Below are 55,653 nucleotides of genomic sequence, written 5' to 3'. Positions count from 1 at the left end.
CAGCGAGCCGGTGTTCAGATTCAGGGCGCCCGCCTCGATGACTTCGAGGTTCGGGTGTTTGGCGCGCAGATCGTCCAGGAACTTCGAGCCGTCGCCGACGATGACCAGGCTGGCGCGATTGACCGGCAGGTGTTCGGCGAAGGCGGCCTCGACCTGTTCCGGCGTGACGGCGCGGACCCGGCCGGCGTAGTCGGCGAGGTCGCTCATGGGCAGATCATAGAGCGCCAGGTTGGCGACCAGGGCGCCCAGGCCGTCCACCGTCTCCAGCGAGCGGCCGAAGCCGCCGATCAGGGTGGCGCGGCGCGGGGCCAGATCGGCCTGGGTCGGGGTCTCGGTTCCCAGCTTGGCGATCTCAGCCAGGATCAGATCGGCGACCTCGTCGGCGGTCTCGTTCTTGGTCTGGGTCGAGGCGGTGAACAGGCCCGCATCCGCCCGTGCGCCCAGCGACGACGAGGCGCCGTAGGACAGACCGCGCTTGATGCGGATTTCCTGGTTCAGGCGCGACGAGAAGCCGCCGCCCAGCAGGGTGTTGCCGACCGTCAGCGGGAAGAAGTCCGCATCGGTGCGTGACACGCCGCGAACGGCGGCGACGACCGCGGCCTGACCGGCGCCGGGTTGGTTCACCACGACAATGCGCGGCGCCAGGGGCTGGCCGGCCGGATTGGTCGCAGCGGCCGGGGCCGCGCCGGCCGGACGCCAGTCGCCGAACGTCTGTTGCGCCAGGGCGCGGGCGGCGGCCGGCGTGATGTCGCCCGAGAAGACCAGGGTCGCGTCCGACGGCCGGTAGCGCGCGGCGTGGAAGGCGGCGACGTCGGCCGCCGTGATGGCCGGGACAGTCTGCTGGGTGATCGTCGCGCCATAGGGGGCGTCGCCGTAGATGACGCGGCCGACCGTCATGCCGGCGATGGACGCCGGCTGGCTGAGGGCGACGCGCAGGCCGTCCAGGGTCTGGGCCTGCTGACGTTCAAGCTCTTCGCCGGCGAAGGTGGGGTTCTTCACCAGATCCGCCATCAGGGCGACGGTCGCCGGGAAGGCGTTCGAGGGGGCGTTGGCATAGACGTTCGAGAAGTCGACCCCGGCCGATGCGCCCACGCTGGCGCCCAGTTGTTCGATCTGGGTGGCGATCTCGGGCGCGGTCCTGGTCTTTGTGCCCTGGGTCAGAAGCGCGGCGGTCATGGCGGCGACGCCGGCCTTGCCCGTCGGATCATCGGACGAACCGGCGTCGAAGCTGAGGCGGGCCGAGACCAGCGGCACGCCGTCGGTCGGGGCGACCAAAACGCGCAGGCCGTTATCGAGCCGGAAATCGGCGACGGTCGGCGTCACGGGCGCCACCTCGGCGCCCGGCTGGGGCAGGGGCTTGCGCTCCGCCTCGGGCAGCAGGACGGCGGGCGGACCGGCGGGGGCCAGGTCGGCGACCTTTACGGGGGCGTCCACGTTCATCTTCTGGACCGAGGCGGGGTTCTGGTCGTCGGCGGCCAGGAAGGTGATCGTCGACTGGCGTTGCGGCGTCAGATACTTGCGGGCGACGCGCTGAATGTCGGCGACGGTGACGGCCTGGATCTGAGCGACCTCATCGTCGGCGGCGGCGGCCGAGCCGGTGTTGATCAGCGAGAAGCCCAGGGCGGTCGCGCGGTCATCCACCGTCTCGCGGCTGCGCAGGGCGTCGGCGACCAGTTCGTTCTTGGCCTCGGCCAGTTCCTCGGCGGTGACAGGAACATCGCGCAGCTTGCCGATCTCTTCGTTCAGGGCGGCGATGCCTTCCTCGGCCGTATGGCCCTGAGCCATGATGGCCAGGGCGGACAGATTGCCGGCCTGCTGCGAGAAGTCGGGGGTCGAGCCGATCTGGGCCGCGATCTGCTTGTCATAGACCAACGAGCGATACAGGCGGCTGGATTCGCCGGTGGACAGGATGCCGTCCAGAACGGTCAGGGCGGCGCGGTCGGCGTCAGCGTATTTCACCGTCGGCCAGGCGACGACGGCGGCCGGCAGCGGCACGTTGGGCGCATAGTAGGTGACGTTGCGCGGACCCGTCGGCTCGGGCTCGACGACATTGTTGGTCGGGATCGGCGTGGTCGGGTTCTTCAGCGGGCCGAAATACTGATCGACCCAGCGGTCCAGTTGAGCCTGGTCGAAGTTGCCGGCCACGATCAGATAGGCGGCGTCGGGACGATAATAGGTGGCGTGGAAGCGGCGCACGTCCTCCAGCGACGAGGCCTCCAGCTCCTCGATCGAGCCGATGCCCGGACGGCGATAGGGGCTGTCCTGATAGATGGTCTCGGGCACGAACAGACCGAACAGGCGGCCGTAGGGGTTGGCCAGGATTCGCTGGCGGTATTCCTCCTTCACCACGTCGCGTTCGGCGACGAAGGTCGGCTCGTCCACGACCAGCGAACCCATGCGGTCGGCCTCGGCGAACAGCATCCGCTCCAGATGGTTGGCGGGCACGGTCTCGAAATAGGCGGTGGTGTCGTCGGCGGTGAAGGCGTTGTTGGAGCCGCCCACATCCTCGGTCAGCCGGTCGAAGGTCTCGGGCGGCAGGTTGGTGGTGGACTTGAACATCAGGTGTTCGAACAGGTGGGCGAAGCCCGAGCGGCCGGCCGGGTCGTCCTTGGAGCCGACCTTGTACCAGACCTGGACCGTGACGTTCGAGGTGTCGGCGTCACGCGCCGAATAAACCTCCAGCCCATTGGCCAGGACGCGCTTGGTGAAGCCCAGCGGGGGCACGGTCACGCCCTGCGGCGCCTGCCCGGTCGATTGAGCGGCGGCCGCGGCGGGCGCGGCGCCCTCTGCGAAGGCGGGGGCGGCGAGGCCGAGAAGGAGGGCCGAGGCGGCGGCTGTGGCGATCAGGCGGGATTTCATGAAGGGCTCCGAAGCCCGGGACGCCGGGCGCCGAGACCGTATCAGCGATTGGGCGTCTTGCACCTTACCGACCTGTAATGAAACGGATTAAGCAAGGCCGTTGATGGACAAACCCCCGACGGCGCTCTATTCGCCGATAGGTCGCAATCCAGCGACCACCCAAGCCGAGGACGCGTGCCGAGACGAGCGAAAGCGACTTCTGTCTCCGACGAAAAGATCGCGGTCTGGGCCTTCGTCCTGCAAAATATGGTTACTCCGCCCGCCGTTCTCTACGGCAGCTGGGCGTCCGCCGGGCTGATCCTGGCGGCCCTCGGGCAGCCGTGGGTGGGGCTGGGGTTCGCCCTCGTCGGCATGGCGTTCGATGCCTGGGCGCAAGGGCGCGTCAGGCGCTACCAGAAGGCTGAGGCGCCCATCGCGGGCTGGCCGCCGCTGCTGATGGCCATCGTGGCGATCCGGTTCGCCCTGGGGGTGTCCGGCCCGCTGATCGCCTGGCTGATGAACCCCCGCGCCGATGTGATGCTGGTAGTGGTGCTGATCCAGGTCTGGTCGATCGGCGTGGCCTTCGTTCAGTTCAGCGCGGCGCCTCGGCTGTTGGCGCTGGCGGCGGCGCCGATCTGCGCGACCGTGCTGGTCGTGATCTATCCCTCGCTGATCGGGCCGCACGGTCTGGCGGTGGCGGCGGCCTTCGTCATGCTGGCGACGATCCTGTTCATCATCTCGCGCGCGACCCACGCCCTGTGGTGCGATCTGTTCGCGGCGGACCAGCGCAACAAGGCGTTGCTGATGGACGTGCAGGCGGCGCATGAGGCGGCCGTGCTGGACCGCGACGCCGCCCGGTGCGCGCGTCTGGAGGCGGACGAAGCCAATGCCGCCAAGTCCCGCTTCCTGGCCAATATGAGCCATGAAATTCGCACCCCTCTGAACGGCGTCATCGGCATGGCGCAGATCATGGCGGGCGACGCGCTGGAGGATCGGCAGAAGGCGCGACTGGAGATTCTGGATCGGTCGGCCCACACCCTGCTGGACCTGATCAACCAGATCCTGGACCTGTCGCGGATCGAAGAGGGGCAACTGGAGATCGTGCCGCAGCCCATCGATGCGGACGCCCTGGTCCACGAGGTCACAGAGACTCTGAGGCCCTTGGCCGAAAGCAAGGGTCTGGCCTTCCACGTCGTGTCGCCGGGCCTGGGATGGGTCAGCGCCGATCCGGTCCGGCTGCGCCAGATCCTGTTCAACCTGCTGTCCAACGCCATCAAGTTCACGGCCGAGGGACAGGTGGCGCTGAATGTCGCGCTGACGGACGCCGGGGCGGTGTTCCGGGTGTCGGACACCGGGCGGGGCATACCGGCGGACCAGATCGGGCAAATCTTCACGCGCTTCGCCCAGATCGAGGCGGCGGCCGTCGACCGGCGCGACGGGGCCGGGCTGGGCCTGTCGATCGTGGCGACTCTTGTGGAGTTGATGGGCGGTCGGATCGAGGTGGAGAGCGAGGCGGGCGAAGGGGCGACCTTCATCGTCACGCTGCCGCTGACGCCAGCGCAGCCCGAGAAGGCCGGTGAGGATGCGCCGGACGCCGAGCCGGAGAGAGCGCTGCGGGTGCTGGTCGCCGAGGACCACCCGGTCAATCAGCAGGTGATCCGGGGGCTTCTGGGCCAGGTCGGGATCGAGGTCGAGATCGTCGATGATGGGCTTCAGGCGGTCGAAGCGACGCAAGCGCGCGACTGGGACCTGATCCTGATGGATGTGCAGATGCCGCACATGGACGGTCCGACGGCGACCCGGACGATCCGGCAGCGCGCGACCGACCAGGGGCTGGTGCGTACGCCGATCATCGCCCTGACGGCCAATGCGATGGTGGAGCAGGTCGAGAGCTATCTGGCCGCGGGCATGGATGCCGTGGTCAGCAAGCCCATCGATCTGAAACGGCTGCTGACCACCATTTCCGACGTGATGTCCGCCAAGACCTAGTCGCGGAAGACCTGGACGCCGATCTCGCCGGCGGTGGTCAGCCAGGCGTGCTTCATCCCCTGGCTGTTGAACGGGGCGGCGATGTTTCCGGCGGCGTCCAGGGCGATCATGCCGCCGTCGCCGCCCAGGGAGCCGATCTCGTCGATGACGGCCTGGGTCGCCTCGGCCAGCGACTGGCCGGCGGCGACGCGCCAGGCGACCTGGGCGGAGGCGGCGACGCGGATGAAATATTCGCCCTGGCCGGTGCAGGAGGTCGCGGCGTGGGCGTCGGCCCAGGTTCCGGCGGCGGGGATCGGCGTGTCGCCGACGCGGCCCGGCATCTTGCCGAACACCCCGGCGGTCGAGGTGGCCGCGGCGAGACGGCCCTGGCTGTCCAGCACGCAGGCGCCGACGGTGCCGTGGCTGAGCGTTCCGGGCGGATGGTTGTCCTCGCCCTTACCGGCGCCGGTGAACCAGGCGGCTTCGTCGGCGATGGGCTCCAGCCCCTGGTCGTGGGCGAACAGGGCCGCGCCGTCGCCCACCAGCATGACGTGGGGGGTGCGATCCATCACCGCGCGGGCGGCGACGACGGGATTGCGGAACCCCTGCAGGGCGGCGACTGCGCCGGCGCGTTTCGTCGATCCGTCCATGATGCTGGCGTCCAGCTCATAGGCGCCGGCGAGATTGGGAGATGCGCCCTTGCCCGCGACATAGAGGCCCGAATCCTCCAGCATGACGACAGCGGCGGTGGCGACGTCCAAGGCGCTGTCGCCCGCGTCCAGCCGGACCTTCATGGCCTCGACCACCTCGCGCATATGCACGACCTCGGCGTCGTAGTTGCGTTCGCGCCGGGCGCCGGCGCCGCCGTGGAGGATGAGGGCGGTCATGTCGTCTTCCTGAGCCTTGTCCTTATCGCCTCTTTCAAACGGGCGTGGCGCTCTTTAGCGTCGCGATGAAGGCCGCGCCATGTCGGTCCAGGGAAAACGGCCTCAAGCAGCGCAAAGCGCGATAGGCCAAGAAAGGAAACTTTGATGCGCGCTGTTCTGTCCAAAACGCCTGGCGGCCCCGAAACCCTGGTCGTGGAAGACGTGCTCGACCCGACGCCCAAGGCGGGCGAGGTGATCATCGAGGTCAAGGCGGTGGGGATCAACTATCCCGACACCCTGATCATCGAGGACAAATACCAGTTCCGGCCCGAGCGGCCCTTCTCGCCGGGCGCCGAGGTCGCCGGCGTGGTCGAAGCGGTGGGCGAAGGGGTCAAGGGCGTGCGCAAGGGCGACCGGGTCATCGCCGTGCCGGGCTGGGGCGGGCTGGTCGAACGGCTGGCGGTGCGGGCCGAGACGGTCATCCCCATCCCCGACGCCATGAGCTTCGAGGAGGCGGCGGCCCTGATCATGACCTATGGCACCAGCTATTATGCGTTGAAGGACCGCGCCAACCTGCAGCCAGGCGAGACCCTGCTGGTGCTGGGCGCGGCCGGGGGCGTCGGCGCCGCCGCCGTCGAACTGGGCAAGGCCATGGGCGCGCGCGTCGTCGCCGCCGCCTCGACCAACGACAAGGTCGAGTTCGCGCTTGAACTGGGCGCCGACAACGGCCTGATCTATCCGTCGGGACCCATGGACAAGGCGGCGCAGAAAGAGCTGTCCGGCGAGTTCAAGCTGGCGACCGGCCGCGACGGCGCGGACGTCGTTTATGACGCAGTCGGGGGCGACTACGCCGATCCGGCGCTGAGGGCCATGGACTGGAACGGGCGCTATCTGGTGGTCGGCTTCCCGGCGGGCATTCCGTCCCTGCCGCTGAACCTGACGCTGCTGAAGTCGGTGTCGGTGATCGGGGTCTTCTGGGGCGCGGCGGTGATGCGCAATCCCAAGGCCCACGCCGCCAACATGGCCGAACTGATGCAGATGTACGCCGACGGCAAGATCAGGCCGCGCGTGTCCAAAACCTTCCCGCTGGAAAAGGCCGGCGAGGCGATCAAAGCCCTGGGCGACCGTCAGGCGCTTGGCAAGATCGTGGTGACGGTCGAGAGCTGAAGGACGGACCGCTACCACTTTCGTCATCCCAGGGCTTGTCCCTGGGATCCATAATCCCGGTATTCGCCGACTCCGCACGATGCGGACGCACCGGGCGTATGGATCCTCGCCACAAGGGCGAGGATGACGGATTCTAAAATCGCCAAGCGAGGCTGATCGTCATTTCGCCTTCAGCCGCTGCACCGCGTCCTCGGCCTGGTCGCGGTGGCGGCGTTTGATGTTGGCGCCGACCAGGGCCAGCAGGGCGGTGATGACGGCTGCGTCGTCGGTATAGCCGATGCCCGCGAAGATGTCGGGAATGGCGTCCACCGGCATGACGAAATAGGCCAGACCCGCGAAGATCATGCCCTTGGCCGCCATCGGCGTCTGCGGATCGCGCGCGGCGTACCAGGCGGCCAGGGCCTGGTCCGCAAAAGGGATGCGGGCGGCCGTGCGCTGGATCTTGGGCCAGAAGCCCTTGGCCACGCGGGCCTCGTTGATCTTCACCACCGACGGCACGAGCGCCTTTTTCGGGTCCAGGATATCCGATGGATCGGCGGGTTTGGCTTTGGCGGTCATGGCCGCTAAATCCTCAAACGAAACTCAGGTTCACGACAATATAGGAACGATCAGGATGAAACTCGACAACACCATCGCCGCAGTGGTCACCGGCGGCGCCTCGGGCCTGGGCGAAGGCGCCGCGCGCGCCATCGCGGCGACGGGGGCCAAGGTCGCCCTGTTCGACCTGAACGCCGAAAAGGGCGAGGCCATTGCGGCCGAGATCGGCGGCGTCTTCTGTCAGGTGGACGTGACTGACGACGCCTCGGTCGCCGCCGCCTTCGAAAAGGCCCGCGCCGCCCATGGCCAGGAGCGTCTGACCGTCAACTGCGCCGGTATCGCTACGGGCCAGAAGACCGTCTCGCGCAAGAAGGACACCGGCGAGATCAATGCCCACGACATGGCCCAGTTCGAGCGCACGGTGCGGGTCAACCTGTTCGGCACCTTCCGGGTCCTGTCGCAGTCGGCGGCGGGCATGGTGACCCTGGAGCCGATGGCGGACGGCGAGCGCGGCCTGATCGTCAACACCGCCTCCGTCGCAGCTCAGGACGGCCAGATCGGCCAGGCGGCCTATTCGGCGTCCAAGGGCGGCGTCTATGCGATGACCCTGCCGATCGCGCGCGATCTGGCCCAGGAAGGGGTGCGCTGCAACACCATCCTGCCCGGCATCATGTGGACGCCGATGATGGCCGGCATGGACCAGAAGATCCAGGACGCCCTGGCCGCCGCCATCCCCTTCCCCAGCCGCCTGGGCACGCCGGCCGACTATGCGTCGCTGGTGCTGGAGCTGGCGCGAAACGTCTACATCAACGGTGAATGCATCCGTCTGGACGGCGGGATTCGTCTGGCGCCGCGCTAAGGCGCGGGGGGCGTGAGCGGGACTTGATCGCTTTTTGCAAATTCTCTCTTGCAGGACCGATCAACCCTCCGCTATACGCCCCCTCCTCGACGGGGAGCGCACCTAGCTCCTACGGAGTGCGGGCGTAGCTCAGTGGTAGAGCACAACCTTGCCAAGGTTGGGGTCGAGAGTTCGAATCTCTTCGCCCGCTCCAAGTCGAGACGAATAAAATCAGGGGCCTGTCGGTTGCGGCAGGCCCCGATTTTTTGCCCGCCGCCCGAGATGTTTTCAGATCAGTCCGGCGACGAGCGTCAAAACGCCCAGACCGATCGACAGCGGTGCCCGCAGCGCCAGCCAGCCCTCGGGCGTCAGACCGGCCGCCTTCAGCTTCAGATCGACCAGGACGCTGGCGGCGATGAAGACGCCCAGCACGACCAGCGACACGGCCGGGTCGGAGCCCGCCGCCCAAACGACGCTGGTCGCCAGCGCGAGAAGCGAGGGCGCCACAGAGGCGATCCAGACCCATTTGGGCGCCTTCAGGCCCGTCGCGGCCGCCAGTCCCCACCAGACGCCGCCCAGAAAGCTGAAGATCAGGGCGGCGTAGGCATAGGCCAGGCCGAGGGCGGCGGTCTGCTGGTCCGCGTCGCCTGCAAGAAGGACGACGACCGCCGCCGCCTGGGGCAGCAGGCCGGCGAAACCCAGTATGCGGGCGATCGGCGGCAAGCGATGTCGGCCGGTGGGTTCAATCGTCATCGGACACCTGTCGAGGCGGGTTGCGATCCAGACTGTAGAGGACGCCCGTATAGGATGGCGAGCCCGTTCGCCGTCGCCGAGAGCCGTCGACCGTCATGACCCCCTTGCTTGTCTGGTACGATGGCGGCTGTCCCCTGTGCCGACGCGAGATCGCCCTGATGCGTCGGCTGGATCGACGCGGCGCGATCCGATTCGTCGATGTGTCGGACGGGCAGACGAACTGCCCGCTGGATCGCGAGACGCTGCTGGCGCGATTCCACGCAAGGGAGAATGGCAGGCTGTTGTCAGGTGCGGCGGCGTTCGCGGCGATGTGGCGGGCGATCCCGCTGTTGCGACCGCTGGGCCTGGCCGCACGCATCCCCTGGGTCCTTGCGGCGTTGGAGAGGGCGTACCGGGTGTTCCTGCGCCTGCGTCCTCGACTTCAGTCTCTCGCTCGCAAATGGGCCCGGTGATGGAAATAACGCATGTCCGTGCTTAGGCTGGTGCTGGGCGATCAGTTGTCGGACGACCTGTCGGCGCTGAAGGATCTGAACCCGGACGTCGACACGGTTCTGATGGCCGAGGTTCGCGACGAGGCGACCTATGTCCGGCATCACAAGCAGAAGCTGGCCCTGGTGTTCGCCGCCATGCGCAATCACGCCGAGCGGCTGAAGGGGCGGGGCGTCAAGGTGCGCTATGTGCGGATCGACGATGCGGACAACAGCGGCTCCATCACCGGCGAACTGGCCCGGGCGCTGGACGACGGCGCTCATGAAACGGTGGTGATGACCGAATGCGGCGAGTGGCGGCTGGCCGAGCATCTGGCCGCCTTTGCGGAAGGGGCGGGGCGACCGGTCGAGATTCGCGAGGATCGCCGCTTCATCAGCAGTCACGACCGTTTCCGTCGCTGGGCCTCGGGCAAGTCGCAGCTGCGCATGGAGTTCTTCTATCGCGAGATGCGCCGCGCGACCGGCATCCTGATGGACGACGATCAGCCGGAGGGCGGGCGCTGGAACTATGACGCCGAGAACCGCAAGAAGCTGGCCAAGGGCGTGACGCCGCCCGATCGCCTGCGCATCCCGCCCAACGCCGTGGCGCACGAGGCGATGGCGGATGTGGAGCGGCTGTTCGGCGACCATTTCGGATCGCTGGACGGGTTCGGCTGGGCCACGACGGCGGACGAAGCGAAGACGACGCTGCAGCACTTCCTGAAGGATGTCCTGCCCTCATTCGGGGACTGGCAGGATGCAATGGCCGAGGGTCAGCCCTGGATGTGGCACGGGCTGATCTCGACCTCGATCAACCTGGGCCTGCTGGACCCGCTGGACGTCTGCAAGCGCGCCGAGGCGGTCTATCGGGCGGGCAAGGCGCCCTTGAATGCGGTCGAAGGTTTCATCCGGCAAATCCTGGGATGGCGCGAGTTCGTGCGCGGCATCTACTGGCTCAAGGCGCCGGAGTATCGGGCGCGCAATTTCCTGGATGCGGACCGCAAGCTGCCCTGGTTCTACTGGTCCGGTGAAACCGACATGGCCTGTGTCGCCGACGTGGTGAAGACCACGCGCGACAACGCCTACGCCCACCATATCCAGCGGCTGATGGTGACGGGCAATCTGGCCCTGCTGCTGGGCGTGCATCCCGATCAGGTCGATGACTGGTATATGTGCGTCTATGCCGACGCCTATGAATGGGTGGAGATGCCCAATACCCGCGGCATGGCCCTGTTCGCCGACGGGGGCATCGTGGGGTCCAAACCCTATGCCGCCTCCGGGGCCTATATCGACCGGATGAGCGATTATTGCGGGGCGTGTCGCTATGACGTGAAGAGCAAGAGCGGCGACGCGGCCTGTCCGTTCAACCGGCTGTATTGGGGCTTTCTGGAGCGCAACCGCGGCCGGCTGCGGGACAATGTGCGGCTGGCCATGCCCTACCGCACACTGGAGAAGTTCGGTGAGGCCAAGCGCAAGGCCCTGGCGGCCGAAGCGGAGGCGTGCCGGACCCTGTTGGGCGCGACGCCGATCGAGTGCCGGTGGAACCACAAGCGCAGCGCGACCATTTGCCTTGCTGTTTCGTCCTGCTCGAAGAGGTCGCTTCCGTGATCCTGCCCCGCCGTTCCGCCCTTGTCCTGGCCGCCGCCGTCGCGGCCTCGGCCCTGTCCGCCTGCGCCTATAACGAAGCCCTGGGCCGCAATCAGTTGCTGCTGGTGGACAACGCCGCCCTGTCGCAGCAGTCGACGGCGGCCTGGCGCGAGGCCATCGTCAAGCCAGGCGTGATGACGACCGGCGCGCAGGTCGACCGGATTCGGCGCGTCGGCGACCGTCTGGTCCAGGCGGCGGGTCTGGGCGGTCGGACCTGGGACTATGCAGTATTCACGGAGGCCAGCCCCAACGCCTTCGTTTTGCCGTCCGGCCAGATCGGCGTGACGACCAGCCTGTTGGCCCTGGTCCAGAATGACGACCAGCTGGCCAGCGTGATCGGTCACGAAATCGGGCACGTCGTCGCCAACCATGCGGCCGAGCGCGCCTCGAACCAGACGGTGACCAGCGTCGGTCTGGCGGCCCTCGGCGGGGCGGCGGGTCGATATGGAGATGCGGTCAACGCCTATGGCGGTCTGGCCGCCCAGTACGGGCTGCTGCTGCCCTATTCGCGGCGCGACGAGCTGGAGGCCGACCGTCTGGGCGTGGACTATATGGCCGGGGCCGGTTTCAAGCCGTCGCAGGCGGTGGCGCTATGGCGACTGATGGCGGCGCAGCGTCAGACCCAGACGCCGCAGTTCGCCTCGACCCACCCGTCGGACGCGACCCGGATCGAGGCGTTGCAGCAGTATATCGCCAGCCGCGGCTGGAACTGATCAGACCCGGATGTCGAGGTAGGAGCCGGGGCGCATGATCCGCGGCTCCTCGCGCTGGGCCGGGACGGGGGGCGCCTCCACCGGCCGGGCCGGGTTGGCGGTTCGGATCGTGGACATGACGGCGGCGGCCGGGACCGGCGGCTTGGGCGCCGCAGTCTGCTCCACCGCGTTCTGGTTCAGGGCAGCGCGGAAGAACGCCGCCTGGGCGCTTCGGGCGCTTGGCAGGTCAAGGCCCGGGGCGGGCGTGTTCAGCGGCAGGCCGGGACGAATCGCGCTCATGCCGACATGGTTAACGCAAACCCTCGAAAAAGGGTTAACGCCGCCTCACCGCTTGGTCGGCGCGGGACGGGGCGGGGTCTGCATGGAGGCGACCAGTCGGTCGATGTCGGCGTCGTCCAGCAGCGGGCCGGACTGTTTGGCGGTGATGCGCCCCAAGGCGTCGACGGCGAACGTCTCGGGCACGCCGGAGATGCCGAGGTCGAGGCCCGCCCGACCTTCGCGATCCACCAGTACCATCGAATAGGGATCGCCGAGTTCGTCGAGGAAGGCGCGGGTGGCGACCGGCTCGTCCTTGTAGGCGATGCCGACCACGGCGACGCCGCGCGCCTTCAGCGCCAGCAGCTTGGGGTGTTCGATCCGGCACGGCGCGCACCAGGAGGCGAACACATTGACCAGCATGGGCCGACCGACGCCGGCGGTCTTCAGGTCCAGATTGCCCGGTCCCGCCTGGTCGCCCGACAGCAGGGGCAGGACCGTCTCGGGGATGGTCTGGCCGACCAGGGCGTCGGGCTTGAACGCCGGGTCGCGCTTCAGCGACCAGCCGACGAACAGGGCCGCCAGCGCCGCGAGCACCGCCAGCGGGATCAGGGCCAGCCAGCGGTTCATTTTTGTTGTCCTAACGCGCTTCGCGCTGCTTGAGGACGGGTTGAGTCTGCCGCTTCTGACGAGAGAGCTTGGTCTGCTTCCAGCCGGGCAAGTTCGCGCTTCCACTTGCGGGAGGCGATGACGGCGCGGACGGTCAGGACGATCAGCACCAGGGCGCTGACGCCCCAGGCGGGCCAGACGAACGCGGCGTAGGGGGTCATGTCGAGGTCGAGCATTGCGTCAGGCCTCCTGAGCCAGACGGGCGCGCAGGGTCATGACGCGGCGGCGGCGGATCTCGGTGCGGATGGCGGTCAGCCACAGGGCCGCGAACAGAACGCCATAGGCCGCCAGCATGGTCAGGAAGGGCGGCAGATAGACGGGGTCCAGCCCCGACGATCCGGGGGTCAGGAAGCTGGCGGGCTGATGCAGGGTGTTCCACCAGTCGACCGAGAATTTAACGATCGGCAGATTGATCAGGCCGACCAGGCCCAGGACGGCGGCGGCGCGTCCGGCCTTTTGCTCGTCGTCGATCGAGGCTCTCAGCGCCATATAGCCGAGGTAGAAGAGAAACAGCACCAACACGCTGGTCAGGCGCGCGTCCCACACCCACCAGGTCCCCCACATCGGCTGGCCCCACAGCGAGCCGGTGAACAGGGCCAGGGCCGTGAAGGCCGCGCCGGGCAGGGCGGCGGCGCGGGCGGCGGCGTCGGCCAGGGCGTGGCGGAAGACCAGCGCAAAAAAGCTGGATACGCCCAGCGCGGCATAGGCGCCCAGGCCCAGGGTGGCGGCAGGCACGTGGACGAACATGATCCGCACCGTGTCGCCCTGCTGATAATCGGCCGGGACGGTGAAGCTGAGCCAGGCGCCGACGCCCAGCAGCACGGCGGCGAGCCCCCACAGAACGGGCGTCAACGGGCCGGTGAAGGCCATGAAGCGCTGCGGATTGGACAGGCCGAACATCAGTTCAGCGCTTACGCGGCGAAGGGACGGCGGGCAAGCTCACCCTTGCGCGTTGCGAACGGCGGCGGCCCCGGCGAAGGGGGCGACGACGGCGGCGAACAGGACGTAGGCGCAAAGCAGAGCCAGCGCCGGGCCGACCGGCTGGCCCGATCCGGCGCGCTCCAACGCCCCGGCGCCGAAGACGACCGGCGGAATGAACAGCGGCAGAACGACGACGGCGATCAGCAGCCCGCCGCGCCTGGCGCCCAGCGCAAGGGCGGCGCCCAGCGCGCCGGTGAAGGCGAAGCCCGCGCCGCCGATCAGGGCGGTCAAAGCGACCAGCGGCGTCAGCGATGTGGGAAGGCCAAGCGCCAGGGCGGCGACGGGAGCGGTCAGGGCGAGCGGCAGGCCCACCGCAATCCACTGGGCCAGGGCCTTGATCAGGACGACCTGCTCCAGCGCCAGATGACCGAGGGCCAGCAGATCCAGCGCCCCGTCCTCCATGTCGCGCTCGAACAGCCGCTCCAGCGACAGCAGGGACGCCAGGGCGAGCGCCAACCAGGCCACGCCGCCGGCGACGGGGCCGAGCGTGCGCGGATCGCCGCCGGCCGCCAGCGGCAGAATGGCGGTCAGACAGGCGAAGAAGCCGCAGGCCAGCAAGGGGCCGCCGCCCCCGCCCCAGGCCAGATCCAGTTCGCGCTCAAGCAGAACGCGCGTCGCGCCGCGCAGGCCGGGCGGGCGCGGTTCCTGATCGACATCGCGGCGGCTCACTTCAGCGCCCCCAGATCGAGAGAGCGGGTCGGCAGCGGCAGGGGGTCGTGCACGGCGGCGACGATCAAGCCGTCGGCGTCCAGATGTCGCTGCATCTGTTCAGCGAAGGCTTCGCGCCAGCGGGCGTCCAGCGGCGCCATCGGCTCGTCCAGCAGCCACAGGGCGCGCGGCGATCCGACCAACCGCCCCATGGCCAGGCGACGGCGCTGACCGGCCGAAAGACGCCGGACCTCCAGGTCCAGCAGGGGCTTCAGGCCGAAGGCCGCGACGGCGTGGTCGACGCCGTACTGGGTGTGACCCAGCCAATCGCACTGAAACCCCAGCTCTTCGCGCGCGGTGCGGCCGCCCTTCAGCCCGTCCAGATGGCCGAGAAAATGGGTTTCGCGTCCACGCGCCTGTCGTTCGTCCAGCCGATTGCCGTCGCCGTCCTGGAAGGCGACCGTCCCGGCGTCTGGGCGCAGCAGGCCGGCGATCGCGCGCAGCAGACTGGTCTTGCCCGCCCCGTTTGCACCCGTCAGGGCCAGGACTTCGCCGGCGCGCAAGGTCAGGTCGAGACCGTCGAACAGTCGGCGCTCGCCGCGCGAGACGCTCAGGCCGGAGAGGGCGAGGGTGTGGATCATCGCGTTTCACCCGCCGCGCCAAATCTGCGAACCCTTCTCAATGTCCACGTCAGGGGTGTGGACACATGGACGGTGCGGCGTGGCGGGGCTATAGGCACGGTCGCCGCAGCAGGCTTTCGCCGCGCGCGCAGGGGCCCTGTGAGCCGCTGCGTCTGCCGCGCGAAGGCGCAACCGGATTGTCGGGCGGCGCTGACCAGAGGAACTCTCCATGCCGTCGATCGACAGCTTCAAGACCCGCCAGGACCTTTCCGTCGGGCGTAAGAAATACGCCTATTACAGCCTTCCCGCCGCCGAGGAAGCCGGTCTGACCGGGATTTCCCGCCTGCCGCGCTCGATGAAGGTGCTGCTGGAGAACCTGCTGCGCAACGAGGACGGCGTTTCCGTCACCGAAGACGACCTGAAGGCCGTCGCCGCCTGGGTCGAGAACAAGGGCTCGGTCGAGCACGAGATCGCCTTCCGTCCGGCCCGGGTGCTGATGCAGGACTTCACCGGCGTGCCCGCCGTGGTCGATCTGGCCGCCATGCGCGACGCCATGAGCGCCCTGGGCGCCGACGCCGCCAAGATCAACCCGCTGGTGCCGGTCGATCTGGTCATCGACCACTCGGTCATGGTCGACAATTTCGGCACGTCCAAAGCCTTCGGCCAGAACGTCGAGCGCGAATATGAGCGCAACATCGAGCGCTACACCTTCCTGCGCTGGGGCTCGTCGGCCTTCAACAACTTCCGCGTCGTGCCGCCCGGCACCGGCATCTGCCACCAGGTGAACCTGGAGAACCTGGCCCAGACCGTCTGGACCCTGGACGAAGGCAAGAAGACCGTCGCCTATCCCGACACCGTCGTCGGCACCGACAGCCACACCACCATGATCAATGGCCTGGCCGTCCTGGGCTGGGGCGTGGGCGGCATCGAGGCCGAGGCGGCCATGCTGGGCCAGCCGATTCCGATGCTGATCCCCGAGGTCATCGGCTTCAAACTGACGGGTTCGATGCCGGAAGGCACGACGGCGACCGACCTGGTGCTGACCGTCACCCAGATGCTGCGCAAGAAGGGCGTGGTCGGCAAGTTCGTCGAATTCTTCGGCGACGCCCTGCCGAACATGACCATCGAGGACCAGGCGACCATCGCCAACATGGCCCCGGAATACGGCGCCACCTGCGGCTTCTTCCCCGTCTCGGCCGCCACCATCGGCTATCTGACCGCCACGGGCCGCGACAAGGCGCGCGTCGCCCTGGTCGAAGCCTATGCCAAGGCGCAAGGCCTGTGGATCGACGAGACCTCGGAAGACCCGGTCTTCACCGACGTGCTGGAACTGGACATCTCGACCGTCGTGCCGTCGCTGGCGGGTCCGAAGCGTCCGCAGGACCGCGTCGAACTGACCACCGCCGCCCCGGCTTTCGAAACCGCCCTGACCGACGTCTTCGCCCGTCCGTCCGACGCCCCGCGCGCCGAGGTCGAGGGTGAGAAGTTCACCGTCGGCGACGGCGACGTTGTCATCGCGGCCATCACCTCCTGCACCAACACCTCCAACCCGTCGGTGCTGATCGCCGCCGGTCTGGTGGCGCGCAAGGCCAATGCGCTGGGCCTGAAGGCCAAGCCCTGGGTCAAGACCTCGCTGGCCCCCGGCTCGCAGGTCGTGACCGACTATCTGACCGACGCCGGACTGCAGAAGGATCTGGACGCCCTGGGCTTCAACCTGGTCGGCTATGGCTGCACCACCTGCATCGGCAACTCGGGCCCGCTGGATCCCGCGATCTCGAAGGCGATCAACGACAACGCCCTGGTCGCGACCTCGGTCCTGTCCGGCAACCGCAACTTCGAAGGTCGCGTGAACCCCGACGTGCAGGCCAACTATCTGGCCTCGCCGCCGCTGGTCGTGGCCTACGCCATCGCCGGCTCGATGCGGATCGACATCACCAAGGATCCGATCGGTCAGGACAAGAAGGGCAACGACGTCTTCCTGAAGGACGTCTGGCCGACCACGCAGGAAATCGCCGACATCCAGCGCAAGTCCGTCACCCCGGCCATGTTCGCCAAACGCTACAAGGACGTGTTCAAGGGCGACAAGCACTGGCAGGCCATCAAGGTCACCGGCGGTCAGACCTATGAATGGGACGACAGCTCGACGTACGTCGCCAACCCGCCCTATTTCGATGGCCTGTCGATGGACCTGACCCCGGTTCAGGACGTGGTGGAGGCCCGCGTTCTGGCCATCTTCGGCGACTCGATCACCACCGACCACATCAGCCCGGCCGGTTCGATCAAGAAGACCTCGCCCGCCGGCGTCTATCTGACCAACCACGGCGTCGAGGCGGCCGAGTTCAACAGCTACGGCGCCCGTCGCGGCAACCACGAAGTCATGATGCGCGGCACCTTCGCCAACATCCGCATCAAGAACCGCATCACGCCCGAGATCGAAGGCGGCGTGACCAAGCACTTCCCGTCGGGCGACACCATGTCGATCTATGACGCGGCCATGCGGTATCAGTCGGAAGGCCGCCCGCTGGTCGTCTTCGCCGGCAAGGAATACGGCACCGGCTCGTCGCGCGACTGGGCGGCGAAGGGCACGCGTCTGCTGGGCGTTCGCGCCGTCATCGCCGAAAGCTTCGAGCGCATCCACCGTTCGAACCTTGTCGGGATGGGCGTCGTGCCGCTGCAGTTCAAACAGGACGGCTGGCTGAAGCTGGGCCTGACGGGCGAGGAGATCGTCACGATCCGCGGTCTGTCGGACGCCAACATCGGCAAGCTGAAGCCGCGTCAGGACCTGTGGGTCGAGCTGTTCCGCCCGTCGGACGGCAAGATGGCCCGCTTCCCGGTCCGCTGCCGCATCGATAACCAGACCGAGCTGGACTATCTGCTGGCCGGCGGCGTCATGCCCTATGTGCTGCGGAACCTCGCGCGCGGCCCGGAAACCGAAGCGCCCATCGCCGCCGAATAGGTCGCGGTTCGTCCAGACAAGAAAGAGGGCCGGCGGAGCGATCCGCCGCCCCTTTTCCGTTTGCCGAATGGCGGTGGTCAGTCGGCGCTGACGACCACCAGCTTGCGGTTCACGAACTCCTTGATGCCGACATCGCCCAGCTCGCGGCCGAAGCCCGAGCGTTTGACGCCGCCGAACGGAAGCTCGGGCATGGAGGTCGTGGTGGTGTTGATGAAGACCATGCCGGTCTCGATCCGCGAGGCCAGTTTGCGGGCGCGGTCGGTGTCGCCCGAGAAGATCGAGCCGCCCAGGCCGAAGTGGGAATCGTTGGCCAGGGCCACGACCGCATCGTCGTCCTCGACCACGAAGACCTGGGCCACCGGGCCGAAGAACTCCTGATAGAAGGCCGGGTTGTCGCGCGCGACGTCGGTCAGGACGGTCGGCTCGTAGAAGAAGCCGGTGCGGTCGGCTGGCTTGCCGCCGGTCAACGCCTTGGCGCCGTGCTGGATCGCCTCTTCCACCTGCTTGGTCAGAGTCTTCAGCGCATCCTCGGACGACAGCGGCCCCAGGTCGGTGGACTCGTCCAGCGGGTCGCCCATGACGGCGGTCTTCATGCCCTCGACGAAGCCGGTGATGAAGGCGTCGGAGACCGACTTCTGGACGATGAAGCGTTTGGAGCCGGTGCAGACCTGTCCGGCGTTGGACAGGCGGCCTTCGACGCCCGCCGCGACCGCCTTTTCGATGTCGGCGTCGTCCAGCACCACGAAGACATCGCTGCCGCCCAGTTCCAGGGTGGACTTCTTCAGCATTTCGGAGGCGCGGGCCGAGACCTTGGCGCCGGCGCCCTCCGATCCGGTCAGGGCCACGCCCTGGATGCGGTCGTCGCCGATCAGTTCGGCGACCTTGTCCGAGGAGATGTAGAGGTTGGCGACGAAGCCTTCAGGCGCGCCGGCCTCACGCACCAGTTCGGCGAACCGGGCGGCGCAGCGCGGCACGATGCCCGCGTGCTTGTAGAGCACGGGATTGCCGACCGCGATGGCGGGAGCCACCACGCGGATCAGCTGATAGATCGGGAAGTTCCAAGGCTCGACCGCCAGCAGCACGCCGATCGGGTGAAACTCGACCCAGGCCTCGCCCAGTTCGCTGTCGATCTTTTCGGGCTTGAGGAAGTCGGCGGCCTTCTCGGCGTAGTAGGCGGCGATGCCGGCGCACAGATCGATCTCGCCCTGCCCCTGAGCCAGGGGCTTGCCCATCTCCTCGGCCATGGTGCGGGCCAGGTCGTCGCGGTTTTCGGTCAGAAGGCCCGACAGGGATTTCAGCACGTCGAGGCGCGGCTGGATGTCGCCCTTGGACCAATCCGAATGGAACAGGCCGTCGGCCCTGGCCAGGGCGGCCTCGACGGCGTCGTCGGTGTGTTCGGGATAGTTCTCGACCAGTTGTTCGGTGAAGGGATTGAGGGTGCGATAGGCCATGGGTCGTCCTGAAGCTTCGGTCGGATGCCCGGGGCGGCGCCGATCCGTTGTCAGGAAGGCAAACGCGACCTGTCGGCGCGGGTTGCTTGGCCGTCAGTCCGGATCGCTGAACGGCGGCGGGAGTTGGCCGGACTTGAAGAGGATGGTCGGCTCTTCGTCGTAATCGCCCATCTCAGTGTCTGCCGAGACGGCGAAGGCGACGACGCCCAGACGCAACGGCGCCAGCCGTTCGGCCTTGCGACGCGCTTCTTCGGCGTCTTTGCAGCCGACCTGGGGTTCTGCGCGCAGGGCCTTGCCCCGGCCCTGGACATAGGCCTGGACGATATAGACGGTTTCGGTTGCCATCTGCTTCCAAGCGGCCTGTTCGGCGCTCAGGTCAATCGATCAATCGAGCCTCAGTCCGTTTTCGCTCTAGCTTCACTCTAGCTTCAGGGCCTCGGCCAGCAGCCGGGCCTCGGCGGCGCGGCTGGAGCCGGCGCGCCAGGCGACGACGATCTCGCGGTGGGGCGGGGCGCCGTCGGCCTGGTTCTCGAAGGCGCGAATGGCGACGGAAGGGTTGTCGGCCAGGCCGGCCTGCACCGCCATCTTCGGCAGGAAGGAGACGCCGAGGCCCGAGCCGACCATCTGGACAAGCGTGTGCAGGCTGGTGGCCGCAAAGACGTCGTCGCCGCGCGGGGCCTCGATGTCCAGCGCCGCCAGAGCGTGGTCGCGCAGGCAATGGCCGTCCTCCAGCAGGATCAGATCCTCGGCTCGCAACGAGCCGGGACGGATGGGGCCGGGCGCGGCCAGGGCATGGTCGGCGGGGGCGGCGGCCATGATCTCGTCATCGCCGATGCGGGCGTGGGCGATGCCCGGCGCATCATAGGGCAGGGCGATGACCGCCGCGTCGATCTGACCCGCTTTCAGCGCCGCGATCAGCCGGGGCGTCAGATCCTCGCGGATGAACAGCTTCAGGCTGGGATAGGCGGCCTTCACCGACGGAAGCTTGGCCGGCAGCAGGAAGGGGGCGACGGTGGGGATGACGCCCAGCCGGAATCGGCCGGACAGCAGACGCCCGGCGTTCTTGGCCGCCTCGACCAGATCCTCGGTGCGGGCCAGGACGTCCTCGGCGCGGCGAACGGCCTCGGCTCCGACGGCGGTCATGATCACGGCGCCGCGGGCGCGTTCGACCACCGGCGCGCCCAGGATGCGCTCAAGCTCCTGCACACCGGCGCTGAGGGCGGGCTGGCTGACATGGGCGGCCTCGGCGGCGCGCGAGAAGCTGCCGTGTTCGGCCAGGAGCTTGAGATACTGGAGCTGACGCAGGGTGGGGAGCATGGAAGCGAAATAGGCCCGTCCTATGCTGACGCCAAGGATAATCGATTGGCTTTATCCGTTTGACCCGTGTCGTATGACCCCATCATCTATAGGGCGATGGAAAATCGCTCGCCGTCGCGCGCCAGAGCAGCAGGGAGAAAACACCATGACCGACGAAGCCAAATGCCCCTTTTCCGGCCGGACGCCCCGATCGGTCGCAGGCGGCGGCGTTCAGAACCGCGATTGGTGGCCCAACCAGCTGCGGGTCGATCTGCTGAACCAGCATTCGGCTAAGTCCGATCCGCTGGGCGAGTCGTTCGACTACCGAGAGGCCTTTTCCAAGCTGGACTATGAGGCGCTGAAGGCGGATCTGCGCGCGCTGATGACGGACTCCAAGGACTGGTGGCCGGCGGACTTCGGCCATTATGGCCCCCAGTTCATCCGCATGGCCTGGCACAGCGCCGGCACCTATCGCGTCGGCGACGGTCGGGGCGGCGGCGGGCGGGGCCAGCAGCGGTTCGCGCCGCTGAACTCCTGGCCCGACAACGTCAATATCGACAAGTCGCGCCGGCTGCTGTGGCCGATCAAGCAGAAGTACGGCCAGGCCATTTCGTGGGCCGACCTGATGATCCTGACCGGGAACGTCGCGCTGGAGACGATGGGTTTCCGCACCTTCGGCTTCTCGGGCGGCCGCGCCGATACCTGGGAGCCGGATCAGGACGTCTACTGGGGTCGCGAGACGACCTGGCTGGGCGGCGACGAACGCTATGCCCACGGCTCGGACGGGGTGGTGAAGCCGGGCGATGAGGCTGTGCTGGTTTCGGACGATGACGCCGACGGCGACGAGCATACGCGCGATCTGGAGAACCCGCTGGCGGCCGTGCAGATGGGCCTGATCTACGTCAACCCGGAGGGCCCGGACGGCAATCCCGATCCGATCGCGGCGGCGCACGACATCCGCGACACCTTCGCCCGGATGGCGATGAACGACGAGGAGACGGTCGCCCTGATCGCGGGCGGCCACACCTTCGGCAAGACGCACGGCGCGGGCCCGGCCGACCACGTCGGCGCAGAGCCTGAAGGCGACGGCCTGGAGGCGCAGGGCCTGGGCTGGACCTCCAGCTTCGGCACGGGGCACGGCGCCGACGCCATCACCAGCGGCCTGGAAGTCACCTGGACCCAGACGCCGGCCCAGTGGAGCAACTTCTATTTCGAGAACCTGTTCGGCTTCGAATGGGAGCTGGAGAAGTCCCCGGCGGGCGCACATCAGTGGGTGGCCAAGGATGCGGGCGAGATCATCCCCGACGCCCACGATCCGGCCAAGAAGAAGCGGCCGACCATGCTGACGACCGACCTGTCGATGCGGTTCGACCCGGAATATGAGAAGATCTCGCGCCGGTTCCTGAACGATCCGGAGGCGTTCGCCGACGCCTTTGCGCGAGCCTGGTTCAAGCTGACGCACCGCGATCTGGGGCCGCGCTCGCGCTACGTCGGGCCGGAAGTCCCGAGCGAAGTCCTGCTGTGGCAGGATCCGGTTTCGGAGGTCGATCATCCGCTGATCGACGCGACGGACGCGGCGGCTCTGAAGGCGAAGGTGCTGGACTCGGGCCTGAGCGCCGCCGAACTGGTCGGCACGGCCTGGGCCTCGGCCTCGACCTTCCGCGGCGGGGACAAGCGGGGCGGGGCCAACGGCGCCCGCATTCGCCTGGCGCCGCAGAAGGATTGGGCCGTCAATCAGCCCGAACAGCTGGACCGAGTGCTGAAGACGCTGGAGCGCATCCAGACCGAGTTCAACCAGGCGCAGACGGGTGGCAAGAAGGTGTCTCTGGCCGACCTGATCGTGCTGGCCGGCAATGCGGGCGTCGAGCAGGCGGCCAAGGCGGCGGGCCACGACGCCAGCGTGCCGTTCACGCCCGGCCGAACGGACGCCAGCCAGGCGGACACGGATGTCGAATCCTTCGGCTATCTGGAGCCGGTCGCCGACGGCTTCCGCAACTTCCAGAAGGCGCGCTATGCCGTGGCGGCCGAGTCGCTGCTGATCGATCAGGCGCAGCGGCTGACGCTGACGGCGCCCGAGATGACGGTGCTGATCGGCGGCCTGCGAGCCATCAACATCAATACGGGCGGGGCGACGCACGGTGTGCTGACCGTACGGCCGGGCGCGCTGTCCAACGATGTCTTCGTCAATCTGCTGGACATGGACGTGAAGTGGGCGGCGACCTCGGAGGCCAAGGACGTCTTCGAAGGCCGCGACCGCAAGACGGGCGAAGCCAAGTGGACCGGCACGCGTGTCGATCTGGTGTTCGGCTCCAACGCCGTGCTGCGCGCGCTGGCCGAGGTCTATGCCGGGGCCGACGCCGAAGGGAAGTTCGTCTCGGACTTCGTGGCGGCCTGGACCAAGGTGATGGAGCTGGACCGGTTCGACCTGCACGGCTGAGCCGGGGCAGAGGCTGGAAAGAAGGGGGCCGGGCGCGTCGCAGCGTCCGGCCTTTTCTTCGTGCGGATCAGCGCAACTTGATCTCGAACAACTGCGGCCAGCGTTTGCCGGTGACGAACAGGCGCTTGCCCGCCGCATCCCAGGCGATGCCGTTCAGGACGTCGTCGTTGGGGTCGAGGTTGGCGCCCTTGGGGACCAGGGCGGTCAGGTCGATGAAGGCCTTGACCACGCCGGTCTCGGGATCAATGCGCGCGATGCGGTTGTCCTGCCAGATATTGGCGAAGACCTCGCCGTCGATCCATTCCAGCTCGTTGATCTGATCCAGCGGCCGACCGTCGGCGGTGACGGAGACGCGGCCCGTCTCGGCCAGGGTCTCGGGATCGAGGAAGCGCAGCTGATCGGTGCCGTCGCTCATGATCAGGCGGCGACCGTCGGTGGTCAGGGCCCAGCCCTCGCCCGGATAGGAGAAGCCGCCCAGAGGCGAGAAATCGTCCAGCTTCCAGATGAAGCCGATGTGGTTGCGCCAGGTCAGGCTGTAGAGCTTGCCGTTCAGCGTGGTCATGCCCTCGCCGAAATAGATGGTCGGCAAATCGCGCTGACGCTCTACGCGGCCGGTCTCCAGATCGACCTTGCGGATGAAGGACGGATAGAGGCCCGTGCTCTCGTAAAGGCCGCCGTCATGGAAGAAGAGGCCTTCGGTGAAGGCCCCCGTGTCGTGCGGATAGGCTCGCACGACCTCATAGGACTGGACCGGGACTTCGGCCCCAACCGGCAGGGCGACGCCTGCCGTCAGCAGCAGGCCGGCGACGAGGCCGGCGAGCCGGGACGACAGGCGCATCATGAGGCTCAGCCCCGCTCGGCGGCGGCTTCGGCCTCGGCCTTTTGGGCGCGGGCCTCGGCGGCGTTCGCCTCGCTGCGGGCCAGTTCGGCCTTTTCCTTCTTGGATGCGGATCGACGACCCAGCATGTTCAACGCCTCAACACCGGCCGAGAAGGCCATGGCCGCATAGATGTAGCCCTTGGGCACATGATAGCCGAAGCCGTCGGCGATCAACACCATGCCGATCATCAGCAGGAAGCCGAGCGCCAGCATGACCACGCTGGGGTTCTTGTTGATGAAGTTGGCCAGCGGATCGGCGGCCAGCAGCATGACGGTCACGGCGACCAGGACGGCGACGACCATGATCGGCAGGTGCTCGGTCATGCCGACGGCGGTCAGGATCGAGTCGATCGAGAAGACGATGTCCAACAGGATGATCTGGAAGATGGCCGCGCCGGCGTTGGCGATGACCACGTCCTTCTTGTCCATGACGTCGTGGCTGGGCGTGGGATCGACCGTGTGGTGGATTTCCTTCGTGGCCTTCCAGACGAGGAATAGACCACCCGCGATCAGGATCAGGTCCTTCCAAGAGAATTCATTGCCCATGACGGTGAAGACCGGCTGCACCAGGCCGACCAGCCAGGCGATGATCGACAGCAGGGCCAGACGCATGATCAAAGCCAGGCCGATACCGATGCGCCGCACCTTCTGGCGCTGATTTTCGGGCAGCTTGTTCGACAGGATCGAGATGAAGATCAGGTTGTCGATGCCGAGCACGACCTCCATCACGACGAGGGTCACCAATGCGGCCCAAGCGGCCGGATCGGAGAGCAGGGGGGTTATGCTGTCGAGCATCGGGGTTCCAGATGGTGGATAAAGCTTGAGCGGAAATCGCTAGGGCCGACGCGGGTTCCGATCAAGCGATGGGGTGCGGCGTCATGGTCGCACCCCCCTTTGGCGCAGTCGCCCTTCCTACGCTGTGTGGAAGGAAACGGCGGCGCGCTCTCGCCCTGCGTCATCGGCGCGCCTTCACGCAATGTTGCGAGCGGCGAAACCCCGTGCTATCAGGCGCCCGGCTTGAAGGGGGCGTATTTACGGATACGGCCTCCGTCGTGCTTTCCGTAAGCATTTCAAGCTTTTGACCGTTGCGAGCCTCGCAGTCGGTTGCGACCCTGACACAACGACCTCGGACCCTAATCAGTGGCTGATGATTTCAGAACGACGGAAGTCGGCGATCGCTACGCACAGGCGCTGTTCGACCTGGCGCTGGAAACCGGCCGCCTGGACGCCGTCCGCGCCGACCTGAAGTCGCTGAAGGCGGCCTGGACCGAAAGCGCCGACCTGCGTCGCCTGGCCACATCGCCCGTCATCGCCGCGCCCGATCAGGCCAAGGGTCTGGTCGCCATCGCCGCCAAGGCCAAGTTCGAGCAGACCACCACGAACTTCCTGGGCCTGCTGTCGCAGAACGGCCGCGCCAAGGATCTGCCGGCCGTGATCGCCGGGTTCGAGGCCCGCTACGCCAAACACGCCGGCGTCGTCGCCGCCGAGGTCGTCTCGGCCCAGCCGCTGGACGCCAAACAGGTCGCCGCCATCACCGCCGCCCTGTCCAAGAGCCTGGGCAAGGCGCCGGAGCTGACCGCGCGCGTCGACCCGTCGATCCTGGGCGGCTTGAAGGTCAAGGTCGGCTCGAAGCTGTTCGACGCCTCGCTGAAGACCAAGCTTGACCAGATGAAGTTCGCCCTGAAACGAGCCTAGGCCCGTTTCAGAAACCAAAATGTTGCGCGCCTAAACGCGCTCCCGCCACCCAGAATGCGCGCCTGAACGGCGCACCCGCAGAAGACTGAAGAACAGAGAGCCCGTCATGGACATCCGCGCCGCTGAAATCTCGGCCATCCTCAAGTCGCAGATCGCCAACTTCGGCGTCGAAGCCGATGTCTCCGACGTCGGCAGCGTGCTGTCGGTCGGCGACGGCATCGCCCGCATCCACGGTCTGGACAATGTCCAGGCCGGTGAAATGGTCGAGTTCACCAAGGCCGGCGTGAAGGGCATGGCCCTGAACCTGGAGCGCGACAACGTGGGCGCCGTGATCTTCGGCGCCGACGCCGCCATCGCCGAGGGCGACGACGTGCGCCGCCTGGGCGAGATCGTGGACGTGCCGGTCGGCCGTGGCCTGCTGGGCCGCGTCGTCAACCCGCTGGGCGAGCCGATCGACGGCAAGGGCCCGATCGCGTTCACCGAGCGCCGCCGCGTGGACGTCAAGGCGCCCGGCATCATCCCGCGCAAGTCGGTTCACGAGCCGATGCAGACCGGCCTGAAGGCCATCGACACCCTGATCCCCGTCGGCCGCGGCCAGCGCGAGCTGATCATCGGCGACCGTCAGGTCGGCAAGACCGCCGTCGCCATCGACACCATCCTGAACCAGAAGAGCGTCAACAAGACCGACGACGAGAGCGCCAAGCTCTACTGCATCTACGTCGCCATCGGCCAGAAGCGTTCGACGGTCGCCCAGATCGTGAAGACCCTCGAAGAGTCCGGCGCGCTGGAATACACGATCGTCGTGGCCTGCACCGCCTCGGAGCCCGCCCCGCTGCAGTTCCTGGCCCCGTTCGCCGGCACCGCCATGGGCGAGTTCTTCCGCGACAACGGCATGCACGCCCTGATCGTCTATGACGACCTGTCCAAGCAGGCCGTCGCCTATCGCCAGATGTCGCTGCTGCTGCGCCGTCCGCCCGGCCGTGAAGCCTATCCGGGCGACGTCTTCTACCTGCACAGCCGCCTGCTGGAGCGCTCGGCCAAGCTGAACGAGGATTACGGTTCGGGCTCGATGACCGCCCTGCCGATCATCGAAACCCAAGCCAATGACGTTTCGGCCTATATCCCCACCAACGTGATCTCGATCACCGACGGCCAGATCTTCCTGGAATCGGACCTGTTCTATCAGGGCATCCGTCCGGCCGTGAACGTCGGCATCTCGGTGTCGCGCGTCGGCTCCTCGGCCCAGACCAAGGCGATGAAGAAGGTCGCCGGTTCGATCAAGGGCGAGCTGGCCCAGTATCGCGAGATGGCCGCCTTCGCCAAGTTCGGCTCGGACCTGGACGCCTCGACCCAGAAGCTGCTGGCGCGCGGCGCCCGCCTGACGGAACTGCTGAAGCAGCCGCAGTATTCGCCGCTGGCGATGGAAGAACAGGTCGTCTCGGTCTACGCCGGCACGCGCGGCTATATTGACGGCATCGCGGTCGGCGACGTTGGCCGCTTCGAGAAGGAGCTGCTGGCGCGCATCCATGCGAACCACGCGTCGCTGCTGGAAGGCATCCGCACCAAGAAGGACCTGACCTCGGACCTCGAAGCCGAGCTGAAGGACATCCTGGCCGCCTTCGTCAAGACCTTCGCCTGAGCCCCTCCGGACAGCTGAGAGAGTAGCGCCGGATGGCCAGCCTTAAGGAAATGCGCAATCGGATCGGAAGCGTGAAAGCCACGCAGAAGATCACGAAAGCCATGCAGATGGTCGCCGCGGCCAAGCTGAAGCGCGCCCAGGACCAGGCCGAAAGCGCCCGGCCCTATGCGCAGAAGATGGCCTCGGTCATCGCCAATCTGGCCGCCGGCGTCTCGGGCGCCGACGCGCCCAAGATGCTGTCGGGCACGGGCCAGGACCAGCGTCACCTCATCGTGGTGGCGACGGCGGACAAGGGTCTGGCGGGCGGTTTTTCGACCAACGTCATCCGCGCCGCGCGCGAGCGGATCAACAGCCTGATCAACGCCGGCAAGGACGTGAAGATCATCGCGGTCGGCAAGAAGTCGCGCGATCAGCTGGCGCGTCTGTACGGCGACAAGGTGGTTCACACCTTCGAACTGTCGGACCACAAGACGATCGGCCTGCCGTCGGCCCAGCCGGTCGCCGAAATGATCGCCACGGCGTTCGAAGAGGGGCAGGCCGATGTGGTCACCCTGTTCTACAGCCAGTTCAAGTCGGTGATCCAACAGGTCCCGACGGCCAAGCAACTGATCCCAGCCGTGGTCGAGGGCGATGCGGCGCCGATCGACCTGAACGGCGCGGTCTATGAGTACGAGCCCTCGGAAGAGGAAATCCTGGAAACCCTGTTGCCGCGCGCGCTGACGACCCAGATCCTGGCCGCGCTGTATGAGAACCAGGCCGGCTTCTTCGGCTCGCAAATGGCGGCGATGGACAACGCCACGCGCAATGCGGGCGACCTCATCAACGCCCTGACGCTGCAATACAATCGCAAGCGCCAAGCCCAGATCACCACCGAGCTGATCGAGATCATCGCCGGCGCCGAAGCCCTCTGATCCCGACCGAACAGACATTCCGATACGGACCCTGACCATGACCGACACCGTCGCCCCTAAGAAACCCGCCGCCAAGAAGCCCGCCGTCAAGAAGGCGCCTGTCGCCGCGACCGCGCCCGGCGCGGCCGTCGCCACGGGCAAGATCGCCCAGGTCATCGGCGCCGTCGTGGACGTGGAGTTCGACGGCCACCTGCCGGCGATCCTGAACGCCCTGCACACCCAGAACGTCGACCAGAAGACGGGCGAGCCCTTCACCCTGGTTCTGGAAGTCGCCCAGCACCTGGGTGAGAACATGGTCCGCGCCATCTCGATGGACACGACCGAAGGCCTGACGCGCGGCCAGCCCGTGACCGACACCGGTTCGTCGATCCAGGCGCCGGTCGGCCCGGGCACCCTGGGCCGCATCATGAACGTCGTCGGCCAGCCGATCGACGAAGCCGGCCCGATCGCCACCACCGAATACCGCCCGATCCACAAGGAAGCGCCCAGCTTCGAAGAGCAGTCGACCTCGTCTGAAATCCTGGTCACGGGCATCAAGGTCATCGACCTGATGTGCCCCTACACCAAGGGCGGCAAGATCGGCCTGTTCGGCGGCGCTGGCGTGGGCAAGACCGTGACCATGCAGGAGCTGATCAACAACATCGCCAAGGCGTACGGTGGTTATTCGGTTCTGGCCGGCGTGGGCGAGCGCACCCGCGAAGGCAACGACCTGTATCACGAGATGATCGAGTCCAACGTGAACGTGGACCCGTCCAAGAACGGCGGCTCGACCGAGGGCTCCAAGTGCGCCCTGGTCTACGGCCAGATGAACGAGCCCCCCGGCGCCCGCGCCCGCGTCGCCCTGACCGGCCTGTCGATCGCGGAATACTTCCGTGACGAGGAAGGCAAGGACGTGCTGCTGTTCGTCGACAACATCTTCCGCTTCACCCAAGCCGGTTCGGAAGTGTCGGCTCTGCTGGGCCGCATCCCCTCGGCCGTGGGCTATCAGCCGACGCTGGCCACCGAGATGGGCAACCTGCAAGAGCGCATCACCTCGACCAAGAAGGGTTCGATCACCTCGGTTCAGGCCATCTACGTCCCCGCCGACGACCTGACCGACCCGGCGCCCGCCGCCTCGTTCGCCCACCTGGACGCCACGACAGTTCTGAGCCGCGACATCGCCGCCCAGGCCATCTTCCCGGCCGTCGATCCGCTGGACTCGACCTCGCGGATCATGGACCCGCTGGTCATCGGCGACGAACACTACAACGTCGCCCGTTCGGTTCAGGAAGTGCTGCAGCAGTACAAGGGCCTGAAGGACATCATCGCCATCCTGGGCATGGACGAGCTGTCGGAAGAGGACAAGCTGGTCGTCTCGCGCGCCCGCAAGATCCAGCGCTTCCTGTCGCAGCCCTTCTTCGTGGCCGAACAGTTCACCAACTCGCCCGGCAAGTTCGTCGAACTGGCCGACACGATCCGCTCGTTCAAGGGCATCGTCGCCGGTGAATACGACCACCTGCCGGAAGCCGCCTTCTACATGGTCGGCTCCATCGAAGAGGCCGTCGCCAAGGCCGAGAAGATGGCGTCGGAAGCCTGATCATGGCCGGCAAGCTGAACTTCTCCCTCGTCTCGCCGGAACGCGAGGTCTTTTCGGGCCTCGTGGACCAGGTCGATGCACCGGGCGTCGAGGGCGACTTCGGCGTTTTGCCGGACCACGCGCCCTTCATGACCGCCCTGCGTGAGGGTCTGGTGACCGTCTATAACAACGGCTCAAAGACCCAGTACGACGTCCACGGCGGCTTCGCCGACGTGAACGGCGAAGGCCTGACCATCCTGGCCGAACAGGCCACTGAGGTCGTCGCCGCCTGATCCTGTCGACGGATCGAAAGATTTGAGGCCTCCCGTTTCGGCGGGAGGCCTTTTTCGTGGGCGGCGGGCGCGCTAGGACCGGCCCATGACCGATCTCATCGACATCCACGGCGTCTGCGCACCCGGTTTTGAGGCCGTGCGCGAGGCGTTCGCCGCCAACTTCGCCGCCGCGCCCGAGGGGCTGAATGAGCAGGCGGCGCGGTTCAGCGTGCTGGTCGAGGGCGAAACGGTCGTCGATCTGTGGGCGGGCCATGCGGATACGGCCAGGACGACGCCGTTCACCGACACCACCCTGACCTCGGTGTTTTCGACCGGGAAGGCGGTGATGGCCATCCTGATGGCGAGCGCGGTCGAGGCCGGGCAGATCGACTATGACCAGCCGGTCGCCTCGCTGTGGCCCGAGTTCGGCGCGGCGGGCAAGGCGGAGGTCACCGTCGCCCAGTTGATGAGCCACCAGTCGGGGCTGCCGGGCTTTTCAGAGGCGGTCGATCCGACGATCTGGTTCGATGTGTCCGCGGTTCTGTCGCGTCTGACGGCCCAGGCGCCGATGTGGGCGCCGGGTTCAGGCTCGGGCTATCACCCGATCACCGTCGGCTATCTGGCCAATGAGATCTATCGCCGCGCGACGGGGCGGACGATGGGCCAGGCGCTGCGCCAGGACTTCGCGGGGCTGGACCTGTGGATCGGCCTGCCGCAAAGCGAGCATGGACGGGTGGCGCAGATGCGCAAACCCACGGCGGCGCCCAGCCTGGGGACCATCGATCCGATCAAACAGGCGGCCTTCCTGGATCGCGGGTCGGCGCCGGGCGGGCGCGGTTCGGCGGCCTGGCGCGAGATGGAGATTCCGTCGGCCAATCTGCACGGCACGGCGCTGGGGCTGGCGAAGATGCTGGGCGTGGTCGCCAATGGCGGCGCGCTGGACGGGCGGTCGGTGCTGTCGGCGGGAACGCTGGACCAGCTGACGCGCGAGCGCATCCACGGGCCGGACAGGGTGCTGCCCTATACGATCAGCTGGGCGGCCGGGCTGATGCGCAATGACGGGCTGAAGGTCTTCGGGCCGAACGACGCCTTTGGCCATTACGGCTGGGGCGGGTCGATGGCCATGGCCGATCCGTCGCGGAAGCTGTCGGCGGCCTATGTGATGACGCGCCAGTCGCCGCACCTGATCGGCGACCCCCGCCCCAAGCGTTTGCTGGACGCGCTTTACGCCGCCTTCTGAACCGGGCCGGGCGCGGTCAATAGACCGATCAGGCCGGCCAAGCCCGCGCAGCCGGCGCACGTTAGGATCACGGCCCGGAACGCTGCATGGAAGGCGTCGCGGGCGACGGGTGTGATTTCGCCGCCCGACATGACCTGGGCCAGCTGGGCGCGCGCGTCAGGCAGGTTGGCGACCCCAGCGAAGACCGCAGACAGCACCAGGCCCAGTAGGGCGACGGCCAGAAGGCTGGCCACGCGCGCCACCGCATTGTTGACGCCCGAGGCCACGCCGGTGTGGCCCGCCTTGACCGCCCCCATGACCGTCGCCGTCAGAGGGCCGACCGCCAGGGTCATGCCGATCGCCAGCACCGTCATGCCCGCCAGCGGTCCGTCGACATAGCCCGCGCCCGGCGCAGGCACGGCGAGGAGCGCCAGTCCGATCCCGGTCAGGGCCGGCCCGACGCTGAGCGACAGACGGGCGCCGAACCGATCGGCGACCCGTCCAGCGAGGCCGGAAAACAGGCCCATGACGGCGGCGAAGGGCAGCATGGCGGCGCCGGCCTCGGTCGCGCTCCAGCCATGAACCCGGATCAGATCGAAGGGCAGGAAGAACATCGCCCCGCCTAGGGCGAAATAGAGCAGCAGGGTCAGCAGATTGATTCCGCTGAACACCGAGGACGAAAACAGGCCCAGCGGCATCATCGGGTGGCTCTGGCGCGCCTCGGCCCAGACGAAGGCGGCCAGCAGCGCCGCGCCCACGGCCAGTCCGGCCAGGATCACGGGCGATGCGAACCCCAGATCGGGCGCGGCGGTCACGACCCAGGTCAGGGCGCCCAGTCCGGCGACGGCCAGAACCGCGCCCAGACCGTCCAGACCGCGCGCGTCGGGATCGCGGCTCTCGGGCGTGGCGGCCAGGGTCACGACGGCGGTCAGGATCGCCAGCGGGACATTGATCCAGAAGATGGCGCGCCAGTCGGCGGCGTCGGCCAGCCATCCCCCGATCAGCGGCCCGACCATGCCGGTCAGGGCCCCGAACCCGGCCCAGGTTCCAAAGGCCTTGCCCCGCTCCTCGGGCGGGAAGGTCGCGCCGATCACCGCCAGGGCGCCGGGCGTCAGCAGGGCCGCGCCGATCCCCTGGATCGCTCGGCCGGCGACCAGGGCCTGGACGGTGGGCGCCAGGGCGCAGCCGATAGAGGCCAGGGCGAAGATCGCGACCCCGATCAGAAAGACTCTCCGGCGGCCGAACCGATCGCCGGCCGCGCCGCCGATCAGAACGAGGGCGCCCAGGGTCAGCAGATAGGCGTTCGACACCCACTGCACCGCCGCCGTGCCGGCCGCCAGATCCCGCTGCACGGCGGGCAGGGCGACGCCCAGCGCCGAGCCGTCGATGAAGGTCAGGCTGGAGCCCAGCACCGTCGCGGCCAGCACCCAGCGTTTGCGCGCCGCCGACAGCGGATGGGCCGGTTCGGCGGCGGCATGGACCTGTCCGCGTTCGCATGGGCCCGGTTGGGCGGTCGTCATGGCCTCGCCTCCGTGTGGGCGAAGGCTACGCCGGTTCCGCCGTGGTCTTCAACGCCTCGCGTGCGGCGCGGCTGCGATTGAAGGCGGCCAGGGCGAAGACGCCGGCGCCGGCCCAGATGAAGACGAAGGAGACGATCCGCAGCACGGTCAACGGCTCGCCGGTCGCGACGCCGCAGGCGAACTGCAGCGTCGGGGCCAGGAACTGGATGAAACCGACCGTGGACAGGGGCAGACGCCGCGCCGACCAGGCGAACAGCGTCAATGGGATCACGGTCGCCGGGCCGTTCACCAGCGCCCAGATCAGGCCGGAGGGCGAGGCGAACCCGACCGCCTGACCGTGGGTGGTCAGCCAGGCCAGGAAGACCGCGCCGATGGGCAGCAGCACCAGACATTCCACGAACAGCCCGGTCTGGGCCGAGGCGGGCACGCGCTTACGGATCACCGCATAGGCGCAGAAGGTGACGGCCAGGGTCAGGCCGATGATCGGCACATGGCCCAGGGCGATGGTCTGGATCACGACCCCGATCGCGGCCAGACCGATGGCCAGCGCGCTCCAGCGGTCGATCTTCTCGCGGAACAGCACGGCGCCGGCCGCCATGTTGAGCAGGGGATTGATATAGTAGCCGAGGCTGGCCTCCAGCGTCGCATGATGGGTGGTGGCGAAGACGTAGAGGCTCCAGTTGGTGCCGATCAGCAGCGCGGACAGCGCCAGCCAGGCCAGGGTGCGCGGCGTGGCCAGCACCGTGCGCGCTTCGCCCCATTGCCCGGCCAGCAGCAGCACCAGGCCCGCCACGAAGACCGACCAGACCGCCCGGTGCGCCAGGATTTCGGGCGCGCCGAAGCCGTGCGCGGCCATCGCCATGAACAGCAGCGGCAGCAACCCCCACAGGGTGTAGCAGGCGATGGCCGTGCCGACGGCGCGGGGGTCGTTGGGAGAGGGGGTGGCGCTCATGGCGCGTATTCCTTTCACCCCCTTGCCGTCATCCTCGGGCTTGACCCGAGGATCGGGCGCGGCGGGCGTCTATGCGTCGCTCGTTCGCACCAGCGGCGGAACATCCGGTCCTCGGGGCAAGCCCGAGGATGACGAAAGTGAGGATCAGACCGTGATCGAACGATATCCCGACGACGACTTGATCACGCCCGTCTCGTCCAGCAGCTGGGCGATCTGGACGGCGTTCAGGGCGGCGCCCTTGCGCAGGTTGTCGGACACGACCCAAAGGTTCAGGCCGTTCTCGACGGTCGGGTCCTTGCGGATGCGGCTGACATAGACGGCGTGTTCGCTGGCCGCGTCGACGGGGGTGATATAGCCGTCGTGCTCCTGCTTATCGATGACCAGCACGCCGGGCGCCTCGCGCAGGATGGCGCGGGCCTCGTCGGGGGCGATGGGGCGGTTGAACTGGACGTTGACGGCCTCGGAGTGGCCCACGAAGACGGGCACGCGCACGCAGGTGACGGTGACCTGGATGTCGGGGTCCAGCATCTTGTGCGTCTCGTCCGACATCTTCTTCTCCTCGTCGGTCGAGCCGTCCTCGAGAAAGGCGCCGATGAAGGGGATGACGTTGAAGGCGATCTGTTTGGGGAACTTCTTGGGCGTGGCGTCCCCCAGGCCGTAGATGGCCTTGGTCTGATTCCAGAGCTCGTCCATGCCTTCCTTGCCGGCGCCGGACACCGACTGATAGGTCGAGACCACGACCCGCTTGATCTTGGCCGCATCGTGCAGCGGCTTCAGCGCCGTCACCAGCTGGATGGTCGAGCAATTGGGGTTGGCGATGATGTTCTTCTTGGTCGCGTCCTTGATGGCGTCCGGGTTCACCTCGGGCACGATCAGCGGCACGTCGGCGTCCTTGCGGAAGGCCGAGGAGTTGTCGATCACGATGGGACCGGCCTTGCCGATCTTCTCGGACCATTCCTTGGACACCGCGCCGCCGGCGGACATCAGGACGATGTCGACCTTGGAGAAATCGAACTGCTCGATGTCCTGGCATTTGATGGTCTTGTCGCCGAAGGAGACCTCGACGCCCTTGGACTTGCGCGAGGCGATGGCGTGGATTTCATCGACGGGGAATTCCAGTTCCTCGAGGATGTTCAGCATTTCGCGGCCCACATTGCCCGTGGCCCCGACGATGGCGACGCGATAACCCATTTCTTCTTGTCCTTCGGACGCGCTACCGCTCGGCCCACGGGGCCTCGCTGCTTGAGCGCATTGTAGTGATGGCCTTGCAAATAGGCGTTCAGGGCCGTGAAGCAATCGCTTTTCGCTGGAGGGAGCGTTAAGCACCGCTCCCATGACCTCCCGTATTCGCAACGCCTACGACATCCGCGTGGAAGAGGGCGTACTGACGCCCGATCCGGCGCAGGAAAGCGTGATCACGGCGCTGGAGCGGCTGGAGGTCGATCTGGCCAAACGCGGCCTGTTCGGCAAGGCGCCGGAGGTGCGGGGCGTCTATCTCTACGGCCCGCCCGGACGCGGCAAGTCGATGCTGATGGACCTGTTCTATTCGGCGACGCCCGAGCCGCGAAAGACGCGCGCGCACTTCCACGCCTTCATGGCCCGTATCCACGATCTGGTGAAACAGTGGCGCGAGGGGGATGCGAAGACCCGCAAGGCCGTGTTCGGAACCCATAAGGGCGACGACCCCATCCCGCCGATCGCCAAGCTGATCGCGTCGGAAGCCCGGCTGCTGTGTTTCGACGAACTGCAGGTCACCGACATCGCCGACGCGATGATCCTGGGCCGGTTGTTCGAAGCCCTGTTCGAGGATCGGGTGGTGCTGGCCATCACCTCGAACCGCGCGCCGGAGGAGCTCTACAAGAACGGCATCAACCGCCAGCTCTTCCTGCCCTTCATCGACATCATCCGCGAGCGCTGCGTGGTTGTGGAGACGGCCGGGGCGCGGGACTGGCGGCTGGACCGGATGACCTCGGCCCAGGTCTGGCACACGCCGGACGACCGCGCGGCGTTCGAGGCGTTATGGCGCGAGCTGAAGGGGGGCGAACCAGAAGAGCCGGCGCACCTGAGCGTGTTGGGCCGCGATGTGGTGGTGCAGCGCACCGTCGGGTCGATGGCGCGGGCGACGTTTAATGACCTGTGCGCCAAGCCGCTGGGGCCGCAGGACTATCTGGCCATCGCCCAGCGGTTCCACACCCTGTTCCTGGAGGATGTGCCGATCTTGAGTTCGGCCAACCATCACGAGGCGCGGCGTCTGGTGACCCTGGTGGACGCCCTCTATGAGGCCAAGACCAAGCTTATCGTACTGGCGGCGGCCAAGCCCGAGGCCCTCTATACCGAAGGGGTGGGGGCGTTCGAGTTCGAGCGCACCGTGTCGCGCTTCAACGAAATGCAGAGCAAGGACTGGCTGGCGCACGTCCGCGACTGACGGCTAGGGTATCGACTGACCTTCGGAGTGTCTTCATGCGCCGCCTCGCCCTCGCCGCCGCCCTTGCTTTGACCTTATCGCCGCTGACGGCGGGAGGAGCGTTCGCCCAGACGGCGCCGGCTGCGGCCAGTCGCGGGCTGACGCCGGCCGAGGTCGCGACGTGGATCACCGGGCTGGGCGGGCGGGTCGGGCCTGTGCAGACCGAGAACGGCCTGACCTTCTTCACCGTGACCAATGCGGGCCTGACCTGGGCGGTCTTTTTCTATGGCTGCGAGGCGTCGGGCTGCGGCGAGGTTCAGTTCAGCGCCGTTGTACCGGGCGCCGGGGCGACGCTGGATGCGGTCAACGCCTGGAACCGCGACAACCGCTATCTGAAAGCCTTCCACACCGCCGCCGAAACGCCGACGGCGACGGTGCAGTACGATGTCATCGTGCTGTCGGGCGAAGGCGTGACGCAACTGGCGGACCCGCTGACGGTCTGGCTGCAACTGCTGCCCAAGTTTGCGGCAGGCATGGGCTACGTCGCGCCGCGATGAGCTGCCTCCCCCAACGGGAGAAGGGAAAAGAAAAAGGGCCTGCGGATCGCTCCGCAGGCCCTTCGTCATTCGATGGTCGCGCGGCTTAAGCCAGCGAGGAGTCGATGTCCTTGCAGGCTTGCAGCAGGCCCTGGACCGAGGCGACGGACTTTTCGAACATCGCCTTTTCTTCGTCGTTGGTGGTGAACTCGACGATCTTCTCGACGCCGCCGGCGCCGATCAGGGCAGGAACGCCGACGTAGAGGTCCGACAGACCGTATTCGCCCGACAGCCAGACGGCGCAGGGCAGGACGCGCTTCTGGTCCAGCAGATAGGACTTGGCCATGGCGATGGCGGATTCCGCCGGTGCGTAGAAGGCCGAGCCGGTCTTCAGCAGGGCCACGATCTCGCCGCCGCCCTTGCGGGTGCGCTCGACGATGGCGTCCAGTTCGTCCTGCGACAGGAAGCCGGCGGCGACGGCGTCCGGCAGGGGCAGGCCGCCGACGGTCGAGTGGCGCACCATCGGCACCATGTCGTCGCCGTGACCGCCCAGGGTCCAGGCGTGGATGTCCTGCACCGACACGCCGGTCTTTTCAGCCAGGAAGTAGGCGAAGCGGGCCGAGTCCAGCACGCCGGCCATGCCGACGACCTTCTCCTTCGGCAGGCCTGAGAACTTCTGCAGGGCCCAGACCATGGCGTCGAGCGGGTTGGTGATGCAGATGACGAAGGCGTTGGGGGCGTGGGCCTTGATGCCTTCGCCGACGGCCTTCATGACCTTCAGGTTGATGCCGATCAGGTCATCGCGGCTCATGCCCGGCTTGCGCGGCACGCCGGCGGTGACGATGCAGACGTCGGCGCCCGCGATGTCGGCATAGTCGTTGGCGCCCTTCAGGGCCACGTCCTGGCCGAAGACGGCCGAGGCCTCGGCGATGTCCAGCGCCTTGCCCTGCGGGGTGCCTTCGGCGATGTCGAACAGGATCACGTCGCCCAGGGCTTCGCGCGCGGCCACGTGGGCCAGGGTTCCGCCGATCATGCCGGCGCCGATAAGGGCGATCTTCGCGCGAGCCATGGATGTCTCCGTTTATTGCGTGTGCGAAAGGGGATTAATCGTGCGGGCGGTCTAGACCCCTCGCGCGGCTGTCGCAAGAACCTCGCTTTACGGCCTTGGTCAGGCTTGCGAAGGTCCGGCGACAACCGGAGGATTTCGATGCGCCGTTCATTCGCTTTCGCCCTGCTGCTGACCTCGGTCGCCACGCCTGTGCTGGCCCAGACGCCGCCCGCGACCATTGGAGACCGCTATATCCCCGCGCCCTGGTGGATGCGTGATCCGGTCATCGCCTCGGTCGGTCAGGTTCGGGTCGAGATTCAGGCCAACCGCGCCTTCGTTTCGGCCAGCTTCCAGTCGGTGGACCGCAGCGTCGCCGAGGCCTCGCGCGCCGCCGCCGATCAGGTGCGGGCGCTGAGCCAGGCCTTGTCGGCCTATGGCGCCGAGAAGGTGCGGGTCGAGACCAGCGTCACCACGCGCCCGCTCTATGACCAGTACCGCGACGAAAACGGGGTGATGCGCGACAATACCCGCGCTGACCGCGTGGCCCGCTATCAGGCCGACGCTTCGGTCAATGTGACGGTGCGCGACGTGCGCCTGATCGAGCGGGTCTATGCGACCATCGTGGCCTCGCGTCCGACCTCGATCGGACAGGTGAACTTCAACCTGGAGCCGGAGAACAGCTGGAAGGCCAATCTGCAGGCCGAGGCGATGAAGGATGCGCGCCGCCGGGCGGAGGCGGCGGCGACCAATGCGGGCGCGACCCTCGGGCGGGTCAAGATCATCGATCCGTCGGGGCGGGTCTGTCAGACGGATGTGCTGGCGGGCTGGCCTTCGTACGCCACGGGGAGCGGGCACGAGACGACGGTGGACGACATCGTGGTGACGGGTTCGCGCATGGCCTATGCACCTCAACCGCCGCCGCCCCCGCCTCCTCCTCCTCCTCCGCCGCCCGGAGGTGGAGCGCCGAGCGAGGCCCAGATCGAGGCGGCGCGGCTGGCGCTCCAACCACCGTTGCAGGTGATGACCGACAGCGCCTGCGTCATCTACGGACTGAACTGATGGGGTTCGAGGTCGCTCCCGCCTTCGAGGCAGGATCGGTCGCCGCCGCCGAATGGCCGTTGTGCCATGTGCGGCTTCAGGACGACGCCCGCTTTCCGTGGCTGATCCTGATCCCGCGCATCGAGGGGGCGGTGGAGCTGGAAGACCTCAGTGTCGAGCAGCGATCCATGTTGATGGAGGAGACCGTGCGGGCCGGAGCGCTGGTTCGCCGGCTGGGTGCGGTCGAAAAGCTGAACGTCGGCGCCATCGGCAATGTGACGGCGCAGCTGCATGTCCATGTGGTCGGCCGCCGCCACGACGACGGTCTGTGGCCCGATCCGGTCTGGGGGCGCGGGCCGGTTGTTCCGTATACAGACGATGAGCGGGCGCGCAGGCTGGCGATCGCCGCCGGAAGCTAGATGATATCCAGCGGCACGGCGTGTTTCGGGGGCGGGAAGGCCGCATCCAGCCGTTCCAGATCCTCCAAGTCGAACTGAATCTCCAGGGCGTCGGCGTTGGCCTCGACGTGTTCGATAGAACTGGCCTTGGGGATGGCGATGACGCCGTCGTGGCGCAGGACGGCGGCCAGCGCCACCTGGGCCGGGCTGGCGGAATGGCGATTGGCGATGTCGCGGATCAGGGGCTGTTCCAGCAGTTCGCCCCGCCCAAGCGGCGAATAAGCCATCATCGGCATGTCGCGCGCCTGCATCCACGGGAAGAGGTCGAACTCCACCCCGCGCGAGGCGAGATTATAGAGCAGCTGGTTGGCGGCGCAGTCCTCGCCCCCCTCGATCTCCATCAACTGCTCCATGGCGCGCAGATCCAGGTTGGACACGCCCCAGCGGGCGATCATCCCTTCGTCCACCAGGTCGCGGAACGCTTCGACGGTCTCCTCCAGCGGGACGTTGCCTTCCCAGTGCAGCAGGTACAGGTCCAGCCGCTCGACGCCGAGCCGTTCCAGCGACTTCTCGCAGGCCAGCATCATCTTCATCTCGGACGCATTCTCGGGCCGGACCTTGGAGACCAAAAAGACCTCGTCGCGCCGCCCGGCGATGACTTCGCCCACCAGCCGCTCCGACCGGCCGTCGCCGTAGAGTTCGGCCGTGTCGATCAGGGTCATGCCCAGGTCGATGCCGCGCGCCAGAGCCTGCTGCTCCTCATCGCGCCAGGCCGGGTCGTCGCCCAGCTCCCAGGTGCCTTGGCCGAGGGCGGGAACGGTCGTACCGTCCGCAAAGGTGACGAGGCGGGTCATATCCGTCCTGACGATAATGAGCGGCGAAGACGCCGTCGGAGGAAGCAATGCGAACCCGGCATATCAAGACCGACGGTCTGGTCCAACAGGTTCTGGAGGCCGGGTTCGAGGATGACAACGCGCCGCTGGTCCTGCTGATCCACGGCTTCCCCGAACTGGGGATCAGCTGGCGCGCTCAGGTCGAGGCGATCTCGCAGGCGGGCTATCACGTCGTCGCACCAGACCTGCGGGGCTATGGCGGGACGGACAAGCCGTCGGCGTTGGAGGCCTATTCCATCCTGCATCTGGTCGGGGACATGGTCGATCTGGTCCGCACGCTAGGCAAGGCGTCCTGTATTGTCGTCGGGCATGACTGGGGCGCGCCGGTGGCCTGGCATTGCGCCCTTTTGCGGCCACATCTGTTTAAGGCGGTGGCGGGCCTGTCGGTGCCGTTCCAGCCGCGCCGCCCCAAGGGACCGCCCACCGCCGCCATGGCCGCCATCTCGAAACGGGCCGGGCTGGGCGACCTCTATATCAGCCGGTTCCAGGCGCCGGACGCGCACCGCGCGCTAGACGCCGATCCGGCGATGGCGCTGAGGAAACTGTTCTACGCCTATGACGGCGCGACGCCCGCCGAGCGCAGATCGACCGGGTTCATGCCCGAAGGCGTGGCGCTGCTGGACACCATCGCCGACGATGCGACCCTGCCGCCATGGATGAGCGAGGCGCATTTCGACGAATATGTGCAGTCCTTCTCAGCCGGCGGGTTCGAAGGACCCCTGAACTGGTATCGGGCGATGGACCTGAACTGGTCGCTGACGGCCTTTGTGCAGGACCAGAAGATCACCCCGCCCGCCCTGTTCATCGTCGGCGAGGACGACCCGGTCCGCCACTACGCCGGCGGGCATGAGGCAGGCCTGAAGGACTGGGCGCCGAACCTGATCCGTTCGGTCGTAGTGCCGGGCGCGGGCCACTGGGTCCAGCAAGAACGGTCGGACGAGATCAACCGCCTGCTGCTGGATTTTTTGCAGGGCCTTTAGGCTGCCTGCTTCGTCGCCATCTGATCACGAACCTCGGCCACGATCTCAAGGCTGCGGATGCGGGCGGTGTTGTCGAACATCATGCCGGTTACCATAAGCTCGTCCACGCCGGTCAGGGCGATGAAGTCGGTCAATTGGCGCTTGACGGTCTCCGGGCCGCCGATGGCGGAATAGAGCAACCGGCCCTTGGCGCCGGCGATCTGCTGCGGCGTCAGGATCGTGGTGATGTCATCGACGGGCGGCGGCAGCTTGCCCGGCTTGCCGGTCGAGAGGCGGGCGAAGCTTTGCTGCATCGACGTGGACAGGCGCACGCCCTCGGCGTCCGTGTCGGCGGCGAAGACGTTGATCGCGGCCATGGCGTGGGGCTTGGCCAGGCGGTCCGAGGGGACGAACTCGCGGCGGTACAGAGCCAAGGCTTCCAGCAGCAGTTCGGGCGCGAAATGGCTGGCGAAGGCATAGGGCAGGCCGAGCTGGCCCGCGAGCTGGGCGCTGAACAGGCTGGAGCCCAGAAGCCAGATCGGCACGCGCAGGCCGGCGCCCGGGACGGCGCGGACGGGCTGGTTTTCAGATGCCGGCTCGAACCACTGGATCAGCTCGACCACATCGCGCGGGAACTGGTCTGCGCCTTCGAAATAGCGCCGCAGCGCGCGGGCGGTGGCGCCGTCCGTGCCGGGCGCGCGGCCCAGGCCGAGATCGATCCGGCCGGGGAACAGGGTCTCCAGCGTGCCGAACTGTTCGGCGACGACGAGGGGCGCATGGTTGGGAAGCATGACGCCGCCGGAGCCGACGCGAATGCGCTCGGTCCCCGCCGCGACATGGCCGATGACGATGGCGGTCGCGGCGCTGGCGATGCCGGGCATGTTGTGATGTTCGGCCAGCCAAAACCGCTCATAGCCGAGCCGATCGGCGGCCTGGGCCAGGGTTAGGGTTTCATCTAGGCCGCGTCGGGCGTCGCCGCCTTCGACGATGGGAGAGAGGTCGAGAACTGAAAACGGGATCATGACGCCTAGATCGGGTCTGTCCCTCGGGGTTCAAGGGCGAGGGTCTGGAACCGCAACCGGATCAGGCGCTTTAAACTCATCTCGACGAACGGAGACTGCGTCATGACCGACACCAATCCCACCACGCCCGAAGCGGATTGCGACGACGCCCGCGAGGCGGCCGACATGGGCGAAAAGCCGGACCTGGGTCACAAGGCGGATACGCTGATCGACGCCCTGGACGGCAGCGATTCGGGATCGGACACGCGGGCAGGCTCGCTGCGCGGCGGATCGGCAAGCGGTTCGGACGACGATCCCGACTCCGCCGAGATCAACGACCGACTGGCGAAGGAAGGCTCGGCAGGTCGAGACGACGCCGCCGGCTGAGCGGGCGCCTTGTCGCCGCCGCAACCATGCGCCACGGTGGCGCTCTGACCTTCTCGGTCCAAGGACGATCTCTCGATGACGCTTCGCTTGGCGGCCCCCGCCGTCGTGGTTCTGTTTTGCCTAGCAGGATGTGATCGCTCGGCCCAACCGGTCGAGGCCAAGGCTGCGCCTGAAGCGTCGGCGCCGGCCGTCGCTGACGCGATGCCGCCAGCAACCGAAGCGCCCGCCGTTTCAGGAACGTCCGCGCCTGCCGCCGCCGACGGCGCGCCGTCCTTTGCGGTCGTGTATCCCGGCGCGCAGGTGGACGGACAGCCGCTGGCGGCCGGCGGCGAGGCTGGGCCGGGCGGCCTGATCACCTTCACCACCAGCGCCTCGCCGGACGATGTCGTCGCCTTCTATCGCGAGCGCGCCGAAAAGGCAGGCTTGCGGTCCGTCGCCGGAATGAACCAGGGTGACACGCGCGCCTACGGCGCGGCCGCGGACGCGGGGAACGGCGCCTCGCTGCAGGTCGTCGCCACACCAACCGAGACCGGCCAGACCTCGGTCCAGCTGGGCTGGAGCGCCGGTCAGTGAGGCGGGTCGCCGCCCTGGGTGCGGCGACGGCCATCCTGCTGGCCGGTGGGTGCGCCGGCGCGCCCAAGCCGGACGGCGCGATGCCGACGGCGGGCTTCCTGAGCGATGAAGCGATCGCCCAACTGACCGATGCGGTCCCGCCAGCCCCAGCCCCTGGGTCTGTCGTGGACCTGGCGGACAAGTCGGCGTCGGCGCGGTTTGTGGCGCTGGAAGACGGCGACAGATGGCTGCTGGCGACCGCCCATGCCGAGCTGCGCCCGCCCTTGGCCCTGCAACATTTCGACTGCGCCTTGGGTGTCCGGCTGGGGTCGGCCGAGACGCCGGCGCTGGACCGGGTGATGGCGCGGATCTTCCACGATGCGAACAGTGCGGCCGAACGCGTCAAGGCGCGTCAGGCGCGGCTGCGGCCGGTCGGCGACGATCTCGATCGTCGCGCCTGCCAGACCCTGACGCCGTCGGCGCGACGCAGCGCCTCCTATCCGTCCGGCAGCGCGGCGGTCACAATGGCCTATGGAGAGGCCTTTGCGGCGCTGGAGCCGGACCGGGCCGAGGCCGTGCGCCGGATCGGCCACGAGATCGGGGTCAGCCGCCTGGTCTGCGCCATGCATTATCCGACCGATGTCGCGGTCGGCGAACAGATCGGGCGAGATGTCGCGGCCAGGGCCGTCGCCACCCCGGCCTTCCAGGCGGACATGGCGGCGGCGAGGGGCGAGCTGGCGGCTGCGCGTCGCAGCGGCCTGACCAATCCCGGCTGCGCGGCCGAGCGCGCGGCCTTGGCGATTCCTCTGCCCTGATGACGGCGGCGCTGGCTCTGGCCTTGCTGACCTTTCAGGCGCCGGCCGACCGGGCCTGTACGGCGCAAGAGGTGGCGGCGCTGACGGCGCTGTCGACGCAGCCGTATCGCCTGACGTGCCAAGCCGACCTGTCGGGCGTCGATATTCGCCGCCGCGTGCTGATCGAGGGCGCGGAAGGTTCAGGCGCGTCACTGGATTGCGGCGGCGGGACCATCCGCGCGCCGGGCCCGGCGACGACCGCCGCCCCGACCGTCGCCGTCTGGTCCCGCCGCGAGGGCGATCGGTGGTCGCGGCCGGTCGATGTGACGATCCGAAACTGCACCGTCGTCGGCAATGTGCGGATCTGGGGCATGGGGGCGGGCGGATCGATGCGCGACCTACTGGCCTCGTCACGCACCGCCGGACACACGCAAGCGGCCCAGTCCGCTGCGCCGATCCGCGTCACCCTGGACCGGGTCCGGTTCGAGGGCGTGGGGACCATTCCCCTCTATGTCGGACCGGGAGTGACGCGCACCACGGTGACGCGGTCCCGTTTTGTGGGGCGCTCGACCTCGACCGCCGTCTATCTGGACGCTGAGAGCGCTGGCGCGCTGATCCAGGACAACGAATTCGATATTCGCACCGGGCGCGAGCAGATCGCGGTGGACGGGTCGGGCGCCAACCGCATCGTCGGCAACCGGCTGGCGTTGCACGGCAAGGGCGGGGTGTTTCTGTACCGCAACTGCGGAGAGGACGGCGTGATCCGCCACCAGACGCCGTCCTATAATCAGATTACGGACAATCTGCTCACCGGCGCAGGCTGGCTGAGGCCGCGCGCTGTGGTGATCGGGTCGCGCGAGGGCGGACGACGCTATTGCGGCGACGACCGGGGGTGGCCGTTCGGGTCCAGCGCGGACGACGGCGACGGCGCCACGGGCAATTTGACGGCCCGAAACGTCGTGCGACGCTGATCGGACACCTTGCGCAAAGCCGTGGTTCGGGCCTGATTGGGGGGCGGAGCGATCGGGGGATTGGATATGCGTTGGATGATGTTTCTGGCGTCCCTTTCGGCGGCTCTCGGCCTGGCGGTGCTGACCGCTCAGACGCCCAAACCCCTGCCCGCCTCGACACCTGCAGTCCAGTTCTCGGCCGCGCGCGCCATGATGGACGTGAATCGGATCGCACGAGCGCCGCATCCGGTCGGCTCGGTCGAGCATCGGCAGGTTCAGACCTATCTGATCCAGAGGCTGACGGCGCTGGGGCTTCAGCCCAGCCTGCAGACCGGCGCCCTGTCGCCCGCCGCCGTCGCGCGGCTTGAGCGGGAGGGTGGAAATGCGGGCGGCGTCCAGGCCGTCAATGTCATCGGCGTCCTGCCGGGACGGAATCCGGCCCTGCCTGCCGTGGCCATTATGGCGCATTACGACACCTCGCCGACCTCGCCCGGCGCCGCCGACGACACCTCCGGGGTGGCCGCCATTCTGGAGGCCGTGCGCGCGATCAAGGCGCGGGGCGGGGCCGAGCGCACGCTGGTGGTCCTGTTCACCGACGCCGAGGAGCTGAATCTGGACGGGGCGCGGGCCTTCTTCAGCGAACATCCGCTGCGCGACGACATCGGGGCGGTGATCAATCTGGAGGCGCGGGGCGGCGGCGGGCGCGCCATGATGTTCGAGACCGGACCCGGCAACGCTCAGACCATCGCCCGCTACGCTCAGGCGACCCAGAGGGCGACGGGCGGGCCGTCCAGCAACGCCCTGGCCATCTTCGTCTATCGGCTGATGCCCAATGGCACGGACTTCACCGTGGCGGCGGATCGGAGGCTGGCGGGGATCAACCTGGCCTTCATCGGCCGCCCGGCGCAGTACCATTCGCCGTCCTCGACCCCGCAGGCGCTGGATCAGGGCAGCGTGCAGCATATCGGCTCCCAGGCGTTGGAAATGGCCGATGACCTTTTGCGGGCGCCTGCCCTGCCGCAGGCGACGCAGAATGCGGTCTATGCCGACGTCTTCGGCCTGTTCGTCGTGCAGCATTCGCCGGCGATCGGCTGGCTGCTGTTGATTGTGGGAGTCTTGGCGACGGCCTTCGCCGCCTGGGGCGCGCGCCATGCGACGGGCTTGAGAGCCATGCCGGTCGTGCGAGGCGCGGCGGATGGCCTGTGGTTGTTGGCCAGCGCGGTGGTGGTGGGACAGGCGGTGCGCGTCCTGGCCGGGCCGATCGGCCGTCGCGTGGATTCGGCCGACCTCTATTACACCTTGCTACGTCGCCTGCCGGTTCTGGAAATCGCCGTGGCCCTGGCCATGCTCGGCCTGGTTCTGATGCTGACCGCAGGGCGACGCCTGCTGGGCCGATGGGGCGCAGCTGGAGTGATACTGGCCGCATTCACACTTGCAGCGGCGCTGGGCGGTTTCAGCCTGCCGATCCTGGGGGCGACGGTGATCGCCCTGGCGCTCAGTCTGGTGCGGCCGAGGCCGCAGGGCGAAGACGCCGTCTGGGGCGGCTGGCTCGGGGTGATCGTCCTGGTCCTGATCCTGGGCGGCGGGGTGCAGGCGGCGGCGCCGGAAGCCGCCTTCCTGCTGCTGTGGCCCAGCCTGATCGCCGCCCTGGCCGCCGCGTCGACGGCGGTGATCGGGGCCCGCTTCGGCTCGTGGGCGTCCTTTGCGCCCGCCGTCGTCGCCACAGCCCTGGTCGGCGGGTGGTTGCTGGTTCAGGGGCACGGCGTCTTCCTGGGCGTCGGCATGGACATGCCTGGCGCAGTGGGGCCGATCGCCCTGATGATCGCGATGTTGGTCCGCCCGCTGGCGCCGCACTCGGGGCGGGCCTTGCCGATCTTCGCCGCCGCCAGCCTGGCGCTGGCCGTCGCGGTCGCCGTGGGGGCCAGGTTGGTCGCTTGATCCGGATGCGTTTCGAAGTCGTCCGAGCGAAGAAACCGGGCTAAGCATACCGCTGCTGTTTTTCGGGGCCTCGGCGCGTTTGCACCATCTTCACGTCAATCCGTTCACCGTCCTGTCGCTGGCGATAGCGATCCTGGGCGCGTGGACGGCTCTGGATCTGTTCAACCGCACCCGCGACCAGATCGGCGCGACGCGGTTGCGTTGGCTGGGCGTCGCGGCCCTGGCGCTGGGCGTCAGCATCTGGTCGATGCATTTCATCGCCATGCTGGGGTTCGAGACCGAAGGCCCCGTCTTCTATGATCCCGGCCTGACGCTGGTCTCCTTCCTGCTGGCGACGGCCGGCACATCCTTGGCCTTCCTTACGGCGGGGACGGCGCAGGCCAGCCCCTTGCGACTGGCGCCGGCGGCCCTGCTGATGGGCGGGTCCATCGTCGCCATGCATTATGTCGGGATGGCGGCGATGCGGATGAACGCCGTCCTGAGCTATCAGCCCGTGCTGGTCGCCCTGTCGGTTCTGGTTGCGGTCGCCGCGGCCTATGCCGCCCTGATTGCGGCCCGCCAGGAGCGGAGCCTGGCCTGGCGCGCGGTCGCCGCCGTGATCCTGGGTCTGGCCATCGTCTCCATGCACCATGTCGGGATGGCGGCCCTGATCCTGACTCCGATCGCCGACGCAGGGCCGGTGGAGGGCGGAGCGTCGCCGGTCGTACTGGCGGTCGCGGTGACGACCGGGGCGGTGACGTTGCTGTTTCTCGCGCTGGGCGCCTCGATCGTGGATCAGCGCGCCAATGTCCTGGCGGCCGTGGACGCAGGCGGCGTCGGCTTCTGGGAAGCGACCCTGCCGATGAAGACGACGATGATGTCAGGCCGCGCGCGCGAAATCCTGTCCATCGACGCGGACAGCCGTCTGGGAGCCACCGAGATCGGCGATCGTCTGTCGCCCGAGGATCTGCCGCTGCATCGTCAGGCGCTGAAGCGCGCCCTGGCGGGGGAGGGCGAATATGATCAGGAATGGCGTCTGCCGGCCTCGGGCCGCTGGATCCATCTGAGGGGGCGCCTGATCCGCAGTCGTTCGGGCCGGCCGATCAAGATGTCGGGCGTCATCACCGACATCACCGATCGCCGTGAGGCCTTCGCCGCCCTGGCCGACAGCGAACGCTTGCAGCGATTGCTGATCAACGAACTGAATCACCGGGTGAAGAACACCCTGGCCACGGTGCAGTCCATCGCCCACCAGACGGCGCGGCGCACGCCGGATGTCGCCACCTTCACCGCCCTGTTCGAGGCGCGGCTGGTGGCCCTGTCCAACACGCAGAACCTGCTGACGGCCGCGAACTGGGAGCGTGTCGATCTGCGCGCCATGCTGGCTCAGGAACTGGCCCCCTATGCCGAGGAACAGGTTCGCCTGACCGGTCCGGCCGTCGATCTGAACGCGCAGCAGACGTTGGGCATGGGGATGGTCTTTCACGAGCTGGCGGTGAACGCCGCCAAATACGGCGCCCTGTCGACCGCTTCGGGCTGTGTGCGGGTCGACTGGTCCGTGGCGAACGGCCATCTGCTGCTGGATTGGGTCGAAAGCGGCGGGCCGGCGGTATCGCCGCCTCAGCGCAAGGGTTTCGGTTCGGTGCTGATCGATTCGACCATCAACCGTTCGCTGCGCGGCTCGGCGGTCATGACGTACGACCCCGAGGGCGCCAGTTTCAGCCTTCGTCTTCCGCTCTAGTCTGCGTCAAAAACGGTCGTAGGTTTTGGCTGTTCTCGTTTTGATCAATGAGAACATCTTGTGAACCGGAACAAACCATGCACATAGTCGGCCTCACGAAACGGGGGCGGGTCCAGGCGGGTCTCTCCCAAGCTTAATGACAGGAATCATGGCAAGGGAGACGAAGGCAATGGCTTCACAGGCGGCACTCAAGTTGGTGGGCAAGGACGACGGCGACAAGCAACGCGCCCTGGAGGCGGCGATCGCGCAGATCGATCGCGCCTTCGGCAAGGGCTCGGTGATGAAGCTCGGCAAGGCCGGGCAGGTGAATGAGATCGAGAGCGTCTCGACCGGTTCGCTGGGCCTGGACATGGCCTTGGGCATCGGCGGCCTGCCGGTCGGGCGGGTGATCGAGGTCTTCGGCCCGGAATCCTCGGGCAAGACGACTTTGGCCCTGCACACCGTCGCCGAAGTGCAGAAGAAGGGCGGGGTCGCCGCCTTCGTCGACGCCGAACATGCGTTGGACCCGGTTTACGCCCAGAAGCTGGGCGTCAATCTGGACGATCTACTGGTGTCCCAGCCTGATACCGGCGAGCAGGCGCTGGAGATCGTGGACACGCTGGTCCGGTCGGGCGCCGTGGACATCGTGGTCGTCGACTCCGTCGCAGCCCTGACGCCGCGCGCCGAGATCGAGGGCGAGATGGGCGACAGCCTGCCGGGCCTTCAGGCGCGCCTGATGAGCCAGGCGCTGCGCAAGCTGACCGCCTCGATCTCTAAGTCGAAATGCATCGTCCTGTTCATCAACCAGATCCGTCACAAGATCGGCGTCATGTACGGCTCGCCCGAGACGACGACGGGCGGCAATGCGCTGAAATTCTACGCCTCGGTGCGCCTGGACATCCGCCGCACCGGCGCGATCAAGAACCGCGACGAGGTGGTCGGCAACACCACCCGGGTCAAGGTGGTCAAGAACAAGGTCGCCCCGCCGTTCCGCGAGGTCATCTTCGACATCATGTACGGCGAGGGCATCTCCAAGCTGGGCGAGGTCATCGACCTGGGCGTCAAGGCCGGCATCATCGAGAAGTCGGGCAGCTGGTTCAGCTATGACTCCACCCGCATCGGTCAGGGCCGCGAGAATGTGCGCGAGTTCCTGAAACAGAACCCCGACATCGCCGCCTCGATCGAAAAGAACGTGCGCGCCTCGACCAACAAGATCGCCGACGAACTGCTGGGCACGCCCGAGCCGGACGAAGGCCAAGACCTGGAAGGCTGACGCCAGCCTCCGAGGCTGGGCGGACTGTCAGAGTGTGCCCTGGTCTCGGTCCGGTCTTTTCACCGCTACTCCGTCGCCCCTAGCGACCCGCCACCGACCCCGCGAAGGGCGGCGGAGCGACCCGCTCGACCTCGTGTCGGGCGGGTCTTTTTGTTTCGTGAGCGGTGCCGATCTTTCTTTCGTCATTCCGGGCGAAGCGTAGCGGAGACCCGTAACCCAGCGGCGCGCATGAGCGCGAAGCTGTCGCGGACTGATGCCCCGAGATTCTGCGATGGAAATATCGCTTTCGGCGCCGCTGGGTCCCCCGGTCGCGCTTCGCGCGCCGGAGGATGGCGAAAGTCAAACGCTAAACGAAAACGGGCGACCCGAAGGCCGCCCGTTCCGTTGTCTGTGGATGTCCGCAACCGATCAGGCGGCGGCCTTCTCCGGGGCGAACTTGCCGTAGAAGGTCTCGTTCTTGGCGGCCATGTCGCGCAGCAACTGCGGGACCTTGAAGCGGTCGCCATACGTCGCGGCCAGACGGTCGGCGGTCTCGACGAACTTGGCCAGGCCGATGCCGTCGATCATGCTGATCGGACCGCCGGTCCAGGGCGCGAAGCCCCAGCCTAGGATGGCGCCCAGGTCCGCTTCGCGCGGATCGTCGATGACGCCTTCTTCCCAGCAGCGGGCCACTTCGACAGCCTGACGATACAGCAGGCGCGTCTTCAGTTCGTCGATCTGGGCGAAGGCGGTCGGCTCTTCCGGCTGGTCGATGCCCTTGGTGGTGGGGGCCAGTTCGCCCAGACCCTTCCAGATCGTCTTGGGCTTCTGATCGTAATCGTAGAAGCCCTTGCCGTTCTTGCGACCGAAACGCCCGCCCTCGACCATCTTGGCGACGATGTCTGCGCCTTCCGACGGCACATATTTGTCGCCCAGATCCAGCGCCGTCTGTTTGGCGATCTTGTAGGACAGGTCCAGGGCGACGTCGTCGTGCATCTCCAGCGGGCCGCGCGGCATGCCGGTCATGCGGCCGACATTGTCGATCAGGGCGGGGCCGTAGCCCTCTTCCAGCATCGCCATGCCCTCCATCAGGAAGGTGGAGAAGCAGCGCGAGGTGTAGAAGCCGCGGCTGTCGTTGACCACGATCGGCGTCTTCTTGATCTTCAGCACATAGTCCAGCGCCTTGGCGATGGCGGCCTGACCCGTCTGTTCGCCCAGGATGATCTCGACCAGCATCATCTTGTCGACGGGCGAGAAGAAGTGGATGCCGATGAAGTCCTCGGGCCGCACCGAGGCCTCGGCCAGGCCGGTGATCGGCAGGGTCGAGGTGTTGGAGCCGAAGACGGCGCCCTCGGCCAGTTGCGCCTCGGCGCGCTTGGTCACATCGGCCTTGATCTCGCGATTCTCGAACACGGCCTCGACGACCAGGTCCGAACCCTTGATCAGCTCATAGTCGGTCGTCGCCGTGACCGAACCCAGCAGGGCGTCGTACTTCTCCTGCGTCAGCTGACCGCGCGACAGACGCTTCTTCAGCAGTTCCTCGACGTGGGCCTTGCCCTTGTCGGCGGCTTCCTGGGTCTGGTCGATCAGGATGGTTTCGATGCCGGCCAGCGCCTGCACATACGCGATGCCTGCGCCCATCATGCCGGCACCGATGACCGTGACCTTCTTCGGATCGGACTTGGGCACGCCGGCCGGGCGCACGGCGCCCTTGTCCAGTTCCTGCTTGGACAGGAACAACGAGCGGATCATGGCCTGGGCCTGCGGCGTCATCAGGGTCTTGATGAAGTAGCGGGTCTCGATGCGCAGGGCCGCGTCCATCGGCACCTGGGCGCCTTCGTAAACGGCCTTCATCAGGTTCACCACGGCCGGATAGTTGCCGTAGGACTGCTTGCGCAGCATGGCGTTGCCGACCATGAAGTTCTGAATGCCGGCCGGGTGATAGGGGCCGCCGCCAGGCAGTTTGAACGACTTCTCGTCCCAGGGCTGGACGGCTTTGCCCCCCGACTCGACCTTGTTCTTGATCCAGGCCTTGGCGGCCTCGACCGACTTGCCCTTTTCGACCACCTCATGGACGATACCGGCGCCCTTGGCATCGTTCGGGCGGAAGGACTTGCCCTCGCTCATCGCCATCATGGCGTTCTGGACGCCGACCAGACGCGTCAGGCGCTGGGTGCCGCCGCCGCCGGGGAACAGACCGACCTTGATCTCGGGTAGGCCCAGCTGGATCTTGTTGTCGTTCTCGACCACGCGGTAGTGGGCCGCCAGGGTGAACTCCAGCCCGCCGCCCAAGGCCAGGCCGTTGATCGCAGCTGCGATCGGCTTGCCCGAGGTTTCCAGCGCACGGAAGGCGCCGTTCAGCTTCCAGCCGGCGTCAAACGCCTTTTGCAGGTCGCCGCCGCCCGACAGCACGCCGCCGGCCATGTCGCCCAGGTCCGCGCCGGCGCAGAAGCCCGAGGCCTTGCCCGAGGTGATGACGGCGCCCTTGATGGCGTCGTCGGTCTTGATGCGTTCGACCAGCTCGGGGATTTCCTTCATCACGGAGGACGTCAGGGTGTTCATCGAACGGCCCGGAACGTCGAAGGTGATCAGGGCGAGGCCGTCGGCGTCGACGTCGATCTTGAAGTTTTCCATATCCATTTGCTCCTGGATCAGACGCGTTCGATGACGGTGGCGGTGCCCATGCCGCCGCCGATGCACAGGGTGACCAGGGCGGTGGACTTGTTCGAGCGCTCCAGCTCGTCAAGCGCGATGCCGGTGATCATGGCGCCGGTGGCGCCGAGCGGGTGGCCCATCGAGATGCCGCCGCCGTTCACATTCATCTTGGCGTGGTCGATATTCAGGGCCTGCATGTAGCGCAGGACGACGGCGGCGAAGGCCTCGTTCAGCTCCCAGACGTCGATGTCGTCGGGCGTCATACCCAGCTTGCCCAGCAGTTTGCGGGTCACATATTCCGGGCCGGTCAACATGATCGACGGCTCCGAGCCGATCGAGGCGCCGCCCAGGATCTTGGCGCGCGGCTTCAGGCCCAGGGCTTGGCCGGCTTCCAGCGAACCGATCAGCACGCCGGCCGAACCATCGACGATGCCGGAAGAGTTGCCGGGCGTGTGGACGTGATTGACGCGTTCGACCTCGGGGTAGCGCTGGTTGATCACGCCGTCGAAGGCCATTTCGCCCATCATGGCGAAGGAGGGGTTCAGGCCGCCGAGCGCCTGCATGTCCGTGTTCGGACGGATCGTCTCGTCATGATCCAGGATGGTCAGTCCGAGCTGGTCCTTGACGCCGATCACCGAGTTCTTGAACCGGCCCTCGGCCCAGGCCTTGGCGGCGCGCTTGTGGCTCTCGACCGAATAGGCGTCCACGTCGTCGCGGCTGAAGCCGTATTTGGTGGCAATCATGTCCGCCGAGACGCCCTGCGGCACGAAATAGGTCGGGAAGGCCGAGGAGGGATCGGTCGGCCAGGCGCCCATGTCCGAACCCATGGGCACGCGGCTCATGACCTCGACGCCGCCGCCGACGGCGAAGTCGGCCTCGCCGGACTTCACCTTGGCCGTCGCCATGTTCACGGCTTCAAGACCCGAGGCGCAGAAGCGGTTGATCTGGACGCCCGCCGTATATTGCGACCAGCCGGCCGAGAGCACGGCCGTGCGCGCGATGTCGGCGCCGAGTTCGCCCACGGGGGTGACGCAGCCCAGGATGACGTCGTCGACCTTGGACGTGTCCAGGTCGTTGCGGTCGCGCAGGGCTTCCAGCACCTGGGTCGCCAGGCTGAGGCCGGTGATCTCGTGCAGCGAGCCGTCCTTCTTGCCCTTGCCGCGCGGCGTGCGGACGGCGTCGTAGATATAGGCGTCAGCCATGGAAGTGCGTCTCCATCTTTGGGCCCATCCTCAACGTGCGGCAGGTCGCGGCACGACGGACAGGGCGGTTCCAAGCGTAGACGCCAAAAACCCTACGTTTACGTCAACGTCAAGTAATAAGCCGCGTGATCGCGGCCGCTTGAGGCGACTGCTTCGACGGACTGACGGAATGAGGGCGTGGGAACGCCGGCCGAGCGCCCGCGGTCAGCGCGGCGGAATGCGGGTGGCGCCGCCGGTGATCTTGCAGGCGTATTCAGTCTGGGGACGGCCGGTCTGAACGCCGGTCGGCGTAAGAATGCCTCGGTCGCGCGTGCAGGCGGCTTCTAGGGCGTTCAGCTCCTGCTGATAGCTATTGGTCGCGCCCATCGTGCCGCAGCCCGAAAGCAGCGGCAGGACGACGGCGGCGGAAAGGATGAGGATACGCATGGTTCGCTGCTCCCTTTGGAGCGTCAACCGCTCCGCATAGCCCCCCCGGCCCTCGAAGACTACTGCGTCGCCGACAGCCTGACCAGCTTGCCGTTCTGCTCATCGGTGATGGCCCAGACCGATCCGTCGGCGCCCACCGCCACGTCGCGGATGCGTTCGCCCAGGTCCGTCAGCAGGCGCTCTTCGCCCACCACCCGGTCATTCTGGATGACCAGACGCGCGATGTGTTTTTCTTTCAGGCCTGCGACCAGCAGGTTTCCGTTCCAGCCGGGGAACATGGCGCCCTGATAGAAGGTCGCGCCGCCGGGTGCGATCACCGGATCCCAGTAATAGACCGGCTGTTCGGTGCCAGGGGTCTGGGTGGCGCCGCTGTTGATCTGACCGCCCGCATATTCGACGCCGTAGGCCGCATCCGGCCAGCCGTAGTTGGCGCCGGCCTTGTCCAGATTGACCTCGTCGCCGCCGCGCGTGCCGTGTTCGATGGTCCAGATGGCGCCCGTTTCCGGCTGAACGGCGACACCCTGAACGTTGCGGTGCCCCAAGCTCCAGATTTCCGGCAGGGCGCCGGCGCGGCCGACGAAGGGGTTGTCCTGCGGGACCGTGCCGTCGGCGTTGATGCGGATGGTCTTGCCCATATGCGAGCCCAGATCCTGCGCCTGGGGCCGCATGGGCCTGTCCGAACGCTCGCCCAGGGTGATGAACAGCTTGCCGTCCGGTGCGAAGGCAAGGGATGATCCAAAATGCTTGTCGCCGTCATAGACGGGCAGGGCGCGGAAGATGACCTGGACGTTTTCGACGCGTGATCCGTCGTCCGACAGGCGCCCGCGCGCGACCGAGGTGGCGTTGCCGCCCTCGCGGGGTTCGGCATAGCTCCAATAGATCATGCGATCCTGCGCAAAGCTCGGTCCGACGATCACATCCAACAAGCCGCCTTGACCACGCGCATCGACGGCGGGCAGGCCCGTGACCGGTTCGCCGACCTGGCCCTGGGCGGTGATGATGCGCAGACGGCCCGGCTTTTCAGTCACCAGCCAGCGACCGTCGGGCAGGGCCGCCAGACCCCAGGGGTGCACAAGGCCCGAGGCGACCACCGTGTGGGTCATGGCCTGTTCGGTCTTGACGCCCGGCGCGCGGGTCTGGCCGGCGAAGGCCGGTTGCTGATCAGGATTGTTCGCCGGACGGGTTTCCAGCGGGGCCCCGGCCTGAGGCGCAGCACCGGCGCTCTCGCTATTTGCGCCACAGGCGGCGGCGAGAACGAGCAGGGATGTCGAGGCGGCGGCGACGAACAGGCGCATGAAGGGCGAGCTCCGGCTGGGCTGTGGGCAGTCGTTACGAAACGGCGAGGCCAGCGTTACCGTTCCTGCCACAAGCCGTCTTGCGCTCTATCGCCGCAGGTTCTGGTCCGAGACGACTTGAACCGCGCGCCCGACGGCGATATAGGCACGCCTCTTTCGCGCTGGCCCCGGCCTCGCACAGGGCCCGGGACTGGGTAGCTCAGATGGTTAGAGCGGTGGATTCATAACCCACAGGTCGGCGGTTCGATCCCGCCTCCAGTCACCATTTTTGTCTTTCTTAAAAGAGACTTGAGGCATTGTTGCTTTGGGTTTTTTCATAAGTAAGCCAATAAGCTTCGCGTTATCCAGCCCAACGTCCTTTTCGGCTGGAAGTGTAAGACCCCTGACGTGACCCCCATTTCTCATCCAGCCATAACGAGAGTCCTTTGGTGATCTGAGCTGGGGTTGTCGGGGTTGGCAAGAGGCCGGTCAGCGCAG

Annotated in this window: 51 protein-coding genes and 2 tRNA genes (1 of these 53 only partly in view); 28 read left to right on the top strand and 25 right to left on the bottom strand. The window is 67.5% G+C overall.

Annotation, left to right across the window (positions count from 1 at the left end; translation table 11 throughout):
- On the bottom strand, window positions 1-2,859 hold the 5' portion of the coding sequence (locus tag ABIB58_RS14935) for a M16 family metallopeptidase (protein ID WP_265150423.1). 6 nt of this gene lie to the left of the window's left edge; 2,859 of the gene's 2,865 nt are visible here — the first part of the coding sequence; it begins with the start codon at window positions 2,857-2,859; its stop codon lies off the left edge, out of view.
- 246 nt (window positions 2,860-3,105) lie between these two features.
- Between ABIB58_RS14935 and ABIB58_RS14930 the strand changes: the two genes are divergently transcribed.
- Window positions 3,106-4,827, top strand: a complete 1,722-nt coding sequence (locus ABIB58_RS14930; protein ID WP_354042276.1) for an ATP-binding protein — start codon at window positions 3,106-3,108, stop codon at window positions 4,825-4,827.
- Here ABIB58_RS14930 and ABIB58_RS14925 read toward each other — a convergent pair.
- A complete protein-coding gene (locus ABIB58_RS14925) occupies window positions 4,824-5,693 on the bottom strand; it encodes an isoaspartyl peptidase/L-asparaginase family protein (protein WP_354042272.1) in 870 nt (289 codons plus the stop codon). The two genes, ABIB58_RS14930 and ABIB58_RS14925, sit on opposite strands and share 4 nt — an antisense overlap.
- Window positions 5,694-5,837: 144 nt before the next feature.
- Here ABIB58_RS14925 and ABIB58_RS14920 point away from each other — a divergent pair, with 144 nt between their 5' ends.
- Window positions 5,838-6,839, top strand: coding sequence for an NADPH:quinone oxidoreductase family protein (locus tag ABIB58_RS14920; RefSeq protein WP_354042268.1), 1,002 nt, complete (start codon window positions 5,838-5,840; stop codon window positions 6,837-6,839).
- A 159-nt stretch (window positions 6,840-6,998) separates the two neighbouring features.
- On the opposite strand, the gene ABIB58_RS14915 is transcribed toward ABIB58_RS14920, so the two are convergent.
- Window positions 6,999-7,397 carry a YkvA family protein gene (locus tag ABIB58_RS14915; protein ID WP_265150419.1) on the bottom strand — a complete coding sequence of 133 codons (399 nt, stop codon included), beginning with the start codon at window positions 7,395-7,397 and terminating at the stop codon, window positions 6,999-7,001.
- A gap of 55 nt (window positions 7,398-7,452) precedes the next feature.
- On the opposite strand from ABIB58_RS14915, the gene ABIB58_RS14910 reads away from it, so the two are divergent.
- Entirely contained in the window at window positions 7,453-8,235 is a 783-nt protein-coding gene (locus tag ABIB58_RS14910) for an SDR family oxidoreductase (RefSeq protein WP_354042262.1), read from the top strand.
- A gap of 118 nt (window positions 8,236-8,353) precedes the next feature.
- Window positions 8,354-8,428 (top strand) — tRNA-Gly (locus ABIB58_RS14905).
- A gap of 74 nt (window positions 8,429-8,502) precedes the next feature.
- Here the strand turns inward: ABIB58_RS14905 and ABIB58_RS14900 are convergent.
- On the bottom strand, window positions 8,503-8,967 hold the full coding sequence (locus ABIB58_RS14900; RefSeq protein ID WP_354042259.1) for a DUF3429 domain-containing protein: 465 nt from the start codon (window positions 8,965-8,967) through the stop codon (window positions 8,503-8,505).
- A gap of 95 nt (window positions 8,968-9,062) precedes the next feature.
- Here ABIB58_RS14900 and ABIB58_RS14895 point away from each other — a divergent pair, with 95 nt between their 5' ends.
- The 3 genes from ABIB58_RS14895 to ABIB58_RS14885 are packed head-to-tail and all read left to right on the top strand — an operon-like array spanning window position 9,063 to window position 11,794.
- Entirely contained in the window at window positions 9,063-9,419 is a 357-nt protein-coding gene (locus ABIB58_RS14895) for a thiol-disulfide oxidoreductase DCC family protein (protein ID WP_354042255.1), read from the top strand.
- A 12-nt stretch (window positions 9,420-9,431) separates the two neighbouring features.
- Window positions 9,432-11,042, top strand: coding sequence for a cryptochrome/photolyase family protein (locus tag ABIB58_RS14890; protein WP_354042252.1), 1,611 nt, complete (start codon window positions 9,432-9,434; stop codon window positions 11,040-11,042).
- Window positions 11,039-11,794 carry a M48 family metallopeptidase gene (locus ABIB58_RS14885; protein ID WP_265150411.1) on the top strand — a complete coding sequence of 252 codons (756 nt, stop codon included), beginning with the start codon at window positions 11,039-11,041 and terminating at the stop codon, window positions 11,792-11,794. Before ABIB58_RS14890 ends, ABIB58_RS14885 begins: the two co-directional genes overlap by 4 nt.
- On the opposite strand, the gene ABIB58_RS14880 is transcribed toward ABIB58_RS14885, so the two are convergent.
- The 6 genes from ABIB58_RS14880 to ccmA are packed head-to-tail and all read right to left on the bottom strand — an operon-like array spanning window position 11,795 to window position 14,988.
- A complete protein-coding gene (locus ABIB58_RS14880) occupies window positions 11,795-12,073 on the bottom strand; it encodes a hypothetical protein (RefSeq protein WP_265150410.1) in 279 nt (92 codons plus the stop codon).
- Between the two features lie 45 nt (window positions 12,074-12,118).
- The gene (locus tag ABIB58_RS14875; RefSeq protein ID WP_265150408.1) at window positions 12,119-12,679 is read right to left on the bottom strand and encodes a DsbE family thiol:disulfide interchange protein; all 561 of its coding nucleotides are present in this window, start codon (window positions 12,677-12,679) and stop codon (window positions 12,119-12,121) included.
- Complete coding sequence (ccmD, locus tag ABIB58_RS14870; RefSeq protein ID WP_265150406.1) at window positions 12,676-12,894, bottom strand: heme exporter protein CcmD; 219 nt, start codon at window positions 12,892-12,894, stop codon at window positions 12,676-12,678. Before ccmD ends, ABIB58_RS14875 begins: the two co-directional genes overlap by 4 nt.
- Window positions 12,895-12,898: 4 nt before the next feature.
- Entirely contained in the window at window positions 12,899-13,618 is a 720-nt protein-coding gene (locus ABIB58_RS14865; protein WP_161639844.1) for a heme ABC transporter permease, read from the bottom strand.
- 39 nt (window positions 13,619-13,657) lie between these two features.
- The gene (gene ccmB, locus ABIB58_RS14860) at window positions 13,658-14,368 is read right to left on the bottom strand and encodes a heme exporter protein CcmB (protein ID WP_354042241.1); all 711 of its coding nucleotides are present in this window, start codon (window positions 14,366-14,368) and stop codon (window positions 13,658-13,660) included.
- Window positions 14,365-14,988, bottom strand: a complete 624-nt coding sequence (gene ccmA / locus ABIB58_RS14855; protein WP_354042237.1) for a heme ABC exporter ATP-binding protein CcmA — start codon at window positions 14,986-14,988, stop codon at window positions 14,365-14,367. Before ccmA ends, ccmB begins: the two co-directional genes overlap by 4 nt.
- 208 nt (window positions 14,989-15,196) lie before the next feature.
- Here ccmA and acnA point away from each other — a divergent pair, with 208 nt between their 5' ends.
- On the top strand, window positions 15,197-17,923 hold the full coding sequence (gene acnA, locus ABIB58_RS14850; RefSeq protein ID WP_354042232.1) for an aconitate hydratase AcnA: 2,727 nt from the start codon (window positions 15,197-15,199) through the stop codon (window positions 17,921-17,923).
- 77 nt (window positions 17,924-18,000) lie between these two features.
- On the opposite strand, the gene ABIB58_RS14845 is transcribed toward acnA, so the two are convergent.
- The 3 genes from ABIB58_RS14845 to ABIB58_RS14835 all read right to left on the bottom strand — a co-directional run bounded on the left by ABIB58_RS14845 (window position 18,001) and on the right by ABIB58_RS14835 (window position 20,691).
- Window positions 18,001-19,374 (bottom strand): NAD-dependent succinate-semialdehyde dehydrogenase, encoded by a 1,374-nt coding sequence (locus tag ABIB58_RS14845; protein WP_354042228.1) that lies wholly within the window; start codon window positions 19,372-19,374, stop codon window positions 18,001-18,003.
- Window positions 19,375-19,467: 93 nt separating this feature from the next.
- Window positions 19,468-19,719, bottom strand: coding sequence for a hypothetical protein (locus tag ABIB58_RS14840; protein ID WP_055807296.1), 252 nt, complete (start codon window positions 19,717-19,719; stop codon window positions 19,468-19,470).
- 72 nt (window positions 19,720-19,791) lie between these two features.
- Window positions 19,792-20,691 (bottom strand): hydrogen peroxide-inducible genes activator, encoded by a 900-nt coding sequence (locus ABIB58_RS14835; RefSeq protein WP_066553170.1) that lies wholly within the window; start codon window positions 20,689-20,691, stop codon window positions 19,792-19,794.
- Between the two features lie 145 nt (window positions 20,692-20,836).
- On the opposite strand from ABIB58_RS14835, the gene katG reads away from it, so the two are divergent.
- On the top strand, window positions 20,837-23,107 hold the full coding sequence (gene katG / locus ABIB58_RS14830) for a catalase/peroxidase HPI (protein WP_354042220.1): 2,271 nt from the start codon (window positions 20,837-20,839) through the stop codon (window positions 23,105-23,107).
- Window positions 23,108-23,174: 67 nt separating this feature from the next.
- Here katG and ABIB58_RS14825 read toward each other — a convergent pair whose 3' ends face one another.
- The gene (locus tag ABIB58_RS14825) at window positions 23,175-23,948 is read right to left on the bottom strand and encodes a glutaminyl-peptide cyclotransferase (RefSeq protein WP_265150397.1); all 774 of its coding nucleotides are present in this window, start codon (window positions 23,946-23,948) and stop codon (window positions 23,175-23,177) included.
- A gap of 5 nt (window positions 23,949-23,953) precedes the next feature.
- On the bottom strand, window positions 23,954-24,781 hold the full coding sequence (locus ABIB58_RS14820; protein ID WP_265150395.1) for a TerC family protein: 828 nt from the start codon (window positions 24,779-24,781) through the stop codon (window positions 23,954-23,956).
- A 345-nt stretch (window positions 24,782-25,126) separates the two neighbouring features.
- Between ABIB58_RS14820 and ABIB58_RS14815 the strand changes: the two genes are divergently transcribed.
- The 6 genes from ABIB58_RS14815 to ABIB58_RS14790 all read left to right on the top strand — a co-directional run bounded on the left by ABIB58_RS14815 (window position 25,127) and on the right by ABIB58_RS14790 (window position 31,298).
- Window positions 25,127-25,681, top strand: coding sequence for a F0F1 ATP synthase subunit delta (locus tag ABIB58_RS14815; protein ID WP_185225002.1), 555 nt, complete (start codon window positions 25,127-25,129; stop codon window positions 25,679-25,681).
- 106 nt (window positions 25,682-25,787) lie between these two features.
- On the top strand, window positions 25,788-27,320 hold the full coding sequence (atpA, locus tag ABIB58_RS14810) for a F0F1 ATP synthase subunit alpha (protein ID WP_265150392.1): 1,533 nt from the start codon (window positions 25,788-25,790) through the stop codon (window positions 27,318-27,320).
- A 32-nt stretch (window positions 27,321-27,352) separates the two neighbouring features.
- Window positions 27,353-28,231, top strand: a complete 879-nt coding sequence (locus ABIB58_RS14805; protein ID WP_045809980.1) for a F0F1 ATP synthase subunit gamma — start codon at window positions 27,353-27,355, stop codon at window positions 28,229-28,231.
- Between the two features lie 37 nt (window positions 28,232-28,268).
- Window positions 28,269-29,807: a F0F1 ATP synthase subunit beta gene (gene atpD, locus ABIB58_RS14800; RefSeq protein ID WP_354042207.1), complete on the top strand. Its 1,539-nt coding sequence runs from the start codon at window positions 28,269-28,271 to the stop codon at window positions 29,805-29,807.
- 2 nt (window positions 29,808-29,809) lie between these two features.
- Window positions 29,810-30,079, top strand: a complete 270-nt coding sequence (locus ABIB58_RS14795) for an ATP synthase F1 subunit epsilon (RefSeq protein ID WP_039243854.1) — start codon at window positions 29,810-29,812, stop codon at window positions 30,077-30,079.
- A gap of 85 nt (window positions 30,080-30,164) precedes the next feature.
- Window positions 30,165-31,298: a serine hydrolase domain-containing protein gene (locus tag ABIB58_RS14790; RefSeq protein WP_354042201.1), complete on the top strand. Its 1,134-nt coding sequence runs from the start codon at window positions 30,165-30,167 to the stop codon at window positions 31,296-31,298.
- Here ABIB58_RS14790 and ABIB58_RS14785 read toward each other — a convergent pair.
- From ABIB58_RS14785 to ABIB58_RS14775, 3 genes are all read right to left on the bottom strand, one after another.
- A complete protein-coding gene (locus ABIB58_RS14785) occupies window positions 31,283-32,797 on the bottom strand; it encodes an MFS transporter (RefSeq protein WP_354042197.1) in 1,515 nt (504 codons plus the stop codon). The two genes, ABIB58_RS14790 and ABIB58_RS14785, sit on opposite strands and share 16 nt — an antisense overlap.
- Before the next feature lie 25 nt (window positions 32,798-32,822).
- Window positions 32,823-33,749 carry an EamA family transporter RarD gene (gene rarD, locus ABIB58_RS14780; protein WP_354042194.1) on the bottom strand — a complete coding sequence of 309 codons (927 nt, stop codon included), beginning with the start codon at window positions 33,747-33,749 and terminating at the stop codon, window positions 32,823-32,825.
- Window positions 33,750-33,893: 144 nt separating this feature from the next.
- Entirely contained in the window at window positions 33,894-34,940 is a 1,047-nt protein-coding gene (locus ABIB58_RS14775) for an aspartate-semialdehyde dehydrogenase (protein WP_354042190.1), read from the bottom strand.
- Between the two features lie 142 nt (window positions 34,941-35,082).
- On the opposite strand from ABIB58_RS14775, the gene zapE reads away from it, so the two are divergent.
- Window positions 35,083-36,174, top strand: coding sequence for a cell division protein ZapE (gene zapE / locus ABIB58_RS14770; RefSeq protein ID WP_354042186.1), 1,092 nt, complete (start codon window positions 35,083-35,085; stop codon window positions 36,172-36,174).
- Between the two features lie 35 nt (window positions 36,175-36,209).
- Entirely contained in the window at window positions 36,210-36,710 is a 501-nt protein-coding gene (locus ABIB58_RS14765) for a YbjN domain-containing protein (protein WP_354042182.1), read from the top strand.
- An 85-nt stretch (window positions 36,711-36,795) separates the two neighbouring features.
- Here the strand turns inward: ABIB58_RS14765 and mdh are convergent, their stop codons facing one another.
- On the bottom strand, window positions 36,796-37,758 hold the full coding sequence (gene mdh / locus ABIB58_RS14760; RefSeq protein ID WP_045809972.1) for a malate dehydrogenase: 963 nt from the start codon (window positions 37,756-37,758) through the stop codon (window positions 36,796-36,798).
- A gap of 138 nt (window positions 37,759-37,896) precedes the next feature.
- Here mdh and ABIB58_RS14755 point away from each other — a divergent pair, with 138 nt between their 5' ends.
- Together ABIB58_RS14755 and ABIB58_RS14750 are read left to right on the top strand one after the other, a co-directional pair.
- Window positions 37,897-38,796: an SIMPL domain-containing protein gene (locus ABIB58_RS14755; protein WP_354042178.1), complete on the top strand. Its 900-nt coding sequence runs from the start codon at window positions 37,897-37,899 to the stop codon at window positions 38,794-38,796.
- Window positions 38,793-39,194, top strand: coding sequence for an HIT domain-containing protein (locus ABIB58_RS14750; RefSeq protein ID WP_372342824.1), 402 nt, complete (start codon window positions 38,793-38,795; stop codon window positions 39,192-39,194). Before ABIB58_RS14755 ends, ABIB58_RS14750 begins: the two co-directional genes overlap by 4 nt.
- Here the strand turns inward: ABIB58_RS14750 and ABIB58_RS14745 are convergent.
- The gene (locus ABIB58_RS14745; protein WP_184279812.1) at window positions 39,191-40,027 is read right to left on the bottom strand and encodes an aldo/keto reductase; all 837 of its coding nucleotides are present in this window, start codon (window positions 40,025-40,027) and stop codon (window positions 39,191-39,193) included. The genes ABIB58_RS14750 and ABIB58_RS14745 overlap by 4 nt on opposite strands.
- Window positions 40,028-40,074: 47 nt before the next feature.
- On the opposite strand from ABIB58_RS14745, the gene ABIB58_RS14740 reads away from it, so the two are divergent.
- Window positions 40,075-41,046, top strand: coding sequence for an alpha/beta fold hydrolase (locus ABIB58_RS14740; RefSeq protein ID WP_265150377.1), 972 nt, complete (start codon window positions 40,075-40,077; stop codon window positions 41,044-41,046).
- Here ABIB58_RS14740 and ABIB58_RS14735 read toward each other — a convergent pair.
- The gene (locus ABIB58_RS14735; RefSeq protein ID WP_265150376.1) at window positions 41,043-42,047 is read right to left on the bottom strand and encodes an LLM class flavin-dependent oxidoreductase; all 1,005 of its coding nucleotides are present in this window, start codon (window positions 42,045-42,047) and stop codon (window positions 41,043-41,045) included. The genes ABIB58_RS14740 and ABIB58_RS14735 overlap by 4 nt on opposite strands.
- Before the next feature lie 102 nt (window positions 42,048-42,149).
- Between ABIB58_RS14735 and ABIB58_RS14730 the strand changes: the two genes are divergently transcribed.
- The 7 genes from ABIB58_RS14730 (at window position 42,150) to recA (ending at window position 49,619) form a co-directional block, all read left to right on the top strand.
- Window positions 42,150-42,413 (top strand): ribonuclease, encoded by a 264-nt coding sequence (locus ABIB58_RS14730; RefSeq protein WP_265150375.1) that lies wholly within the window; start codon window positions 42,150-42,152, stop codon window positions 42,411-42,413.
- Between the two features lie 75 nt (window positions 42,414-42,488).
- Complete coding sequence (locus tag ABIB58_RS14725) at window positions 42,489-42,986, top strand: hypothetical protein (protein WP_265150374.1); 498 nt, start codon at window positions 42,489-42,491, stop codon at window positions 42,984-42,986.
- Window positions 42,983-43,780: a phosphatase PAP2 family protein gene (locus ABIB58_RS14720; protein WP_354042164.1), complete on the top strand. Its 798-nt coding sequence runs from the start codon at window positions 42,983-42,985 to the stop codon at window positions 43,778-43,780. The genes ABIB58_RS14725 and ABIB58_RS14720 overlap by 4 nt, the downstream gene beginning before the upstream one ends.
- Complete coding sequence (locus ABIB58_RS14715; RefSeq protein ID WP_354042161.1) at window positions 43,780-44,730, top strand: right-handed parallel beta-helix repeat-containing protein; 951 nt, start codon at window positions 43,780-43,782, stop codon at window positions 44,728-44,730. The genes ABIB58_RS14720 and ABIB58_RS14715 overlap by 1 nt, the downstream gene beginning before the upstream one ends.
- 75 nt (window positions 44,731-44,805) lie before the next feature.
- On the top strand, window positions 44,806-46,647 hold the full coding sequence (locus tag ABIB58_RS14710; RefSeq protein WP_265150370.1) for a M20/M25/M40 family metallo-hydrolase: 1,842 nt from the start codon (window positions 44,806-44,808) through the stop codon (window positions 46,645-46,647).
- Window positions 46,648-46,726: 79 nt separating this feature from the next.
- Window positions 46,727-48,367: an MHYT domain-containing protein gene (locus ABIB58_RS14705; protein WP_265150369.1), complete on the top strand. Its 1,641-nt coding sequence runs from the start codon at window positions 46,727-46,729 to the stop codon at window positions 48,365-48,367.
- 169 nt (window positions 48,368-48,536) lie between these two features.
- Window positions 48,537-49,619, top strand: a complete 1,083-nt coding sequence (recA, locus tag ABIB58_RS14700) for a recombinase RecA (RefSeq protein ID WP_045809962.1) — start codon at window positions 48,537-48,539, stop codon at window positions 49,617-49,619.
- 408 nt (window positions 49,620-50,027) lie between these two features.
- Here the strand turns inward: recA and ABIB58_RS14695 are convergent, their stop codons facing one another.
- From ABIB58_RS14695 to ABIB58_RS14680, 4 genes are all read right to left on the bottom strand, one after another.
- Complete coding sequence (locus tag ABIB58_RS14695) at window positions 50,028-52,232, bottom strand: 3-hydroxyacyl-CoA dehydrogenase NAD-binding domain-containing protein (protein WP_265150500.1); 2,205 nt, start codon at window positions 52,230-52,232, stop codon at window positions 50,028-50,030.
- A gap of 17 nt (window positions 52,233-52,249) precedes the next feature.
- Window positions 52,250-53,455 carry an acetyl-CoA C-acetyltransferase gene (locus ABIB58_RS14690; RefSeq protein WP_265150367.1) on the bottom strand — a complete coding sequence of 402 codons (1,206 nt, stop codon included), beginning with the start codon at window positions 53,453-53,455 and terminating at the stop codon, window positions 52,250-52,252.
- Window positions 53,456-53,659: 204 nt separating this feature from the next.
- Window positions 53,660-53,881 carry a hypothetical protein gene (locus ABIB58_RS14685; protein ID WP_265150366.1) on the bottom strand — a complete coding sequence of 74 codons (222 nt, stop codon included), beginning with the start codon at window positions 53,879-53,881 and terminating at the stop codon, window positions 53,660-53,662.
- 59 nt (window positions 53,882-53,940) lie between these two features.
- The gene (locus tag ABIB58_RS14680) at window positions 53,941-55,176 is read right to left on the bottom strand and encodes a PQQ-dependent sugar dehydrogenase (RefSeq protein WP_265150365.1); all 1,236 of its coding nucleotides are present in this window, start codon (window positions 55,174-55,176) and stop codon (window positions 53,941-53,943) included.
- A 188-nt stretch (window positions 55,177-55,364) separates the two neighbouring features.
- Here ABIB58_RS14680 and ABIB58_RS14675 point away from each other — a divergent pair.
- Window positions 55,365-55,441: transfer RNA gene (locus ABIB58_RS14675), tRNA-Met, on the top strand.
- Window positions 55,442-55,653: the final 212 nt, after the last annotated feature.

It is taken from the genome of Brevundimonas sp. UYEF29, from assembly GCF_040546195.1.
In the GTDB taxonomy this organism is placed as follows: Bacteria; Pseudomonadota; Alphaproteobacteria; order Caulobacterales; family Caulobacteraceae; genus Brevundimonas; species Brevundimonas huaxiensis.
This window is presented reverse-complemented; position numbering and strand designations above follow the sequence as displayed.

Excerpts from the sequence above, each read along its gene's own strand:
- ABIB58_RS14730 (WP_265150375.1), top strand. The coding sequence starts at position 42,150 with ATGACCGACACCAATCCCACCACGCCCGAAGCGGATTGCGACGACGCC.
- ABIB58_RS14845 (WP_354042228.1), bottom strand. The coding sequence starts at position 19,374 with ATGGCCTATCGCACCCTCAATCCCTTCACCGAACAACTGGTCGAGAAC.
- ABIB58_RS14775 (WP_354042190.1), bottom strand. The coding sequence starts at position 34,940 with ATGGGTTATCGCGTCGCCATCGTCGGGGCCACGGGCAATGTGGGCCGC.
- mdh (WP_045809972.1), bottom strand. The coding sequence starts at position 37,758 with ATGGCTCGCGCGAAGATCGCCCTTATCGGCGCCGGCATGATCGGCGGA.
- ABIB58_RS14900 (WP_354042259.1), bottom strand. The coding sequence starts at position 8,967 with ATGACGATTGAACCCACCGGCCGACATCGCTTGCCGCCGATCGCCCGC.
- ABIB58_RS14895 (WP_354042255.1), top strand. The coding sequence starts at position 9,063 with ATGACCCCCTTGCTTGTCTGGTACGATGGCGGCTGTCCCCTGTGCCGA.
- ABIB58_RS14915 (WP_265150419.1), bottom strand. The coding sequence starts at position 7,397 with ATGACCGCCAAAGCCAAACCCGCCGATCCATCGGATATCCTGGACCCG.
- ABIB58_RS14930 (WP_354042276.1), top strand. The coding sequence starts at position 3,106 with ATGGTTACTCCGCCCGCCGTTCTCTACGGCAGCTGGGCGTCCGCCGGG.
- ABIB58_RS14745 (WP_184279812.1), bottom strand. The coding sequence starts at position 40,027 with ATGACCCGCCTCGTCACCTTTGCGGACGGTACGACCGTTCCCGCCCTC.
- recA (WP_045809962.1), top strand. The coding sequence starts at position 48,537 with ATGGCTTCACAGGCGGCACTCAAGTTGGTGGGCAAGGACGACGGCGAC.
- ABIB58_RS14715 (WP_354042161.1), top strand. The coding sequence starts at position 43,780 with ATGACGGCGGCGCTGGCTCTGGCCTTGCTGACCTTTCAGGCGCCGGCC.
- ABIB58_RS14865 (WP_161639844.1), bottom strand. The coding sequence starts at position 13,618 with ATGTTCGGCCTGTCCAATCCGCAGCGCTTCATGGCCTTCACCGGCCCG.
- katG (WP_354042220.1), top strand. The coding sequence starts at position 20,837 with ATGACCGACGAAGCCAAATGCCCCTTTTCCGGCCGGACGCCCCGATCG.
- ABIB58_RS14680 (WP_265150365.1), bottom strand. The coding sequence starts at position 55,176 with ATGCGCCTGTTCGTCGCCGCCGCCTCGACATCCCTGCTCGTTCTCGCC.
- ABIB58_RS14725 (WP_265150374.1), top strand. The coding sequence starts at position 42,489 with ATGACGCTTCGCTTGGCGGCCCCCGCCGTCGTGGTTCTGTTTTGCCTA.
- atpA (WP_265150392.1), top strand. The coding sequence starts at position 25,788 with ATGGACATCCGCGCCGCTGAAATCTCGGCCATCCTCAAGTCGCAGATC.
- ABIB58_RS14880 (WP_265150410.1), bottom strand. The coding sequence starts at position 12,073 with ATGAGCGCGATTCGTCCCGGCCTGCCGCTGAACACGCCCGCCCCGGGC.
- ABIB58_RS14795 (WP_039243854.1), top strand. The coding sequence starts at position 29,810 with ATGGCCGGCAAGCTGAACTTCTCCCTCGTCTCGCCGGAACGCGAGGTC.
- ABIB58_RS14685 (WP_265150366.1), bottom strand. The coding sequence starts at position 53,881 with ATGCGTATCCTCATCCTTTCCGCCGCCGTCGTCCTGCCGCTGCTTTCG.
- ABIB58_RS14875 (WP_265150408.1), bottom strand. The coding sequence starts at position 12,679 with ATGAACCGCTGGCTGGCCCTGATCCCGCTGGCGGTGCTCGCGGCGCTG.
- ABIB58_RS14825 (WP_265150397.1), bottom strand. The coding sequence starts at position 23,948 with ATGATGCGCCTGTCGTCCCGGCTCGCCGGCCTCGTCGCCGGCCTGCTG.
- ABIB58_RS14925 (WP_354042272.1), bottom strand. The coding sequence starts at position 5,693 with ATGACCGCCCTCATCCTCCACGGCGGCGCCGGCGCCCGGCGCGAACGC.
- ABIB58_RS14920 (WP_354042268.1), top strand. The coding sequence starts at position 5,838 with ATGCGCGCTGTTCTGTCCAAAACGCCTGGCGGCCCCGAAACCCTGGTC.
- acnA (WP_354042232.1), top strand. The coding sequence starts at position 15,197 with ATGCCGTCGATCGACAGCTTCAAGACCCGCCAGGACCTTTCCGTCGGG.
- ABIB58_RS14710 (WP_265150370.1), top strand. The coding sequence starts at position 44,806 with ATGATGTTTCTGGCGTCCCTTTCGGCGGCTCTCGGCCTGGCGGTGCTG.
- ABIB58_RS14785 (WP_354042197.1), bottom strand. The coding sequence starts at position 32,797 with ATGACGACCGCCCAACCGGGCCCATGCGAACGCGGACAGGTCCATGCC.
- ABIB58_RS14910 (WP_354042262.1), top strand. The coding sequence starts at position 7,453 with ATGAAACTCGACAACACCATCGCCGCAGTGGTCACCGGCGGCGCCTCG.
- ABIB58_RS14835 (WP_066553170.1), bottom strand. The coding sequence starts at position 20,691 with ATGCTCCCCACCCTGCGTCAGCTCCAGTATCTCAAGCTCCTGGCCGAA.
- ccmD (WP_265150406.1), bottom strand. The coding sequence starts at position 12,894 with ATGCTCGACCTCGACATGACCCCCTACGCCGCGTTCGTCTGGCCCGCC.
- ABIB58_RS14890 (WP_354042252.1), top strand. The coding sequence starts at position 9,432 with ATGTCCGTGCTTAGGCTGGTGCTGGGCGATCAGTTGTCGGACGACCTG.
- ABIB58_RS14790 (WP_354042201.1), top strand. The coding sequence starts at position 30,165 with ATGACCGATCTCATCGACATCCACGGCGTCTGCGCACCCGGTTTTGAG.
- ccmA (WP_354042237.1), bottom strand. The coding sequence starts at position 14,988 with ATGATCCACACCCTCGCCCTCTCCGGCCTGAGCGTCTCGCGCGGCGAG.
- ABIB58_RS14735 (WP_265150376.1), bottom strand. The coding sequence starts at position 42,047 with ATGATCCCGTTTTCAGTTCTCGACCTCTCTCCCATCGTCGAAGGCGGC.
- ABIB58_RS14695 (WP_265150500.1), bottom strand. The coding sequence starts at position 52,232 with ATGGAAAACTTCAAGATCGACGTCGACGCCGACGGCCTCGCCCTGATC.
- ABIB58_RS14820 (WP_265150395.1), bottom strand. The coding sequence starts at position 24,781 with ATGCTCGACAGCATAACCCCCCTGCTCTCCGATCCGGCCGCTTGGGCC.
- zapE (WP_354042186.1), top strand. The coding sequence starts at position 35,083 with ATGACCTCCCGTATTCGCAACGCCTACGACATCCGCGTGGAAGAGGGC.
- rarD (WP_354042194.1), bottom strand. The coding sequence starts at position 33,749 with ATGAGCGCCACCCCCTCTCCCAACGACCCCCGCGCCGTCGGCACGGCC.
- ABIB58_RS14840 (WP_055807296.1), bottom strand. The coding sequence starts at position 19,719 with ATGGCAACCGAAACCGTCTATATCGTCCAGGCCTATGTCCAGGGCCGG.
- ABIB58_RS14690 (WP_265150367.1), bottom strand. The coding sequence starts at position 53,455 with ATGGCTGACGCCTATATCTACGACGCCGTCCGCACGCCGCGCGGCAAG.
- ABIB58_RS14805 (WP_045809980.1), top strand. The coding sequence starts at position 27,353 with ATGGCCAGCCTTAAGGAAATGCGCAATCGGATCGGAAGCGTGAAAGCC.
- ABIB58_RS14755 (WP_354042178.1), top strand. The coding sequence starts at position 37,897 with ATGCGCCGTTCATTCGCTTTCGCCCTGCTGCTGACCTCGGTCGCCACG.
- ABIB58_RS14740 (WP_265150377.1), top strand. The coding sequence starts at position 40,075 with ATGCGAACCCGGCATATCAAGACCGACGGTCTGGTCCAACAGGTTCTG.
- ABIB58_RS14765 (WP_354042182.1), top strand. The coding sequence starts at position 36,210 with ATGCGCCGCCTCGCCCTCGCCGCCGCCCTTGCTTTGACCTTATCGCCG.
- atpD (WP_354042207.1), top strand. The coding sequence starts at position 28,269 with ATGACCGACACCGTCGCCCCTAAGAAACCCGCCGCCAAGAAGCCCGCC.